Origin of the sequence: Mesorhizobium sp. M0077, assembly GCF_040322955.1 — a bacterium.
GTDB lineage: Bacteria > Pseudomonadota > Alphaproteobacteria > Rhizobiales > Rhizobiaceae > Mesorhizobium.
In genome coordinates this window covers 1-55749 of record NZ_JAMYUL010000006.1, presented here as the reverse complement: position 1 = coordinate 55749, position 55749 = coordinate 1, and the positions used below count along the sequence as shown (strand labels likewise).

Annotated in this window: 53 protein-coding genes, 1 tRNA gene and 3 pseudogenes (1 of these 57 only partly in view); 26 read left to right on the top strand and 31 right to left on the bottom strand. The window is 62.7% G+C overall.

What is annotated here, in order from left to right:
• The 3 genes from rnr to NKJ57_RS14280 form a co-directional block, all read right to left on the bottom strand.
• On the bottom strand, positions 1–1945 hold the 5' portion of the coding sequence (gene rnr, locus NKJ57_RS14290; protein WP_352511628.1) for a ribonuclease R. The gene continues 362 nt to the left of window position 1, outside the view; the window shows 1945 of its 2307 coding nt (coding positions 1–1945); its start codon is at positions 1943–1945; its stop codon lies beyond the left edge, outside the window.
• A 4-nt stretch (positions 1946–1949) separates the two neighbouring features.
• Positions 1950–4613, bottom strand: a complete 2664-nt coding sequence (gene topA / locus NKJ57_RS14285) for a type I DNA topoisomerase (protein ID WP_352511627.1) — start codon at positions 4611–4613, stop codon at positions 1950–1952.
• Between the two features lie 316 nt (positions 4614–4929).
• Positions 4930–5307 (bottom strand): COG4315 family predicted lipoprotein, encoded by a 378-nt coding sequence (locus NKJ57_RS14280; RefSeq protein ID WP_023751518.1) that lies wholly within the window; start codon positions 5305–5307, stop codon positions 4930–4932.
• Positions 5308–5524: 217 nt separating this feature from the next.
• Between NKJ57_RS14280 and NKJ57_RS14275 the strand changes: the two genes are divergently transcribed.
• The 4 genes from NKJ57_RS14275 (at position 5525) to NKJ57_RS14260 (ending at position 10650) form a co-directional block, all read left to right on the top strand.
• Positions 5525–6274, top strand: a complete 750-nt coding sequence (locus NKJ57_RS14275) for a cytochrome c biogenesis CcdA family protein (protein WP_352511626.1) — start codon at positions 5525–5527, stop codon at positions 6272–6274.
• A gap of 121 nt (positions 6275–6395) precedes the next feature.
• Positions 6396–7769 (top strand): bifunctional UDP-N-acetylglucosamine diphosphorylase/glucosamine-1-phosphate N-acetyltransferase GlmU, encoded by a 1374-nt coding sequence (gene glmU / locus NKJ57_RS14270; RefSeq protein ID WP_352511625.1) that lies wholly within the window; start codon positions 6396–6398, stop codon positions 7767–7769.
• 194 nt (positions 7770–7963) lie between these two features.
• Entirely contained in the window at positions 7964–9787 is a 1824-nt protein-coding gene (gene glmS, locus NKJ57_RS14265; protein WP_352511624.1) for a glutamine--fructose-6-phosphate transaminase (isomerizing), read from the top strand.
• Positions 9788–9879: 92 nt separating this feature from the next.
• Positions 9880–10650, top strand: a complete 771-nt coding sequence (locus tag NKJ57_RS14260; RefSeq protein WP_031214500.1) for a DUF502 domain-containing protein — start codon at positions 9880–9882, stop codon at positions 10648–10650.
• On the opposite strand, the gene recG is transcribed toward NKJ57_RS14260, so the two are convergent.
• Positions 10602–12710 carry an ATP-dependent DNA helicase RecG gene (recG, locus tag NKJ57_RS14255; protein ID WP_352511622.1) on the bottom strand — a complete coding sequence of 703 codons (2109 nt, stop codon included), beginning with the start codon at positions 12708–12710 and terminating at the stop codon, positions 10602–10604. The genes NKJ57_RS14260 and recG overlap by 49 nt on opposite strands.
• A 308-nt stretch (positions 12711–13018) precedes the next feature.
• Here recG and NKJ57_RS14250 point away from each other — a divergent pair, with 308 nt between their 5' ends.
• From NKJ57_RS14250 to NKJ57_RS14230, 5 genes are all read left to right on the top strand, one after another.
• Entirely contained in the window at positions 13019–13306 is a 288-nt protein-coding gene (locus NKJ57_RS14250; RefSeq protein WP_352511769.1) for a succinate dehydrogenase assembly factor 2, read from the top strand.
• A gap of 10 nt (positions 13307–13316) precedes the next feature.
• Complete coding sequence (gene mfd / locus NKJ57_RS14245) at positions 13317–16814, top strand: transcription-repair coupling factor (protein ID WP_352511621.1); 3498 nt, start codon at positions 13317–13319, stop codon at positions 16812–16814.
• A gap of 135 nt (positions 16815–16949) precedes the next feature.
• A complete protein-coding gene (locus NKJ57_RS14240) occupies positions 16950–17282 on the top strand; it encodes an Mpo1-like protein (RefSeq protein ID WP_352511620.1) in 333 nt (110 codons plus the stop codon).
• Position 17283: 1 nt separating this feature from the next.
• Positions 17284–17718, top strand: coding sequence for a DUF3995 domain-containing protein (locus tag NKJ57_RS14235; RefSeq protein WP_023734447.1), 435 nt, complete (start codon positions 17284–17286; stop codon positions 17716–17718).
• A 137-nt stretch (positions 17719–17855) separates the two neighbouring features.
• Entirely contained in the window at positions 17856–19229 is a 1374-nt protein-coding gene (locus tag NKJ57_RS14230; RefSeq protein WP_352511618.1) for a class II 3-deoxy-7-phosphoheptulonate synthase, read from the top strand.
• A 62-nt stretch (positions 19230–19291) separates the two neighbouring features.
• On the opposite strand, the gene NKJ57_RS14225 is transcribed toward NKJ57_RS14230, so the two are convergent.
• The 3 genes from NKJ57_RS14225 to NKJ57_RS14215 form a co-directional block, all read right to left on the bottom strand.
• Entirely contained in the window at positions 19292–20062 is a 771-nt protein-coding gene (locus NKJ57_RS14225; RefSeq protein ID WP_352511617.1) for an RES family NAD+ phosphorylase, read from the bottom strand.
• Positions 20022–20420, bottom strand: coding sequence for an MbcA/ParS/Xre antitoxin family protein (locus tag NKJ57_RS14220; protein WP_023681556.1), 399 nt, complete (start codon positions 20418–20420; stop codon positions 20022–20024). Before NKJ57_RS14220 ends, NKJ57_RS14225 begins: the two co-directional genes overlap by 41 nt.
• Positions 20421–20525: 105 nt before the next feature.
• Positions 20526–21596, bottom strand: coding sequence for a GGDEF domain-containing protein (locus NKJ57_RS14215; RefSeq protein WP_352511615.1), 1071 nt, complete (start codon positions 21594–21596; stop codon positions 20526–20528).
• A 337-nt stretch (positions 21597–21933) separates the two neighbouring features.
• Between NKJ57_RS14215 and NKJ57_RS14210 the strand changes: the two are divergent.
• The 3 genes and pseudogenes from NKJ57_RS14210 (at position 21934) to NKJ57_RS14200 (ending at position 23417) form a co-directional block, all read left to right on the top strand.
• Positions 21934–22351, top strand: a pseudogene (locus tag NKJ57_RS14210) (GFA family protein).
• 75 nt (positions 22352–22426) lie between these two features.
• Positions 22427–22786: a diacylglycerol kinase gene (locus NKJ57_RS14205; protein ID WP_023667554.1), complete on the top strand. Its 360-nt coding sequence runs from the start codon at positions 22427–22429 to the stop codon at positions 22784–22786.
• A gap of 43 nt (positions 22787–22829) precedes the next feature.
• Entirely contained in the window at positions 22830–23417 is a 588-nt protein-coding gene (locus NKJ57_RS14200; protein ID WP_352511613.1) for a hemerythrin domain-containing protein, read from the top strand.
• Positions 23418–23420: 3 nt separating this feature from the next.
• Here the strand turns inward: NKJ57_RS14200 and NKJ57_RS14195 are convergent, their stop codons facing one another.
• Together NKJ57_RS14195 and NKJ57_RS14190 are read right to left on the bottom strand one after the other, a co-directional pair.
• Positions 23421–24029 (bottom strand): DedA family protein, encoded by a 609-nt coding sequence (locus NKJ57_RS14195; RefSeq protein WP_352511611.1) that lies wholly within the window; start codon positions 24027–24029, stop codon positions 23421–23423.
• Positions 24026–24589 carry a DUF1003 domain-containing protein gene (locus NKJ57_RS14190; protein ID WP_023833732.1) on the bottom strand — a complete coding sequence of 188 codons (564 nt, stop codon included), beginning with the start codon at positions 24587–24589 and terminating at the stop codon, positions 24026–24028. Before NKJ57_RS14190 ends, NKJ57_RS14195 begins: the two co-directional genes overlap by 4 nt.
• A 91-nt stretch (positions 24590–24680) precedes the next feature.
• Here NKJ57_RS14190 and NKJ57_RS14185 point away from each other — a divergent pair, with 91 nt between their 5' ends.
• The 6 genes from NKJ57_RS14185 (at position 24681) to NKJ57_RS14160 (ending at position 31728) form a co-directional block, all read left to right on the top strand.
• Positions 24681–25397: a DNA-3-methyladenine glycosylase I gene (locus NKJ57_RS14185; protein WP_352511609.1), complete on the top strand. Its 717-nt coding sequence runs from the start codon at positions 24681–24683 to the stop codon at positions 25395–25397.
• Positions 25398–25459: 62 nt separating this feature from the next.
• On the top strand, positions 25460–27175 hold the full coding sequence (locus tag NKJ57_RS14180) for an NAD+ synthase (RefSeq protein WP_023725738.1): 1716 nt from the start codon (positions 25460–25462) through the stop codon (positions 27173–27175).
• A 34-nt stretch (positions 27176–27209) separates the two neighbouring features.
• On the top strand, positions 27210–28094 hold the full coding sequence (locus NKJ57_RS14175; RefSeq protein ID WP_023695413.1) for an SPFH domain-containing protein: 885 nt from the start codon (positions 27210–27212) through the stop codon (positions 28092–28094).
• 13 nt (positions 28095–28107) lie between these two features.
• Positions 28108–29058: a diacylglycerol kinase catalytic domain-containing protein gene (locus tag NKJ57_RS14170; RefSeq protein ID WP_081731269.1), complete on the top strand. Its 951-nt coding sequence runs from the start codon at positions 28108–28110 to the stop codon at positions 29056–29058.
• A gap of 70 nt (positions 29059–29128) precedes the next feature.
• On the top strand, positions 29129–29539 hold the full coding sequence (locus NKJ57_RS14165; protein ID WP_023681545.1) for a GNAT family N-acetyltransferase: 411 nt from the start codon (positions 29129–29131) through the stop codon (positions 29537–29539).
• 383 nt (positions 29540–29922) lie between these two features.
• The gene (locus NKJ57_RS14160) at positions 29923–31728 is read left to right on the top strand and encodes an ABC transporter ATP-binding protein (protein ID WP_352511608.1); all 1806 of its coding nucleotides are present in this window, start codon (positions 29923–29925) and stop codon (positions 31726–31728) included.
• A gap of 43 nt (positions 31729–31771) precedes the next feature.
• On the opposite strand, the gene NKJ57_RS14155 is transcribed toward NKJ57_RS14160, so the two are convergent.
• The 7 genes from NKJ57_RS14155 to NKJ57_RS14125 form a co-directional block, all read right to left on the bottom strand.
• Positions 31772–32185, bottom strand: coding sequence for a GFA family protein (locus NKJ57_RS14155; protein ID WP_023681543.1), 414 nt, complete (start codon positions 32183–32185; stop codon positions 31772–31774).
• Between the two features lie 26 nt (positions 32186–32211).
• Entirely contained in the window at positions 32212–32676 is a 465-nt protein-coding gene (locus NKJ57_RS14150) for an SRPBCC family protein (RefSeq protein WP_023681542.1), read from the bottom strand.
• The gene (locus NKJ57_RS14145) at positions 32673–32993 is read right to left on the bottom strand and encodes an ArsR/SmtB family transcription factor (protein ID WP_023681541.1); all 321 of its coding nucleotides are present in this window, start codon (positions 32991–32993) and stop codon (positions 32673–32675) included. Before NKJ57_RS14145 ends, NKJ57_RS14150 begins: the two co-directional genes overlap by 4 nt.
• A gap of 185 nt (positions 32994–33178) precedes the next feature.
• Positions 33179–33676 (bottom strand): NUDIX hydrolase, encoded by a 498-nt coding sequence (locus tag NKJ57_RS14140; RefSeq protein WP_023667541.1) that lies wholly within the window; start codon positions 33674–33676, stop codon positions 33179–33181.
• Between the two features lie 206 nt (positions 33677–33882).
• The gene (gene gpt / locus NKJ57_RS14135) at positions 33883–34383 is read right to left on the bottom strand and encodes a xanthine phosphoribosyltransferase (RefSeq protein ID WP_023667540.1); all 501 of its coding nucleotides are present in this window, start codon (positions 34381–34383) and stop codon (positions 33883–33885) included.
• A gap of 87 nt (positions 34384–34470) precedes the next feature.
• Positions 34471–35304 (bottom strand): universal stress protein, encoded by an 834-nt coding sequence (locus tag NKJ57_RS14130; protein ID WP_023681540.1) that lies wholly within the window; start codon positions 35302–35304, stop codon positions 34471–34473.
• Between the two features lie 98 nt (positions 35305–35402).
• Positions 35403–36143 carry a competence/damage-inducible protein A gene (locus NKJ57_RS14125; RefSeq protein ID WP_023681539.1) on the bottom strand — a complete coding sequence of 247 codons (741 nt, stop codon included), beginning with the start codon at positions 36141–36143 and terminating at the stop codon, positions 35403–35405.
• A gap of 175 nt (positions 36144–36318) precedes the next feature.
• Between NKJ57_RS14125 and NKJ57_RS14120 the strand changes: the two genes are divergently transcribed.
• The gene (locus tag NKJ57_RS14120) at positions 36319–37320 is read left to right on the top strand and encodes an alpha/beta fold hydrolase (RefSeq protein WP_352511606.1); all 1002 of its coding nucleotides are present in this window, start codon (positions 36319–36321) and stop codon (positions 37318–37320) included.
• Positions 37321–37442: 122 nt separating this feature from the next.
• Positions 37443–37658, top strand: a complete 216-nt coding sequence (locus tag NKJ57_RS14115) for a hypothetical protein (RefSeq protein ID WP_352511604.1) — start codon at positions 37443–37445, stop codon at positions 37656–37658.
• A 117-nt stretch (positions 37659–37775) separates the two neighbouring features.
• On the opposite strand, the gene NKJ57_RS14110 is transcribed toward NKJ57_RS14115, so the two are convergent.
• From NKJ57_RS14110 to NKJ57_RS14095, 4 genes are all read right to left on the bottom strand, one after another.
• Positions 37776–38015: a DUF2188 domain-containing protein gene (locus tag NKJ57_RS14110; RefSeq protein ID WP_023667535.1), complete on the bottom strand. Its 240-nt coding sequence runs from the start codon at positions 38013–38015 to the stop codon at positions 37776–37778.
• A 59-nt stretch (positions 38016–38074) separates the two neighbouring features.
• On the bottom strand, positions 38075–38353 hold the full coding sequence (locus tag NKJ57_RS14105; protein WP_032891817.1) for a DUF982 domain-containing protein: 279 nt from the start codon (positions 38351–38353) through the stop codon (positions 38075–38077).
• 84 nt (positions 38354–38437) lie between these two features.
• Positions 38438–38752: an SH3 domain-containing protein gene (locus tag NKJ57_RS14100; protein WP_023695407.1), complete on the bottom strand. Its 315-nt coding sequence runs from the start codon at positions 38750–38752 to the stop codon at positions 38438–38440.
• A gap of 117 nt (positions 38753–38869) precedes the next feature.
• Positions 38870–39967, bottom strand: a complete 1098-nt coding sequence (locus tag NKJ57_RS14095; RefSeq protein ID WP_352511602.1) for an NADH:flavin oxidoreductase/NADH oxidase — start codon at positions 39965–39967, stop codon at positions 38870–38872.
• A gap of 143 nt (positions 39968–40110) precedes the next feature.
• On the opposite strand from NKJ57_RS14095, the gene NKJ57_RS14090 reads away from it, so the two are divergent.
• Together NKJ57_RS14090 and NKJ57_RS14085 are read left to right on the top strand one after the other, a co-directional pair.
• Positions 40111–40689 (top strand): NUDIX domain-containing protein, encoded by a 579-nt coding sequence (locus tag NKJ57_RS14090; protein WP_023688346.1) that lies wholly within the window; start codon positions 40111–40113, stop codon positions 40687–40689.
• A gap of 88 nt (positions 40690–40777) precedes the next feature.
• Positions 40778–41749: an ATP-grasp fold amidoligase family protein gene (locus NKJ57_RS14085; RefSeq protein ID WP_352511600.1), complete on the top strand. Its 972-nt coding sequence runs from the start codon at positions 40778–40780 to the stop codon at positions 41747–41749.
• Positions 41750–42116: 367 nt separating this feature from the next.
• Here NKJ57_RS14085 and NKJ57_RS14080 read toward each other — a convergent pair whose 3' ends face one another.
• Positions 42117–42305: a hypothetical protein gene (locus NKJ57_RS14080; RefSeq protein ID WP_023688348.1), complete on the bottom strand. Its 189-nt coding sequence runs from the start codon at positions 42303–42305 to the stop codon at positions 42117–42119.
• Positions 42306–43029: 724 nt separating this feature from the next.
• On the bottom strand, positions 43030–43251 hold the full coding sequence (locus NKJ57_RS14075; RefSeq protein ID WP_023681532.1) for a hypothetical protein: 222 nt from the start codon (positions 43249–43251) through the stop codon (positions 43030–43032).
• An 86-nt stretch (positions 43252–43337) separates the two neighbouring features.
• On the opposite strand from NKJ57_RS14075, the gene NKJ57_RS14070 reads away from it, so the two are divergent.
• A complete protein-coding gene (locus NKJ57_RS14070) occupies positions 43338–44201 on the top strand; it encodes an ATP-dependent DNA ligase (protein ID WP_023748756.1) in 864 nt (287 codons plus the stop codon).
• Here NKJ57_RS14070 and NKJ57_RS14065 read toward each other — a convergent pair.
• The 5 genes from NKJ57_RS14065 to NKJ57_RS14045 all read right to left on the bottom strand — a co-directional run bounded on the left by NKJ57_RS14065 (position 44198) and on the right by NKJ57_RS14045 (position 48088).
• Complete coding sequence (locus NKJ57_RS14065) at positions 44198–44446, bottom strand: hypothetical protein (RefSeq protein ID WP_352511598.1); 249 nt, start codon at positions 44444–44446, stop codon at positions 44198–44200. The genes NKJ57_RS14070 and NKJ57_RS14065 overlap by 4 nt on opposite strands.
• Before the next feature lie 952 nt (positions 44447–45398).
• Positions 45399–45590 carry a hypothetical protein gene (locus tag NKJ57_RS14060; protein WP_352444062.1) on the bottom strand — a complete coding sequence of 64 codons (192 nt, stop codon included), beginning with the start codon at positions 45588–45590 and terminating at the stop codon, positions 45399–45401.
• Positions 45591–46335: 745 nt separating this feature from the next.
• Positions 46336–46421 (bottom strand) — tRNA-Leu (locus NKJ57_RS14055).
• A gap of 128 nt (positions 46422–46549) precedes the next feature.
• Entirely contained in the window at positions 46550–47212 is a 663-nt protein-coding gene (locus NKJ57_RS14050) for an outer membrane protein (protein WP_023691195.1), read from the bottom strand.
• A 129-nt stretch (positions 47213–47341) separates the two neighbouring features.
• A complete protein-coding gene (locus tag NKJ57_RS14045) occupies positions 47342–48088 on the bottom strand; it encodes an alpha/beta fold hydrolase (protein WP_155929602.1) in 747 nt (248 codons plus the stop codon).
• 345 nt (positions 48089–48433) lie between these two features.
• On the opposite strand from NKJ57_RS14045, the gene ade reads away from it, so the two are divergent.
• Positions 48434–50245 (top strand): adenine deaminase, encoded by a 1812-nt coding sequence (gene ade, locus NKJ57_RS14040; RefSeq protein ID WP_023735347.1) that lies wholly within the window; start codon positions 48434–48436, stop codon positions 50243–50245.
• A 21-nt stretch (positions 50246–50266) separates the two neighbouring features.
• On the opposite strand, the gene NKJ57_RS14035 is transcribed toward ade, so the two are convergent.
• The 3 genes from NKJ57_RS14035 to NKJ57_RS14025 form a co-directional block, all read right to left on the bottom strand.
• Positions 50267–51430, bottom strand: a complete 1164-nt coding sequence (locus NKJ57_RS14035) for an alpha/beta hydrolase (RefSeq protein ID WP_031205366.1) — start codon at positions 51428–51430, stop codon at positions 50267–50269.
• A gap of 133 nt (positions 51431–51563) precedes the next feature.
• On the bottom strand, positions 51564–52637 hold the full coding sequence (locus NKJ57_RS14030) for an alpha/beta hydrolase (protein ID WP_023691199.1): 1074 nt from the start codon (positions 52635–52637) through the stop codon (positions 51564–51566).
• A gap of 100 nt (positions 52638–52737) precedes the next feature.
• Complete coding sequence (locus NKJ57_RS14025; RefSeq protein WP_031203691.1) at positions 52738–54141, bottom strand: aminopeptidase P family N-terminal domain-containing protein; 1404 nt, start codon at positions 54139–54141, stop codon at positions 52738–52740.
• Positions 54142–54265: 124 nt separating this feature from the next.
• Here NKJ57_RS14025 and ilvA point away from each other — a divergent pair, with 124 nt between their 5' ends.
• Together ilvA and NKJ57_RS14015 are read left to right on the top strand one after the other, a co-directional pair.
• Positions 54266–55522 (top strand): threonine ammonia-lyase IlvA, encoded by a 1257-nt coding sequence (gene ilvA / locus NKJ57_RS14020; protein ID WP_023715803.1) that lies wholly within the window; start codon positions 54266–54268, stop codon positions 55520–55522.
• Positions 55519–55653 (top strand): annotated as a pseudogene (locus tag NKJ57_RS14015) (DUF1697 domain-containing protein); the annotation flags it as partial. The gene ilvA and the pseudogene NKJ57_RS14015, both read left to right, overlap by 4 nt.
• On the opposite strand, the pseudogene NKJ57_RS14010 reads toward NKJ57_RS14015, so the two are convergent.
• A pseudogene (locus tag NKJ57_RS14010) lies at positions 55648–55749 on the bottom strand (IS481 family transposase); the annotation flags it as partial. The pseudogenes NKJ57_RS14015 and NKJ57_RS14010 overlap by 6 nt on opposite strands.

Here is a 55749-nt window from a genome sequence, read left to right as displayed (position 1 = left end):
CGAGGTAGGCGGCGATCAGCCGGTCGACGGTGTCGCGCTCGGCCGCCATGGCGCGGCGCTCGGTGCCCGAGATCAGCACCGCGACGTCTTCCAGCCGCGTCTCTTCGTCCTGCGTCAGCCCGCCGGGGCCGAGCTCAAGTGCGGCAATCAGCCCGCGATGCACGATCAGATCGGCATAGCGACGGATCGGGGAGGTGAAATGCGCGTAGCGCTTCAGGTTGAGGCCGAAATGGCCGATGTTCTTGGGCGAATATTCGGCCTGACTCTGCGAGCGCAGCACCACTTCGTTGACTAGCCCCTCATTGTCGGCGCCACGCACGCGCTCGAGAATGCCGTTGAACTGGGCGGGCCGCATCTGCGCGCCACGCGCCAGCGACAGGCCGAGCGTCTGCAGGAACTCGCGCAGCGATTCCTGCTTGGCCAGCGACGGCGCATCGTGGACGCGGTAGACCAGCGCCTGCTTCTTCGCTTCCAGCGTTTCGGCGGCGGCGACATTGGCCTGGATCATGAATTCTTCGATCAGCTTGTGGGCGTCGAGCCGCTCCGGGACGATGACGCGGTCGACGGTGCCGTCCGGCTTGAGCAGGATCTTGCGCTCCGGCAGATCAAGCTCGAGCGGCTGGCGGCCATCGCGGCCGCGCTTGAGGATGGCGTAGGCGTCCCACAGCGGCTTCAGCACCGTATCGAGGATCGGGCCGGTCTTGTCGTCAGGAAGGCCGTCTATCGCGGCCTGGGCCTGTGGATAGGCGAGCTTTGCCGCCGATTTCATCATGACGCGGTGGAAGGTGTGACGCAGCTTGCGGCCATCGGCGGCAAAAATCATGCGCACGGCAAGCGCGGGACGGTCCTGGCCTTCGCGCAGCGAGCACAGGTCGTTGGAGATGCGCTCTGGCAGCATCGGCACGACGCGGTCGGGGAAATAGACAGAATTGCCGCGTTTCAGCGCCTCGCGATCGAGTGCGGTGCCATAGCGGACATAGGCTGCAACATCGGCGATCGCCACCGTGGCGATCACGCCGCCGGGGTTCTTCTCGTCGAGGTCGGGCGTGGCGAAGACGGCGTCGTCATGGTCCTTGGCGTCGGCCGGGTCGATGGTCACCAGCGGCAGGTCGCGCCAGTCCTCGCGGTGAGCAAGCGTCGCCGGTTTTACCGCCTCGGATTCGGCGATGACGTCGGCCGGGAAGATATGCGGAATGTCGTGCGCGTGGATGGCGATCATCGAGACCGCCTTTTCGCTGGTCAGTGAGCCCAGCACCGCCAGCACTTTTGCGCGCGGCAAACCATACCGGGAGGCCCGCGCGGGCTCGACCTCGACAAGGTCGCCGTTCCTGGCGCCGTTCTGGAATTCCTTGTCGACGATCAGTTCGGGCTGGCGACGTTCGACCGGCTCGATGCGGAAGGTGCCGTCCTGAAGGATGCGAAACACGCCGAGCACGGCATCGGTGCGCTTCTCGAAAATTTTCATCACGCGGCCGGTATAGGCAGGCCCGGTCGCATCGTCGGTCGGGAAGGTCTTGGCCAGCACACGGTCGCCGATGCCCGGCTGCGGGCCATTGCCGCCGCGCGAGACGCGGATCGAGACGACGGGCGGTTCGCCGGTGCCTACGGGCTCGGCAGGATGCGCCAGCAGGATGCCGTCGCCGTCGCGGCCAAAAATGTCGAGTACGGCGACATGCGACAAGGCGCCGACACGGGCCAGCCGCTTGCGCTCCTTGGTCAGGATGCCTTCGTCCTGCAGGTCGCGCAGAATGTCCTTCAGCCAGATGCGGTCGTCGCCGCGCAAGGCAAACGCCTTGGCGATGTCGCGTTTTCCCGCGCGGTCGGGGTTCTCGGCGATGTAGCGCAGGATTTCGTCACGCGAAGGCCTGTAGTCGTCCTTGACCTTGGCCCTCGTGTCGGCGGTGCGCGGATCGCCGTGGCTTCTACCGGTGATCCTGCGCGCCACGCTGCTATCCCTTTTTCTTCGCCGCCGGCTTCTTGGTCGCCGATTTCTTGGCTGTGGTTTTCTTGCCAGTGGTTGTTTTGGCAGTGGTTTTCTTGGCTGTGGGGGCCTTGGCGGCTGCCGCCTTGCGGAACGGCTTCTTGCCGCCGCCCTTGGCTTCCTTCTCGGCAATCAGCGCCACCGCGTCCTCGACGGTCACCGACTGCGGATCCTTGCCCTTGGGCAGTGTCGCGTTGACCTTGCCGTAGTTGACATAGGGCCCGTATTTGCCATCGCGCACGACGATCTTGCCGCCGCCATCGGGATGGTCGCCGAGTTCCTTCAGCGCCGCCGCGGTGCCGCCATTGCGGCCGCCCTTGCCCTTCAGCTGCTTCTCGGCGATCACGGTGACAGCGCGGTTGAGGCCGATCGAGAACACATCCTCTATGCTGTCGACATTGGCATAGGTGCCATCATGCAAAACGAATGGACCATAGCGGCCAAGCCCGGCGGAGATCATCTTGCCGGATTCAGGATGCTTGCCGATATCGCGCGGCAGCGACAGCAGCGCCAAGGCCTTCTCATGGTCGATGGAATCAGGCGTCCAGCCCTTGGGCAGGCTGGAGCGCTTGGCTTCCTTGCCGTCGCCGCGCTGGATATAAGGACCGAAGCGGCCTGAGCGCAGCGTGATTTCCTCTGCCGTGTAGGGGTCCTTGCCGAGCACCTTGGTGCCGTCCTCGCCGCCGCCATTCTCGCCATTCGGGTTGGCTGCGTCGCCGAGTTGGCGGGTAAAGGAACATTCCGGATAGTTGGAGCAGCCGACGAAGGCGCCGAACTTGCCGAGTTTCAGCGACAGATTGCCGGAGCCGCATTTCGGGCAGATGCGGGGATTCGAGCCATCCTCCCGCGCGGGGAACACCAGCGGCGCCAGTTCCTCGTTCAGCGCATCGAGCACGTCGGTGACGCGCAGTTCCTTGATGTCGGCGACGGCGCCGGAAAAATCTTTCCAGAAGTCGCGCAGCACGTCCTTCCAGGCGAGCTTGCCGTCGGAAATCTCGTCAAGCTTTTCCTCGAGTGAGGCCGTGAAGTCATATTCGACATAGCGCTCGAAGAAGCTTTCGAGGAAAGCCGACAGCAGCCGGCCCTTGGCCTGCGGCACCAGCCGGCGCTTGTCGATGGTGACGTAGTCACGGTCTTCCAACGTCTTCAGGATCGCGGTGTAGGTCGACGGACGGCCGATGCCGAGCTCTTCCAGCTTCTTGATCAGCGACGCCTCGGAATAGCGCGGCGGCGGCTCGGTGGTGTGCTGGGTGGCATTGATCGCCTGACGGGCCAGCTGCTCGCCGGCACGGATCTCGGGCAGGCGACGGTTTTCCTCGTCTTCGGCGTCCTCGTCCTTCTGGTCGGTGTAGGCGGCGATGAAGCCGTCGAAGCGAACGACCGAACCGACGGCGCGAAGCTCCGCGGTGCGAGCGCCATTGACCGCCTCGATTTCGACCGTGGTACGCTCGATCTCGGCCGACTGCATCTGGCTGGCGATGGCGCGCTTCCAGATCAATTCGTAAAGCCGCAGCTGGTCGGAATCGAGATACTGCCTGACCGAAGCCGGCGTGCGCATGAAATCGGTCGGGCGGACCGCCTCGTGCGCTTCCTGGGCATTCTTGGCCTTGGCTGTGTACTGGCGCGGCTTTTCCGGGAGGTATCTTGGGCCGAATTCCTTGGCGATGGTGTCGCGGGCGGCGTCGATCGCCTCCGGCGCCATCTGCACGCCGTCGGTTCGCATATAGGTGATCAGGCCGGTGGTCTCGCCGCCGATCTCCATGCCTTCATAGAGGCGCTGCGCCACTTGCATGGTGCGCGTCGCCGAAAAGCCGAGGCCCGACGATGCCGCCTGCTGCAGCGTCGAAGTGGTGAAGGGCGGGCCAGGATTGCGCCGCGTCGGCTTGGCTTCCACCGACAGAGCCTTGAAGGTCGCGCCTTCGAGCATGCCCTTGATATCGTCGGCCTGCGCCTTGCTGGCGATGTCGAGCTTCTGCAGCTTCTTGCGCTCGAACGCGGTCAGCCGCGCCTCGAAGCTGTCGTTACGTGGCGTGCCGAGGAGGGCAGCGATCTGCCAGTATTCCTCGCGGACGAAACGTTCGATTTCGGATTCGCGGTCGCAGACCAGGCGCAGCGCCACCGACTGGACGCGGCCGGCCGAACGGGCGCCCGGCAATTTGCGCCACAGCACCGGCGACAGCGTGAAGCCGACGAGATAATCGAGTGCGCGGCGAGCCAGATAGGCATCGACCAATGGCGCATCGATCTGGCGCGGATTGGCCATCGCTTCCAGCACCGACGACTTGGTGATGGCATTGAAGACGACGCGGCTGACCGGCTTGTCCTTCAACACGCGCTTCTGCTTGAGCACCTCCAGCACGTGCCAGGAAATGGCTTCGCCCTCGCGATCCGGATCGGTGGCGAGGATCAGGCCATCGGCATCCTTGACCGCGTTGGCGATGTCGGTGAGACGCTTTCCGGACGCGGTGTCGACCGCCCAGGACATGGCGAAATCCTCGTCGGGACGCACCGAACCATCCTTGGCCGGCAGATCGCGGACATGGCCGAACGAGGCCAGAACCTTGAAGTTCTTGCCGAGATACTTGTTGATTGTCTTTGCCTTGGCCGGCGATTCGACGACGACGACGTCCATGAGGTCTCATATCAGCTGTGGGGCGGCAGAAGAATTCCGCTGCGTGACGCATTCAATTGGTCGCTCACATGGCCGCGCTTTTGCGATCGGTCAAGGGCAAGCGGCCAAAATGCGGAGGCGTGTGCCGCAATACACTCTTAGAGTGTATGGAGAAGATCACAAAATTTTTGTCTGGGACGGTTCGTGTTTCGAGCCACCGGGAAAGGCGCCGCGACCGGTTCGTGCTGCCCGTAAATGCCGAACTGGCCGCCGGGTCGCTTGGAGCCGGCGGCCAGCCGAGTCCCGCCGATGGCGCGCGGGATAGAGGTTCGGACGATCAGTCGGCCTTGACGATGTGCCAGACTTCGCCGACGCCGTCGCCGGTGATGTCACCGGCCTTCTTGTCCTTGATGAAGGTGTAGACCGGCTTGCCGTCATAGGCCCACATCTTGGTGCCGTCGGTGCGGTCGACGATGGTCCATTCGTCGTCCGCCTTGGCGCCGTCCTCGGCCTTCAGCGGCGGCCAGTTGGTGGCGCATTTGTCGTAGCAGTTGGTCTTGCCCTTCTCGTCCTTGTCATAGGTATAGAGCGTCATGCCATTGGCATCGGTGTAGATCTTGGTGCCACCGACTTCGGCTTCCTTCCACGCTTCGGCGGCGAAGGATGCGGCGGTGCTGAGCAGAAGGGCGGCCAGGCCGACGGTGATGCTTTTCATGGAAATCTCCCTGGTGATCCGACGAAGCGCGCAGAAATCGCGGCTTCGCTCTGTGAACGCTCGGCGAGGGACATTTCTTCCCCGGCTTGGTCAACTTGGGATTGGCCGCCAACAATTCGTCCGCCGGACCGTATCTGTAGCCAAATGCCACACGATGGTGATTGGCGAACACGGGTTTGCACCGCTATATCGGCGCCAGGGAATCTGGAGTTCTGGAATGCCATTGGACGTCGGCTATGTCAGCGCGGTCGGAGCGGGGGCGATCTCGTTCCTGTCGCCTTGCGTGCTGCCGCTGGTGCCTCCCTATCTCTGCTACATGGCCGGCGTGTCGGTCGACGATTTTCGCGGTGACGATGCCGGCGTCACGGCCAAGGCCGGCGCCCGCGGCGCGCTCATCTATTCCTCGCTCGCCTTCGTACTCGGTTTCTCCACCGTGTTCGTGGCGCTTGGCGCCGGCGCCTCGACCATCGGCCACTGGCTGCGCGTCTGGCAGGAGCCGCTGGCGATGGCTGCCGGGGTGCTGATCATCCTGATGGGGCTGAATTTCCTCGGCATCCTGCGCATCCCGCTTTTGTCGCGCGAGGCGCGCTTCCAGTCGCAGGGCAAGCCCGCCAGCATGGTCGCCGCCTATGTCATGGGGCTGGCCTTCGCCTTCGGCTGGACGCCGTGCATCGGCCCGGTGCTGGGGCCGATCCTGACCTTGGCCGGTGGCCGCGAGACGGTGGGCGAGGGCGCTCTTCTGCTTGCCGCCTATTCGCTTGGCCTCGGCATTCCGTTCCTGATCGCTGCCCTGTTCTCCGGCGCCTTCATGCGCTTCCTCGGCAGGTTCCGCGTCCATCTCGGTCGCGTCGAAAAGGCGATCGGCGCGCTGCTGGTCGTCGCCGGGGTGTTCTTTCTCACCGGCGGCGTGCAGACGGTGTCCTACTGGCTGCTCGAGAATTTTCCGGTGCTGGGCCGGCTGGGGTAGCGATCCGCTGATCGAGAGTGAACTGCCTCATCACCTCACCGGAATTTAACCGCATTGGTGCAGCATGACGCCAGATGCTACCACTCTGCGATTCCTGATCCCTTTCATACGGTTGCCATCCATGAGCCAGAGATCCTGCCTGTCCGTCATTCTCGCCGCCGGTGAAGGCACGCGCATGAAGAGCGCGATGCCGAAGGTGCTGCACCAGATCGCCGGACTGCCGATGGTCGCCCATGTGGTGAAAGCGGCCGAGGCCGCCGGCGCCCGCAGCCAGGCGCTGGTGATCGGCCATGGCGCCGATGATATGCGCAAGGCGGCGGCGAAATTCGCGCCCAAGGCCGAGACCTTCGTGCAGGAGAAGCGGCTCGGCACTGCGCATGCCGTGCGGGCTGCGCGCGATGCGATATCAAAGGGTTATGACGATATTCTCGTGATGTTCGGCGACACGCCGCTGATCGACGCTGAAGCCCTGGTGACCGCGCGGCAAAAGCTTGCCGATGGCGCGGCTGTTGTGGTGATCGGCTTCCGCCCGCCCTGCCCGACCGGCTATGGCCGGCTGATCGAAAAGGGCGGCAAGCTCACCGCCATCCGTGAGGAGAAGGACTGCTCCGCCGAGGAAAAGAAGATCGGCTTCTGTAATGCCGGCATGATGGCGGTGGCCGGCGCTCATGCGCTCGAACTGCTCGACAAGGTCGGCAACAAGAACGCCAAGGGCGAGTTCTATCTCACCGACATCGTCGAGATCGCCAGCGCGCAGGGCGTCGATGTCGTTGCCACCGAAACCAGCTTCGAGAGTGCGCTAGGCATCAACAACCGAGCCGAACTGGCGCAGGCGGAAGACATCTGGCAGACGCGTCGCCGGCACGAGGCGATGCTGTCGGGCGTAACGCTGATCGCGCCGGAGACCGTGTATTTCTCGCACGACACCGAAATCGGCGCCGACACGATCGTCGAGCCCAATGTCTGGTTCGGCCCGGGCGTGAAAATTGCAACCGGCGCCAAGATACACGCTTTCAGCCACATAGAGGGCGCCACCATCGCCTCCAATTGCGACGTCGGTCCGTTCGCGCGGCTCAGGCCTGGCGCCGATCTGAGGCAAAAGGCCAAGGTCGGCAATTTCTGCGAGGTCAAGCAGGCGGTCATCGAGGAGGGCGCCAAGGTCAATCATCTGACCTATATCGGCGATGCCCGTGTGGGCGCGGGGGCCAATATCGGCGCCGGCACCATTACCTGCAACTATGACGGCTACTCGAAGTTTTTCACCGACATCGGCGAGGGCGCCTTCATCGGCTCGAACTCGTCGCTGGTGGCGCCGGTTTCCATCGGCAAGGGTGGCTACATCGCCTCGGGCAGCGTCATCACCGAAACCGTGCCGGACGATGCGCTGGCCTTCGGCCGCGCCCGCCAGAAGACCATTCCCGGGAAAGGCAAGGAATTGCGCGAGCGCTTTGCCTCGGCCGCTGCGGCGAAGAAAAAGGCCGGCACCGACCATTAACCGCCGAAGCAATTGAACAACCGAGGAATTGCGGTAACCGGATTGCAAGAGCGGTGTGTCATGGTGCATCGGGTTGAGAAGCGTTCCGTTACACCAGACGAAATGCAAAGTGACTTTCGCGGCGGGCCGGCAATCCCTAGATAGCGCTGGTTTTCCATCGGGACTGGTTTTCCAGGTGAATCGGGGGCAGGCGCATGTGCGGTATCGTCGGAATTGTCGGCCAGAGCCAAGTCGCGCCGCTCATTGTCGATGCTTTGAAGCGGCTTGAATATCGTGGCTATGACTCCGCCGGAGTCGCCACCGTCGAGAAAGGTGCGCTCGGCCGCCGCCGCGCCGAAGGCAAGCTCATCAACCTCGAACGCCGGCTGAAGGAAGAACCGCTCGACGGCACCATCGGCATCGGCCACACGCGATGGGCGACCCATGGCGTGCCCAACGAGACCAACGCCCATCCGCATTTTTCCAACGGCGTCGCCATCGTTCACAACGGCATCATCGAGAATTTCGCCGAGTTGCGCGATGAGCTGATCCGCGACGGCTATTCCTTCTCGTCGCAGACCGATACCGAGGTCGTAGCGCATCTGGTGGCGCGGCAGCTTGCCAAAGGGCTGAAGCCGATCGAGGCGGCGCACCAGGCGCTGAAGCGGCTGGAAGGCGCCTTTGCTCTGGCCATCATGTTCACCGGCGACGAGGATCTCATCGTCGGCGCCCGCAATGGCCCGCCGCTGGCCGTCGGCCATGGCGATGGCGAGATGTTTCTGGGCTCCGACGCCATCGCGCTGGCGCCCTTCACCAATTCCATCACCTACCTTGAAGACGGCGACTGGGCGGTGGTGCGCCGCGATGGCGTCACCATCTTCGACATCGACGGCAAAGAGGTTGCCCGCAAGCGCCAGCAATCACTGTCGACCAGCTTCATGGTCGACAAGGGCAACCGCCGCCATTTCATGGAAAAGGAAATCCATGAACAGCCCGAAGTGATCTCGCATACGCTGGCGCACTATGTCGATTTCGTCTCTGGCGTGTCGAAGCCGCTGGAACTGCCGTTCGACTTCGCTAAGATCGGACGGCTGGCGATCTCGGCCTGCGGCACCGCCTATCTCGCGGGGTTGATCAGCAAATACTGGTTCGAGCGCTATGCGCGGCTTCCGGTCGACATCGATGTCGCCTCGGAATTCCGCTATCGCGAAATGCCGTTATCGGCTGATGATGCTGCCTTCTTCATCTCGCAGTCTGGCGAAACCGCCGACACGCTGGCCTCGCTGCGCTATTGCCGCAAGGCGGGCATGAAGATCGGCGCCATCGTCAATGTGCGCGAATCGACCATGGCGCGCGAATCCGACGTCGTGCTGCCGACGTTGGCCGGGCCGGAGATCGGCGTCGCCTCGACCAAGGCTTTCACCTGCCAGCTTTCGGTGCTGGCCTCGCTGGCGGTGCGTGCGGGTGTGGCCCGCGGCACGATCTCGAAGGACGAGGAAAAGACGCTGGTGCGCGCTCTTTCGGAGGCGCCTCGCTACGCCAACCAGGTGCTCAAGCTCGAGGAGCAGATCGAGCGCATCGCGCGCGAAATCTCGCGCTACAAGGACGTGCTCTATCTCGGCCGCGACACCAATTTCCCGCTCGCCATGGAAGGCGCGCTGAAACTCAAGGAAATCTCCTACATCCATGCCGAGGGTTATGCCGCGGGCGAACTGAAGCATGGCCCGATCGCACTGATCGACGAAAACATGCCGGTCATCGTCATCGCGCCGCATGACCGCATCTTCGAAAAGACTGTGTCGAACATGCAGGAGGTGGCGGCGCGCGGCGGCAAGATCATCCTGATCACCGACGCCAAGGGCGCGGCTCAGGTGAGCTTGAAGACGATGGAGACGATCATCCTGCCTGACGTGCCGGAAATCATCTCGCCGATCATCTATGCGCTGCCGATCCAGATGCTGGCCTACTACGCCGCCGTGTTCATGGGGACGGACGTCGACCAGCCGCGCAACCTGGCGAAATCGGTGACGGTGGAGTAGTCGGCGCTCATCGGGGGTCTAAAAAACTTCGCAGTTCCAAAGCGCCGTCCGCTTCACTAGTGTGGCGCTGCAACCCGCATCCCCGGTGAACCATGTCCGATGCTCCCAGAACTTCCGGCATGACCCGGCTGAGGAACTATTTCCTCACAGGCTTTATCGTCTGCGCGCCGCTGGCGATCACCGCCTATATCGCCTGGTCGTTCGTCGGCTGGGTCGATTCCTGGGTGAAGCCGTACATTCCGGCGCGCTACAGCCCCGACACCTATTTGCCGTTTCCGGTGCCCGGCTTCGGCCTGATCGTGGCGCTCGTGCTGATCACGCTGATCGGCTTCATGACCGCCAACATCGTCGGTCGCGCCATCGTCAATTTCGGCGAACGGCTGCTTGGCCGTATGCCGCTGGTGCGCGGCATCTACGGTTCGCTGAAGCAGATATTCCAGACGGTGCTTTCGAACAAGGGTGATATGTTCCGCCAGGTCGGGCTGGTCGAATATCCGCGAAAAGGCGTCTGGTCGCTGGTGTTCGTCGCCAGTGAAAAGGAAACCGAGATCAACCAGAAGCTCGACCATGCAGGCGACCCGATGATCGCCGTGTTCATGCCGTGCACGCCGAACCCTACCACCGGTTTCCTGATGTACGTGCCGAAATCCGACATCGTGCTGCTCGACATGACGATTGAGGACGGCGCCAGGCTGATCGTCTCGGCCGGGCTGGTGGCGCCCGAAGTCAAGCCGAAGATGGTGACGATGAACGGCCAGCCGATCGACGGAGATCTCGCCAACCCGCCGCTTGGCGGGCTGATCGCCGAGGGCGCTCAGCCGGCGCGCAAGAGCCGTACGGCCTGGTCCCGGCCGAACAAATAGAGCAGCAGGCGCAGCGCCTCGCCGCGCTCAGACTGTAGTTCCGGGTCGCGCGACAGGATCAGCCTTGCATCGTCGCGGGCTGCTTCGAGCAAGTCGGCGTGCACCTCGATGCGCGCCACCTGGAAGCCCGGCGTGCCGGACTGGCGGGTGCCGAGCAATTCGCCTTCGCCGCGCAGCTTCAGATCCTCTTCGGCGATCAGGAAACCGTCCTCGGTCTCGCGCATCACCGACAGCCGGCGCTTTGCCGTCTCGCCGAGCGGGTCCTTGTAAAGCAGCACGCAGGAAGAAGGCTTGTCGCCGCGCCCGACGCGGCCGCGCAACTGGTGCAGTTGCGCCAGGCCAAAACGCTCGGCATGCTCGATGACCATGATCGTGGCGTCCGGCACGTCGACGCCGACCTCGATAACGGTGGTGGCGATCAGGATGCGGGTTTCGCCGGCCTTGAAGGCGCGCATCGCCTCGTCCTTTTCGGCGCCCTTCATGCGGCCATGGACGAGGCCGATGCGATCGCCGAACAAGGGCTGCAGCGAGGCAAAACGGTCCTCGGCCGACATCAGCTTGATCTCTTCGGATTCCTCGACCAGCGGGCAGATCCAGTAGATCTTCTGGCCGTCGGCAACGGCATCAAGCATGCGCCCGACCAGCTCGTCCAGCCGTTCCAGCGGCAGCGTGACGGTGCGGATCGGCTGGCGGCCGATCGGTTTTTCCGTCAGCTTGGAGACGTCCATGTCGCCGAAGGCGGTCAGCACCAGAGTGCGCGGGATCGGCGTCGCCGTCATCACCAGCATGTCGGGGGCGTCGCCCTTGGCGGTGATGGCAAGCCGCTGGTGGACGCCGAAGCGGTGTTGCTCGTCGACCACGGCAAAGACGAGGTCGTGATAGGTTACCGTTTCCTGGAACAGCGCATGGGTGCCGACGACGATGTCGATCTCGCCGCTGGCGAGACCTGATAGCGTTTCAGTGCGTTCGCGGCCCTTTTCGCGGCCGGTCAGGATAGCGACGCGCAGGCCGGCCTGTTCGGCCAGCGGCGTGATTGTCGCCAGATGCTGGCGCGCCAGGATTTCGGTCGGCGCCATCAAGGCCGCCTGGCCGCCGGCCTCCACCGCGCGCCCCATGGCCAGCAGCGCCACCACCGTCTTGCCGGACCCGACATCGCCTTGCAGCAGGCGCAGCATGCGCTCGGGGTCGGCCAGATCGGCATTGATTTCGGCAAGCGCGAATTCCTGGCTGCCGGTCAATGAATAGGGCAGGGCTGCGCGCAGTTTCTCGACGATGCGACCGTCGCCGATGAGCGGCCGGCCCGACAGGCGGCGCACTTTTGCCCGCACCAATGCCAGCGAGACCTGGCCGGCGAGAAGCTCGTCATAGGCAAGGCGGCGCCATGCCACCCCCTCGATGGCGACATCGATCGGGTCCGCGGGATAGTGGATGCGGGCGAGCGCGTCGGCGAAGGCGGGGAAAGTCTGCTTGCGCATGAAGGCGCCGTCCTGCCATTCCGGCAATTCCGGCAGCCGGCCGAGCGCCTGGCCGATGGCGCGGCGCAGCACCTTGCCCGACAGGCCGGCGGTCAGCGGATAGACCGGTTCGACCAGCGGCAGTGTTTCCGCCTCGCTCACCAGGGCGACATGGTCGGGATGGACCATGGTCGGGCGGCCGTTGAACCACTCCATGCGGCCGGAGACGACGACATGCTCGCCCACCGGCATCGCCTTTTCGAGATAGGCGGCATGGGCGTGGAAGAAGATCAGGCCGATCTCGCCGGTGTCGTCATGGGCATAGACTCGGTAAGGCACCGACCGGTTGCCGCGCGGCGGCGGCTGGTGGCGGTCGATGCGCACGTCGAGCGTGACGATGGCGCCGGCCGGCGCAAGCGCGATGCCGGGACGATTGCGGCGGTCGATGACGGTGTGCGGCAGCACGAACAACAGGTCGCCCGCGCGCGCCGGCCGTTCGCCGAGATCGGCCGCCACCACCTTCTCGATCAGAGCGCCAACCTTGGGGCCGACGCCGGCAAGCGAAGTGATCGGGACGAAGAGGGGGTCGAGGAGGGAGGGGCGCATGGCTTTACTCTCCCCCCTGTGGGGAGGGTCGATCCGCGAAGCGGAGCGGGATGGGGGTAGGTGCGCGTCTAACTTCACAAGAAGGCGGCACACCAGCGCAGCACCCCGTCTCACCCGCTTCGCTTTGCCAAGCGTGCTCGCCGACCCTCCCCACAAGGGGGAGGGTGAAGTGCGGGCGGTGTCCGGCACCAGCGTTGTCAGGAGTGTTCTTCACACCCGGGATGTTTAGCCGCCCACCGGCCTGTTGCAAGGCTGACACCGCCCTCTATCCACGCTATATGCGCCGCACCAAGCAAGGATGCGGCACGATGACCGGGACGAAACGATCAAGCGAGGGGCTGGATATCAGGAGTCGCAAGCTGTTGTTCCGCTCCTGGCATCGCGGGATGCGCGAGATGGACCTTATCCTCGGTACCTTTGCCGACAACGAAATCGGCGCCTTGACCGGCGATGAAATCGACCAATATGAAAAGCTCCTCGACATTCCCGACACCGAATTCCTGCCCATGGTCACCGGCGAACGGCCGGTTCCCGGGAATATCGACTGTGCCGTCCTGCAAAAGATCCTGGCATCGCGCCGGACCATGACATTTTAAACGTGCAACCATGAGCCTCATTCCCAAAATCGGCCTGCCGAAAGGCCGCGCCGGCCAGTTCATCGTCGACGGCGTTGCCGATGGCTACGAAGCCTTTGCGCTGGTGCAGGCGATCCATGAGATTGCGCCTGACAAACCGGTGCTGTTCGTGGCGCGCGACGGCCAGCGCCTGCCGTCGATCATCGAGGCGCTGACCTTTGCCGCCCCCGGCCTGCCGGTGCTGGAGTTGCCGGCCTGGGATTGCCTGCCCTATGACCGCGTTTCTCCCGGCTCCGATGCCGCCGCCAAGCGGCTCGATGCGCTGACGGCGATGATCGCGCTGGCGAAAAAGCCGCATCGCGCGGTCATCCTGACCACTGCCAATGCGCTGCTGCAGCGCATTCCGCCGGCCGATCTGGTCGAAGCGCAGACTTTCCATGCAAAGCCCGGCAACCAGATCGACATGAACGCGCTGGTGTCCCGGCTTGAGATTTCCGGCTTCGAGCGGGTGCCGACGGTGCGCGGTATCGGCGAATTCGCCGTGCGCGGCGGAATCCTCGACCTCTACGCACCCGGCTGGACGGAAGCACTGCGGCTCGATTTCTTCGGCGACACGCTGGAATCGATCCGCGTCTTCGACGCTGCCACGCAGCGCACCACCGGCCAGCGCAAGTCGATGGCGCTGCAGGCGATGAGTGAAGTGGCGCTGACCCCCGAAACCATCAGCCGCTTCCGCCGGTCCTATATCGAAGCCTTTGGCGCACCGCAGCGTGACGACGGGCTTTATGCGGCGGTGAGCGAGGGCCGGCGCTTCGCTGGCATGGAGCATTGGTTGCCGTTGTTCTACGAGCGGCTGGAGACGGTATTCGATTATCTGGCTGATGCGCCGGTGATCTTCGACCACCTGGCGCATGAGGCGCTGGCCGAACGCCACACGCTGATCCTCGACCATTACGAAGCGCGCCGCAAACAGGCCGACGCCGCGTTGAAGGACGCCGTGCCGTACAAGCCGGTGGCGCCGGACCTGCTCTATCTCTCGCCGGAAAACCTCGTGGCGTCGCTCGGACCGCGCGAAGCCATCGACTTCACTGCTTTCGATGCGCCCGATGTCGGGGCCAGGAAGGTCTTCCATGGCGGTTCGCGCCATGGCCGCAGCTTTGCCGAGGAACGGGCTGACCCAAACATCAACGTCTTCGATGTCGTCGTAAAACACATCGCCGACGAGCGCGCGGCGCGCCGGCGGGTCATCGTCGCCGGTTGGACCGAAGGATCGCTCGATCGGCTCGGCCAGATCCTGGCCGAGCATCATCTCGGCAATCTCGTGCCGGTGGCGACGTTGGCCGAAGCCGAAAAGCTCGAGCCGGGGCAGGCCGCCCTTGCGGTGCTGCCACTGGAATCCGGCTTCGAGACCGAACAGCTGGTTGTCGTCGCCGAGCAGGACATTCTGGGCGACCGGCTGATCCGCCGCTCGAAGCGCAAGAAGCGCGCTTCGGATTTCATTGCCGAGGCCTCGTCGCTGTCGGCCGGCGACATCGTCGTCCACGCCGATCACGGCATTGGCCGCTTCATCGGCCTGCGCACCATCGAGGCGGTCGGCGCGCCGCATGACTGCCTGGAAATCCACTATGCCGGCGACGACCGGCTGTTCCTGCCGGTGGAAAACATCGAGCTTCTGTCGCGCTACGGCTCTGACACAGCCGAGGCGACGCTGGACAAGCTCGGCGGCGGCGCCTGGCAGTCGCGCAAGGCGCGGCTGAAGAAGCGCCTGCTCGACATGGCCGGACAGCTGATCCGCATTGCCGCCGAGCGCCAGATGCGTACCGCGCCGCCCATGGTGCCGGCGGAAGGGCTTTACGGCGAATTCTCGGCGCGCTTTCCCTATGAGGAGACCGACGACCAGCAGGGCGCGATCGATGCCGTCGTGGACGATCTCGGCGCCGGCAAGCCGATGGACCGGCTGATCTGCGGCGATGTCGGCTTCGGCAAGACCGAAGTGGCGTTGCGCGCCGCCTTCATCGCGGCGATGGAAGGGTTCCAGGTCGCGGTCGTGGTGCCGACGACGCTGTTGTCGCGCCAGCATTTCAAGACCTTTTCGCAGCGCTTCTCCGGCCTGCCGATCCGCGTCGGCCAGGCCTCGCGGCTGGTCGGCGCCAAGGAACTGGCGGAAACCAAGAAAGCCATCGCCGAGGGGCAGGTCGACATCGTCATCGGCACCCATGCGCTGCTCGGGTCGGCGATCTCGTTCAAGAATCTCGGCCTGCTGATCATCGACGAGGAGCAGCATTTTGGCGTCAAGCACAAGGAACGGCTGAAGGACATCAAGACCGACGTCCACGTGCTGACGCTGTCGGCGACGCCGATCCCGCGCACGCTGCAGCTTGCCTTGACCGGCGTGCGCGAACTGTCGCTGATCGCCACGCCGCCGGTCGACCGCATGGCGGTGCGCACCTTCATCTCGCCTTTCGACCCGCTGGTCATCCGCGAGACGCTGCTGCGCGAACGCTATCGCGGCGGCCATTCCTTCTATGTCGTTCCGCGCATCAGCGATCTCGCCGAAATCCATGATTTCCTGCGCGAATCCGTCCCCGAGCTGAAGGTGGCGGTGGCCCATGGCCAGATGCCGCCGGGCGAACTCGACGACATCATGAACGCCTTCTATGACGGCCAGTACGACGTGCTGTTGTCGACCACCATCGTCGAATCCGGGCTCGACATTCCGACCGCCAACACGCTGATCATCCATCGCGCCGATATGTTCGGCCTGTCGCAGCTCTACCAGCTGCGCGGCCGCGTCGGCCGTTCCAAGGTGCGGGCATATGCGTTGTTCACGCTGCCGGCCAACCGCAAGCTCACCGACACGGCCGAGCGCCGGCTGAAGGTGCTGCAGTCGCTGGACACGCTTGGCGCGGGCTTCCAGCTCGCCAGCCACGACCTCGACATCCGTGGCGCCGGCAACCTTCTGGGCGAAGAGCAATCCGGTCATATCAAGGAGGTCGGATTCGAGCTCTACCAGCAGATGCTGGAGGAGGCGGTGGCCGAGGTGAAGGATTCCGGCGAGGTGCAGGATGGCGGCTGGTCGCCGCAGATCGCCGTCGGTACGGCGGTCATGATCCCGGAAAGCTACGTGCCGGACCTGCAGCTCAGGCTGGCGCTTTACCGCCGCCTTGGCGATCTCGAAAACACGGAGGAAATCGACGCCTTTGGCGCCGAGCTGATCGATCGTTTCGGTCCGCTGCCGGAGGAAGTGAAACATCTTCTCAAGATCGTCTTCATCAAGGCGCTCTGCCGCAGGGCCAATGTCGAAAAGCTCGATGCCGGCCCCAAGGGCGTCGTCATCCATTTCCGCAAGCGCGAGTTTTCCAACCCGGTCGGGCTGGTCAAATACATCGGCGAACAGGGCTCGCTGGCCAAGATCAGGGCCGACCACAGCGTGGTCTTCATCCGCGACTGGCCGACGGCGGAAAAGCGCCTGGCGGGCTCGGCTGTCGTCATGACGCAGTTGGCGCGGCTGGTGGAGAAGGCCGCCTAGTTGTGGGACTTCGCTTAGCAAAGATCGCTTCTGGATCTGCGACGATTGGAGCCATTGAAGTATTTTGGCCCAAGGGATCAGTTTGACCCAAGGGATCAGATGGATCCTGCAACTCATCGCTGAACGGGGAAATCCATGAACCCGCAGACCTTCGATGAATACTGGCTCGGTTATCTTGCCGGCCATTCAAAACCTTCGACCCGGTTTATCCACTATATCGGCCTGTTTTTCGCGCCGCTCGCCGGGATTGCGGCATCTTTCATGGTCGTCTGGTGGGCTTTCCTGGTCATCATTCCGTTCTTCTATGTCGCGGCTTTTCTCACTCACCCTTTCCTCGAGCATAACAGCAACAAGCCGTTTGCGGATCGGCCGTTATGGAGCGCCATCGCCTTGCTGCGCATGCTTGCACTTGAGCTGACAGGTGGGCTCGGTCGCCAGCTCAGGCGATTGAACGAGGTCGCCCGATAGTATGGCGACAGCGGTCGTCGCTCTCTGTTCGGCCATTCTGCTGCTCGGGGCCGGCTTTCATCTCTATTGGGGTCTCGGTGGGAGTGTTGGCGCCGGCGTCGCGTTGCCGCAACGCGAGGACGGCACTCCCGCCGTCAAGGAGACGGCCTTTGGGGCGATGGTGGTAGGGTTGATCCTGGCGCTGGTGCTGCTGCTGATTTTCGGCTTCACCAATGTGATCCGCCTGCCGGTGCCGCAACAACTGCTGAAGGCGGGCATCATCCTGTGGGCGCTTATCTTCACCGCAAGGGCTTTGAGCTGGTCGAGATATTTCGGGCTGTTCAAGCAGGTAAGGACCACGCGTTTTGCCAGCTACGACAGCTGGTTCTACAGCCCGTCATGTCTGCTGCTGGGGCTGGGCCTTTTCTATGTCGCTTTGTCACAGACGGCAGAGTGAACTGCCAGCCACCCATTCGCCAGCGCTTGAATTCCGGTCTAGAATAGGAAATCGGCTTCGTGTATGGAGCCGCGATCCCCATATGGGGCGGAAATGGCGGGCAAAAGACCTGCTGGAAAGAGCGTTTGGGTGCAGCGATGACGAAATGGTCGCCGAATTCTTGGAGAGCAAAGCCGATCAAGCAGGTTCCTGCCTATCCGGACCTTGCCGCGCTGAAGAACACGGAAGCCCAGCTTTCCACCTTTCCGCCGCTGGTTTTTGCAGGTGAGGCGCGCAAGCTGAAGAAGCAGCTTGCAGCTGTCGCTGCCGGTGACGCATTCCTTCTGCAGGGCGGCGATTGCGCCGAGAGTTTCGCCGAGCATGGCGCGGACAACATCCGCGACTTCTTCCGCGTCTTCTTGCAGATGTCGGTGGTGCTGACCTTCGCCGGCGCGCAGCCGGTGGTGAAGGTCGGCCGCGTCGCCGGCCAGTTCGCCAAGCCGCGCTCGTCCGACAATGAGACCAAGGGCGAAGTGACGCTGCCGAGCTACCGTGGCGACATCATCAATGGCATCGAGTTCGACCCGAAGTCGCGCATTCCCGACCCGGCCCGCCAGGAGATGGCTTACCGCCAGTCGGCGGCGACGCTCAACTTGTTGCGCGCCTTCGCCCAGGGCGGCTATGCCAGCCTTGAGAACGTGCATAGCTGGATGCTGGGTTTCGTCTCCGACAGCCCGCAGGGCGAGAAATACGGCAAGCTCGCGAACCGCATCACCGAGACGATGGACTTCATGAAGGCCGTCGGCATCACCTCGGAAACCAACTACGCCTTGCGCGAGACCGATTTCTACACCAGCCACGAAGCGCTGTTGCTCGGCTATGAAGAGGCGCTGACCCGCGTCGATTCGACGTCGGGCGACTGGTATGCAACCTCCGGCCACATGATCTGGATCGGCGACCGAACCCGCCAGCCCGACCATGCCCATGTCGAATATTGCCGCGGCATCAAGAACCCGCTCGGCCTCAAATGCGGCCCGTCGCTGACGCCGGATGGCTTGCTGGAACTGATCGACCTGCTCAATCCGGAGAACGAGCCGGGCCGGCTGACGCTGATCGCACGCTTCGGCTCCGACAAGGTCGCCGACCATCTGCCGAAGCTGGTGCGCGCGGTGCAGAAGGAAGGCCGCAGCGTCGTCTGGTCATCCGATCCGATGCACGGCAACACGATCGAGGCCGCCGGCTACAAGACGCGGCCGTTCGACCGCATCCTCAAGGAAGTCCAGACCTTCTTCGAGGTGCATCGCGCCGAAGGCACGCATCCCGGCGGCATCCATGTCGAAATGACCGGCAAGAATGTTACCGAATGCACCGGCGGCGCCCGCGCCATCACCGCAGAGGAACTGCAGGATCGCTACCACACCCATTGCGACCCGCGCCTCAACGCCGACCAGGCGATCGAGCTGGCGTTCCTGGTGTCCGACCTCTTGAAGAAGACCCATCCGATCCAGCACAAGCAGGCCGTGAACGGCTGAGAGCCTGTTTTCAAAAACTGAAATGATAAGCGCCGGAGAAATCCGGCGCTTTTTCGTTTAGATCAACGCCCGCGTTCCCAGCGCAATCCGTTGAGCCGGGGATCGTTGGCAAAGGCGGTTCTGGAAAACTCGATCCGCTTCTCCGGAAATTCTGAGATGGCCTGGACGCCGAACGCGCCGAGCCGGATGCGCCAGGTATGCGGCTCCAGCGGCTTGGCCTTGGCAAAACCGCGGCATGTCAGCAGCGCTACATTGGTGCCCTTCGGATCGCGCGCCGAGCGGTAGCGGATCGCCGCCAGCCCGACCTCGCGAGCGACATCGGCAATCGCCTGGCAGGCGGCGTAGTCGGTCGGATGCGTCCACTCAGCCTCATCGCGGTCGAGCGGCGGCCGCGTCAGGTCGATGGCCTTGTCGGTACGGATCGCGGCGGCGAAGGCGGTGTATTCGGCGGCGTCGTGCGGCCATGGCGTGTCGGGCGAATCGGCGAAGAACAGCAGGCGGTAGAAGGCCATTTCGGCGACCGCCGTCATGATCGTCTCCGCCGCATAGTAGACGCCAAGAGTGCGGCCGGCGCGGCGGAAGCGCGAGCCGTAGGGATAGATCGAGCCGTAGCGGAAGGGCGTCGCCAGCAGATAGTGGAGATGCCTGCATTCCATGGGGATCTGCGGCTTGGTCTCCTCGATCAGATCCTCGAGCAGCGCCTGTTCGTCCAGCGTGTCGACGATCTTCAGGGTCGAGACGCGGTGCTGCGCCTCGACCATGCGCCAGTATTTGCCGTAGAGCCGGACGGCTTCAGACGAGAGCGCGTCGGGAGTCCAGATAGGCAATGACATCGACAAGCCCGGTAATGGTGAGGATCTTTTCAAGCGGGCTGCCATCGAACGCGGTATTGGCGTTCTTCAGCCATGCCCGGGCTATCGTCTCGTCACCGCCGACAATGGCGTCGAGCGAACGGAACAGCCGCACGAACAGCACCGCGAGTTCGAATGGCTTGGTGCCGCGCTCCAGCAGGAATTCCTGCCTGCGCATGCGTGAAACCGTGGCTTCCGAGACGCCGATGATCGACGCAAGCACCCTGGCGGTTATATCCAAGAGTTCGGCGGCGCGCAGCGTGGCCTTGGTCAGAACCGCGTTTTCGGCCGCCTTCGCGGTCAGATCAGGGGCGGCAGCATTGGGTTGTGTAACAGACATGGCCTCTCTCTTTCCATGGAAAATATAGTCCACGGAAATTCATATGGAAAGAGGCGGGATCCGATAAATTTGCCTGTGCCCGGGAATTGGCTGCACGCCGAAGCGTCAGTCTTTCTTGTATAGCAGCCAGTTCTTGCCCGTGCGCCCGGCCATTGTCGAGTGCCGGGTGACGCGGTTGCGCCCGCCAACCTTGGAGCGGTAGAGCGCCCGGTCCGCCTTGGTGTAAAGATCCTCCGGGCTTTCCGCTTCGGAAGCCATGCAGATGCCCATGGAAACGGTCACCGTGCCGTAATTGGCGCCGGTCTGGCTGCTGGTGAACGGCGTCTGTTCGATCAGCACGCGGATGCGTTCGGCGATCTCGTAAGTGGTATCCTCGCTGGCGCCCTCGACGATCAGCGCGAATTCCTCCCCGCCGGTGCGGGCAACGAACATGTCTTCACGGATGCTGGTCTGGAAGATTTCAGCGACGATCTGGATGATCTTGTCGCCGACCGGGTGGCCGTAGCGATCGTTGACACCCTTGAAATGGTCGATGTCGGCAAGGATCAGGGCGTTGAACAGGATCCCCTTGTTGGAGGTGTAAATCGCCGTGATTTGCTTGTCGAAGGCGCGGCGGTTCCAGATATGCGTCAAGGGGTCGGTGTCGGCGAGCCGCTTGTACTCCTCAAGCTTCGACTTGACGCTCTCCAGTTCCGCCGTCTTGTCGCTCAGCGTGGTTGCAACCTGCTTGCCGTGGTCGAGGGTCGAGTTGGTGGCCGCCGCCATGGCGCTGGCGACCTTCTGCAGCAGATCCTGCGAAAGCAGGCTGCGGTTGGCGAGGCCGCTTGACGTCTCATCGAGGATCTTGCCGTATTTCTCGATATGGCTGCGTTCGCTGCGCAGCAGCAAGGCGATGTCCTCGAGTTCCCTGGCCAGCACGTCGCGCGCCTGCTCGACAATGCCGGGACCGTGATGCTGTGCAAAGAAAGCGCGGCCGATGCGGTCGAGATCGTTCTGCGTCGGCTGGTTGCCGAGCGCGACGACGGCCAGGCCGAGTTCGCGGTTGGTGCCTTTCAGTGCTTCGTAGAAGATTTCGTAATTGCGCGGCAGGCCAAGCACACCGAGCTGACGCATGGTCGCCACAACGGCTGTTGCAATGTCGCTGTTTCGGTCGGTCTGGACGGCTGCGGGCTGCATGTTCTGTTCACTCTGCCTCTGGGAACCATCGCAGACCGTGCGAGATGCCGCCGACCGGAGAGTGCCAGCCGTATTTCGGATCATCCTGCGAAAGACACGTCCCCAATCGCGACATTCGCTTGGCACAACCATAGATGCGCCGGCGCTAAAGTTTTCTTAATGTCCCGCCAGGTAACGGGACCCATTCTGCTGCAGGCTACAGCAATGCTTGCAAAGATCCTGAGGTCAGGTCCGAACACGCCCACCCCATGTCGCATTTGCCGGTGCCCGGCTGCGGCAAAACTGAAATCCTCTCGGCCAGCGGCGAAGCCGTGGACGATGGCTGGTGGAGGCAGGGATGAGCAACAACCACAGCGGATCTTGCCTGTGTGGAGCAGTGCGTTTCCAGACGCGAGGGCCGTTGCGCGGCGTCATTTATTGCCAGTTCGCAGTGCCGCAAGCAGAGCGGGCATTTTTACGCCGCGACCAACGTCGCCGACGGCGACATCACGATAACCGGCGCCGACAACATCAGCTGGTACGAATCGTCTTCCTTTGCCAAGCGCGGCTTTTGCAAGATCTGCGGCTCGGTGCTGTTCTGGAAGCCGGGTCAGGATGCCTATGTCTCAGTTCTGGCCGGATCGTTCGACAACCCGACCGGGCTCGAAGGCCAATGCCACATCTTTGTCGGCGACAAGGGCGATTACTATACGATCGACGATGGACTGCCGCAGTTCGAGAAGTCGACGCCGACGATCAAGGTTGCGGAGGAGTGATTTTGCGGCGGCTGCCTTATTCCCTTGATCCAGCCATTGCGATATCCCCTGCCGGTGATTCGAAGGGGATGCGGCATGCAGCGGCTGATCGGTGCTTACTTCAATTCTGTGCGAGCCTTTCGCAAGCTCGCCGCCAGCGAAAGGGCATTTCAGCAGGAACTGATGCTGCTGGTGCTGGCGCTGCCGCTCGGCTGGTTCGTGTCGGTGTCGTGGCGCGGCTACGCGCTCTTGATCGGCGCGGTGCTGCTTTTGATCATGGTCGAAGTGCTGAACACCGGCATCGAGGCAGCCTGCGATGCCTTCAGTCGCGAGTTCAACGTCGACATCCAGCTCGCCAAGGACTGCGGCTCGCTGGCGGTGCTGATTTCGGTCGTCATCGTCGCCGGCGTCTGGGGAATCGCCCTCATCGAGCGCATCACGGGACTACCGATCTGATCTGAACGCTCCCATATGTTAGTCACCAAAGGAGACTGACGTCGTGGAAGCCAATTTTCTGCTGCTTGAAAGAGCCGGCCTGCCGGAAGACCTGCGCTGGCTGGCGGAAAAATATCCGCGCGAGACATGGCAGGGCCACGCCAACATCCACGGCATGGCAAACATGTGGCTGCAGCGGCACGACATGTTCCGAGAGCTGGGCGGCATGCTCACCAACGGCATTGGCGACTATCGCGAAGGCAGGCTGACGGCGCCGGATTTCGCGCGCTGGTTCGCGCCGCGGCTGAACCACTTTCTCGGCAATCTCGACGGCCACCACAATGTCGAGGACTACCAATATTTCCCGGCTTTCGCCAAGGCGGAGCCGCGCCTGAAGCGCGGCTTCGAAATCCTCGATGCCGACCATCACACCGTTCATGAGGGGCTGGAGCGCAACGCCGAGACGGCGAACGCCTTCATCCGCACGCTCGAGGAGAGCGAGGACAGGCAGCGCTTCGCCGCCGACGCCTACGCGGACGAGAACAGCCGGCTGATCGCCATGCTGAAGCGGCATCTGGCCGACGAGGAAGATCTCATCATCCCGCTGATCCTCGATCGCGGCGACCGGGCTCTGGTCGAGGACGACGACTGAACCTTACAATGTGGTTTCGCTGTCGCGGGCGTCCTTGGCGCGCTCCTTGCCGGCGACGGTGCGGGCGATGAGCCAGGCAAGGATGGCGACGCCCAGACCTATGGCAAGCGCGATCAGCAGCCGTTCGTGATGGAGCAGTGCCTTGCCTATCATCTGCTCGGCGCCGAGGCCGGAGACGTAGCCGATGCCGCAGAACAAAGCCGCCCAGACCAGCGACGACACCGCGTTGAGGATAACGAAGCGCGCTACCGAAATGCTGGCGAAACCGGCCGCGATGCCGCCGACCAGGCGCAGGCCATAGATGTAGCGGTTGGATAGGACGAATATGTTGGGATGGGACGAGACGAGACGGTAGGCGTGGTTGAAGCCGGGCCTCGCCTTCAGTTTCAGCACCCTGGGATGGTCGGCAAAGCTGCGGCCGAGAATGAAGAAAAACGTGTCGCCGACGAAGGCGCCAATGGCGGCCGTGAGGAAAGCCTTCCAGAGGATGAAGACATGCTGATGGGCGAAGAAGCCGCCGAGGATGGCCGCACTTTCGCCTTCGGCGACACAGCCCAGGAAAACCGCGATCAACCCATATTGCTCGATGAGGTGATGGACGATCCCGGTCATTGAGAGGTTTGCCGGCCCGACAGTTTTTCGTCTATGCGGTTCACCTGTTCGGCCAGGCGCGCGATGTCCTCGCGCACGCCGATGATCTGGCTGTGGCGCAGTTCGTCCAGCTTTTCATGCAGAGCCATGATCTCGATCTCGGCCTTGAGGTTGACCTCATAGTCATGCGCGGCGTCGATGCGGTCGCGTGCGGCCTGGCGGTTCTGCGACATCATGATCACCGGCGCCTGCAGGGCGGCGATCATCGACAGCACGAGATTGAGGAAGATGAAGGGGTAGGGGTCGAACGAGTCTCGCCCGAGCAGCCACCAATTGGCGCCGATCCACAGCACCAGGAAAGCAATGAAGGACAGGATGAACGTCCACGAGCCGCCGATGCGGGCAATGGCATCGGCGATCCGGTCGCCGGCGCCCTGAAGGCCGGTGAGGCTGTCGTTGATATCCTGCGAGATGGGCTTGCGGTCGACAGTGCTCTGCAACACCCGCCGCTCGAGCTCGCTGAGGCCCTCCGGCGTTCGCCTCAGCCAGCGGTTGGCCAGTTCTGGCACGGTCTTGTGCATGGATGTCTCCATAGGAAAAGCATCGGCTTGGCAGCCTCGTTTGCATATAGGAAGATGGCGTTTCGTCAAAAGCGCGGCGCGAGGATGCAGGATGCCCGATTTCGCGAAGATTCGCGCCCGTGCTGCAAAACGCAAAGGCGGCGACGCCGTGCTGACCTCGCTGCTCGGGCCGGCGCCTGACAATGCTGCTGTTGCCGACATTACGGACGATCGCATCCTGTCGACGATGGCCGAGCGGGTGTTTGCCGCCGGCTTCGTCTGGCGCGTCATCGAACAGAAATGGCCGGGCTTCGAGGAAGCCTTTCTCCATTTCGAGCCGAAACGGCTGTTGTTTCAACCTGATGACTTCTGGCATGACCTGACGGCTGATCAACGCATTGTGCGCAACCCGCAGAAGATCAAATCCGTCCGCGACAATGCCGCCTTCGTTGAGCGTGTGTCGAAGGAACATGGCGGTTTCGGCAAATTCCTCGCGGAGTGGCCTGACGACGACCAGGTCGGGCTGATGGCGTATCTCGGCAAGCATGGCAGCCGGCTTGGCGGCAACACCGGCCAGTATTTCCTGCGTTGGCTGCAATGGGACGCCTTCGTCATCTCGGCCGATATGGTCGCGGCTTTGCGTGACGCCGGCCTCGACATCGCCGCAAGTCCGACGTCGAAGAGGGATCTCGACAGGATTCAGGCGCAGATCAACAAATGGGCGCAGGAAACCGGCCTGCCGCGCCGGCACATCTCGCGCATTCTGGCGATGTCGATCGGAGAGAACCATTCGCCGCAATCGCTGCGGGAATATATGGGCGATGACTGATCACCGAATTGGTCCAAACGAACGCCATTGCCCGGGCAAATTTGCCGCGCTAAACCGCAGGCATGACCCAGAAGACCGCACCCGATATTCTGCGCATCGCCGTTGCCCAGCTCAACCCGACGGTCGGCGATGTCGCCGGCAACCTTGCCAAGGCGCGCGAGGCGAGGGCCGATGCCGCCCGCCAGGGCGCCGACATCGTGCTCTACACCGAGCTTTTCCTTGCCGGTTACCCGCCGGAGGACCTGGTGCTGAAGCCGGCCTTCCTCAAGGTTTGCGAGAAGGCCGCGCAAGACTTCGCCGGAGATACCGCCGATGGCGGGCCGGGCGTCATCATCGGCACGCCGCTGAAGCGCAAGAGCGGCACCCACAATTCGATCATCATCGCCGATGGCGGCAAGATCCTCGCCGAGCGCTACAAGCTCGATTTGCCAAACTATGGCGAGTTCGACGAGAAGCGCGTCTTTCAGGCCGGCCCCGAGGCTCAGGGACCCGTCAATTTCCGCGGTGTGCGCATCGGAATTCCGATCTGCGAGGACATCTGGGGCGACGTCGGCATCTGTGAAACCCTGGCCGAAAGCGGCGCGGAAATCCTGCTGGTGCCGAACGGCTCGCCCTACTACCGCGCCAAGATGGACGTGCGCCATCAGGTCGTTATCCGCCAGGTCATCGAGACCGGTTTGCCGATGATCTATGCCAATCAGATCGGCGGCCAGGATGAGCTGATCTTCGACGGCGCCTCTTTTGCCATAGGCGCCGACAAGACGCTTGCCTTCCAGATGAGCCAGTTCGAGGAAACTGTCGACGTCACCACCTGGAAGCGCAACCGCGTCGCCGCAGGCGCGCAAAACGCAGAAGAGTTCGACGGCTGGGTCTGCTCGGAAGGGCCGATGTCGAAAATCCCCGAGCGCGAAGAGGCGGACTACCGCGCCTGCATGCTCGGCCTGCGCGACTACGTCAACAAGAACGGCTTCAAGAACGTGGTGCTGGGTCTCTCCGGCGGCATCGATTCGGCGATCTGCGCGGCCCTTGCCGTCGACGCACTTGGCGAGGAGCGGCTGCGGGCGGTGATGATGCCCTACCGCTATACCTCGGAGGATTCGCTGAAGGATGCCGAGGATTGCGCCCGTGCGCTTGGCTGCCGCTATGACATCGTGCCGATCTTCGAACCGGTCGAGGGTTTTCTGCATACGCTGACGCAGCTTTTCGAGGGCACCAAGGAAGGCATTACCGAGGAAAATTTGCAGAGCCGCGCGCGCGGCACGATCCTGATGGCGATTTCCAACAAGTTCGGCTCGATGGTCGTCACCACGGGCAACAAGAGCGAGATGTCGGTGGGCTACGCCACGCTTTATGGCGACATGAATGGCGGCTTCAACCCGATAAAAGACCTCTACAAGATGCAGGTCTATGCGCTGTCGCGCTGGCGCAACAGCCATGTGCCGCCGGGCGCGCTCGGTCCCTCAGGCGAGGTGATCCCCAGGAATATCATCGACAAGGCGCCGTCGGCGGAATTGCGCGAGAACCAGACCGACCAGGATTCGCTGCCGCCCTATCCGGTGCTGGACGACATTCTGGAATGCCTGGTCGAGAACGAAATGGGCGTCGACGACATCGTCGCGCGCGGCCACGATCGGGCGACGGTGACGCGCGTCGAACATTTGCTCTACATTGCCGAGTACAAACGCCGGCAAGCGGCGCCGGGTGTGAAGATCACCCGTAAGAATTTTGGACGCGACCGCCGCTATCCCATCACCAACCGTTTCAGGGATCGCGGCTAAACATCTGATTAAATTGATGAACCTTGGGGGGCGCATGTTTATCAGCTATTTCAAGGGAACGCCTGAGTATCACATCCTGCGCTTCAAGAACGGCAAGATCAGGGAGCAGGGGCGCGGCATCTCCTTCTGGTACGGCACGTTCGGCACCACGATAGCGATGGTGCCGGTGACGTCGCTCGATAACCCCTTCATCTTCACCGAGACGACGGCGAATTTCCAGGATCTGGCAATCCAGGGGTCGGTCAGCTACCGCATCATCGATCCACTCAAGGCAGCCGAAGGTTTTGATTTCAGCGCCAAGCTCAGCCGTGCCGACGTCGTCGGCGACGGCCGGGAGAAGATCGCCGAGCGCCTGGTGCTGGCGATACAGAGCCGCGCCCGCGCGGTGGTTTCGAGCATGACGCTGGAGCAGGCGCTGGCCGAGGTGACCAAGCTCGGCGGCAATCTCGCCGAACTCCTGCGCAACGATCCGATTGCGGCAACCGCCGGCCTGTCGATCGAGGAGGTCCACATCACCTCGGTCCAGCCGACGCCGGAGATCCGCAAGGCGCTCCAGACCGAATATCGCGAGGCGCTGCAGCGCCAGGCCGATGCCGCGATCTATGGGCGCCGTGCCTGGGGCGTGGAGAAGGAGCGCGAGATCAAGCAGAGCGAACTGGCGACCGAAATCGAGCTTGCCGAACGCAACAAGCTGCTGGTCGACACCGAAGCGCGCAACAAGCTGACGCTTGCCGAGGCGGAAGCCAAGGCGCAGCAGCTGGAACTGACCGTCTATTCGTCGGCGCCCGCCCACGTGCTGACGGCGATGGCCTTCAAGGCCTGGGCGGAAAAGGGCGGTTCGGTCGGCAATCTGTCGATCACGCCTGACATGCTCACCAGCGCGCTCAGCCAGCTTTCCACGCCGAAAGCCGGGTCCTGAAAGGCAAGCACGGGTGGCAAGCGACCAGAGCGGCAGGCCGATCGACCGGGTGATCGTCGTCACCCGCAAGACCGAGCTGGAGGAGCTGACGACGCGCTTCAACACGCAGGGACAGGCGCGCTTTTATCTCCGGCAGGCCGGCATGGATTTCGACCCGGTCAAGGCGGCGCATGACGTCTATCACCAGGCGCTCGACCGGGTGATGGGTTCGCTTCCCCAAGGCCTCAAACAGTTGCGGCTCGACCGCGAACTGGTACCGCAGTTCGAATTCGGCTCCGACGCGGTGATCGCGCTCGGTCAGGACGGGCTGGTGTCCAACACCGCGAAGTACCTCCCGTACCAGCCGCTGATCGGCATCAACCCGGACCCGGCGCTTTTCGACGGCGTGTTGCTGCCGTGGAATGCCGACGATACCGAAAAGGTCCTCGGCCTGACGATCGCCGGCAAGGCGAAGCGCCAGGCGGTGGTGATGGCCGAAGCGCGCTCCAATGACGGACGCCGGCTGATCGCCTTCAACGATCTGTTCGTTGGCGCCTCGACGCATGTCTCGGCGCGCTACGAATTGACCTATGGCGGCAGGACCGAGCGCCAGTCGTCGAGCGGCATTATCATCTCCACGGGCGCCGGCTCTACCGGCTGGCTGCGCTCGGTGATGGCGGGCGCCGCGGGACTGGCCGCGGCCTATGGTGACAACTCCGTGCCGACCGTGCCGCCGCAAGGCTATGACCGCGAAGCCGAACAGCTGTTCTTTTCGGTGCGCGAACCGTTTCCGAGCAACACGACCGGCGTGTCGCTTGTGCATGGCGTCATCACCCGCGACCGGCCGCTGGTGGTTTCTTCGCGGCAGAGCAGGGGCGGCGTCATCTTCAGCGACGGGATGGAGCTCGATTTCGTCGAGTTCAATTCCGGCACCCACGTGACCATCGCGATCGCCGACCAGAAGGCCTATCTCGTGGTGCCATAAGCGCGCCACGTGGGCAGCCAAATCACCGGCCGGACTGAATTCGGCCGCCCTCCATTCTTTGCGAGGCACCATGCCCGACTGTGAAATCAGCTTCGACATGTCACGGATCGATTTCCGGGCGACCTCCGATCTGTTGATGGCGAGTTATTGGGGCGCCGGCCGCAGCGATGACTTTCATCGCCGCGCCTTTGGCAACTCGTTCTGCACCGCGGCCTATATCGATAGGAACCAAGTCGGTTTTGGCCGGGCCATCACCGACCGTACGGTGTTTGCCTATCTCGCCGACATCATCATCTGGCCGCAGCATCGCGGCCAAGGCATTGGCACGCAACTGGTGCGGGCGCTCATCAACCACCCTGAACTCAACACGGTCTCGCACTGGAGCCTGTCGACCAGTGACGCGCATGGCCTTTATGAGAAGCTGGGCTTCAAGGCATCGACCGACGGCCGCTACATGCGCCTCGATCGCAACCCGGAATGAGGCATAGCGAGGGGTTGACCCGCTGTTGTTGCAAAATAACCTCACTGGTTGGACCAGTTACGCTTTGCCACGTGCCCGGCCTTGGCGATCCTTCATGGCGTCTCTATAAGGACCGCTCCGCAAGTGTCTTGCGGGAGGTCCGAATGGCAGTATTTCACATGGTAATGCGAGGCCGCGAAGCCTAGGTCTCACCTGGCGTCCGGCGAAGGTTTGCCCTTCGCACCGATGCCGGGTCGAGTACAGGCTTCTGCCGGTCGCCACCCGACAACCCGGGGCGCGCCGCCACCCATGCCGAACCTCCGCAGCCCCGGGCGAATTGCCCAGCGCGGTTTTCAATTTTCAGACCTTACCGGGACCGGGCAGATTTGCGCCCGGATGACATCATGGCTCGTTTTCGAATCGATCTGCGTGCAAGCGCCTTTCGCAGCGTTCTTGGCTTCACGCTCAGCCACTGGCGGCGCCAGCCGTGGCGGCTTTCGCTGATCATGGGCAGCTTCCTGCTGTCGACCATAGCGGACGTGTTGACGCCGCTCTATTCCGGCCGGCTGGTCGACGCCGTCGCCAGCAGTGCGTTGGCTGACGATGTCGCGTGGAATGCGGCAATGGCGGCGTTCTTCGCGCTCATCGCTTTGGCGATGACCGGCGTGGTGCTGCGCAACCTGGCTTTCATGGGCATTGTCGAGCTGACGCTGAAGATGATGGCCGACATCGCCGCCGACGCGTTCCATCGCGTGCAACGCTTCTCAACCGACTGGCACGCCAATAGCTTTGCCGGATCGACGGTGCGCAAGGTCACGCGCGGCATGTGGGCTCTCGACCTGCTCAACGACACCATCCTGATTGCGTTGTTGCCGTCGGTCGCCATGCTGGTCGGCTCGACGTTGCTGCTCGGCTGGTTCTGGCCACTGATGGGGCTGGTCGTGGCAGTCGGCTCGCTGCTGTTCATCACGGTGACGGCGCTGCTGTCGCTCGGCTATGTCGCGCCCGCGGCACGGCTCGCCAACAGCTGGGATACGCGGCTTGGCGGCTCGCTTGCCGATGCGGTGAGCTGCAATGCCGTGGTCAAGGGTTTCGGTGCCGAGACGCGCGAGGAGAGGCGTCTTGCCAAGGTCGTCGCCAAATGGCGCGCGCGGACCAGCCGCACCTGGGTGCGCGGCACCATCAACGGCACGACGCAAGGCGCCATGTTGCTGGTGCTGCGGACGGCAGTAATCGGCCTGTCGCTGATGCTGTGGGCCTGGGGCCAGGCAAGTGCGGGCGATGTCGCCTTCGTGCTGACCTCGTTCTTCGTGCTGCAGGGCTACCTCAGGGACATCGGCACGCATATCCGCAATTTGCAGCGTTCGGTCAACGACATGGAGGAACTGGTCGATTTCCAGTCGCAACCGCTCGGCATCGAGGACCGGCCCGGCGCCAAGCCGATCCGGATCACGCATGGCCACATCGCCTTCGATAACGTCACCTTCCACTATGGCAGCCATCGCCTGCCGCTCTACCGCGACTTTTCGGTGGAGATAGCGGCGGGCGAGCGGGTCGGACTGGTCGGTCATTCCGGCTCGGGCAAGACGACCTTCGTGAAGCTGATCCAGCGTCTCTATGATGTCAGCGGCGGCAGGATCCTGATCGATGGCCAACACATCTCCCAGGTTGCACAGGCGTCGCTGCGCGCGCAGATTGCCATCGTCCAGCAGGAGCCCATCCTGTTCCACCGCTCGCTGGCGGAAAACATCGCCTATGCCCGTCCGGACGCCACGCAGGCCGAGATCGAGCATGCCGCCAAGCTCGCCAGCGCGCACGACTTCATCACCGGCCTGCCGAAGGGCTACGGCACGCTGGTCGGTGAACGCGGCGTGAAACTGTCGGGCGGCGAGCGCCAGCGGGTGGCGATCGCGCGCGCCTTCCTGGCGGATGCGCGCATCCTGATCCTGGACGAGGCGACATCGAGCCTCGATTCGGAATCGGAAGTGCTGATCCAGCAGGCGATGGAGCGGCTGATGGTCGGCCGCACGACGCTGGTCATCGCGCACCGTCTGTCGACGGTGCGGGCGCTGGACAGGCTGCTCGTGTTCGACCGTGGCAAGATCGTCGAGGAAGGCTCGCATGACGAGCTGATCCGGCTGAAGGGCGGCATCTACCGCCGCCTGTTCGAGCGGCAGGCGCTGGAACTGACCAAGGGCCTGGTGATCTGAGTTGAACGCAGAGCCCTATCCGAGGGATAGGGCTCTGCCTGGTTCATCCAGGCATTCGCTCGAATGGCTGAAGCGCTGGGTCGATCGTGTCCCAGACGTGGCCGCGCACGGTGTAGGTGACCGCCTGCGGGTCGAACTGGCCGGGATCGTCGAGGCTCGTGGCCTGGATCGCCGTCACCTCCGGCATGGCGACGAACGTTACGTAGACCGGCGTGCCGCAGGTCGGGCAAAAGGCCTGGGCTTTTTCATTGCCGCTGTCGGCGATCATCCGCCATGTGCTCGGCTCGCCGGTGATCTTTACGTCAGCGCGCCGGCCGAAGGTCACATAGGAACAATGGCCAGTACCGCTGCGCTTCTGGCAATCGAGGCATTGGCAGTGGTTCTGAAAGATCGGCTCGCCGCTGGCCTCATAGCGGATCGCGCCGCAGGCGCAGCCGCCGGTATAGTGCCTGGTCATTGTCGTTCTCCCGCTGTCAGATTGCTTCAGGCCGATTTCGGCTTGGCGAACAGGTCGATGCCTGTGCCGGTTTCGAGGAAGGATTTCATGCTGGACAGCACGGCCGGCCAGCCCTGGCTGATGCCCTTGGCCATGCCGCTGCCGGCTTCGAGCTCGTCATGGCTGACGGTCAGCTTGACCATGGTGTCGTATTCCTCGATGGCGAACGTCACCCGGCTGTGCTTGGTGGGATCGTCGGCCTGCGAGGCGTTGGCCCAGCTCATGACCAGGCGGGTCGGCGGCGAGATTTCGACGACCTTGCCAACGAGTTCGACGGTCCGTTCGTCATTGGCGCGGATGTGTTCCCATTTCGAGCCGGGCTTCCAGTCGGAGACGTTTTCGTGGCCCCAGTAGCGCTTGGCGATATCGGGCCTGGTGATGGCTTCGAACACCTTTTGTGGCGTCGATCTGATGTAGGTCACGTAGACAAAACTGGTGGTTTCCCGGGTCATTGGTCGTCTCCTTCGAGTTCTTGTTTCAGGTCGTGCAGCAGGCTCAGCCGCTGCCGTTCGAATTTTCGCACCCACCGCTCGTAGACTTCGTGCAGCGGCACGGGGTTGATGAAATGCAGCTTCTCGCGGCCACGCTTGACCGTGCTGATCAGATTGGCCGCTTCCAGCAGATCGATGTGCTGCGTGGCGGATTGCCTCGCCATGTCGAGATTTTCGCAAAGCTCGCCGAGCGTCTGGCCGTTCTTCTCACACAGAAGATCGAGCAGCATTCTGCGGGTCGGGTCGCCCAGCGCTTTGAAAACCTTGTCGGCGTCCATCGGTCTCACTCATCTTGAAGACACAATATGCAGGTAAATGCCTGCATGTCAAGCTGTGGCTAAGCTTGGCCTGAAGGGGAGGGATTTATAGTGTCGGATTGCTGGCGCGCGGAGCGAAGCACCGAGCCCGGAATCGGGGCAAGAACCGGTGCGGGCGCGCAGGACTATGCAGCGGTGGCTGTGAGCTAGGCTCTAACGACGAACTTGTCGGGATCGGCGCAGAAATGGGCGATGATCTGGCAGAGGTCCGGCTCGTTGACCATGCGTACGGCCTCGGCCCCATTGACCCATTTGCGGGTGCGCGCGCGCTTTTCCTTCCAGCGGTCGGCAACGTGCTCGACCTGCAGCGGAAACACCAGCACTTCGCAAGGGACTTCCTCGCCGGACGCGAGGGCCTTGGCGTAGAAGTAACGACCGGCCTCGAAAAGCGAAATCTTGCCACGCAATCCGGCTTCCTCGCCCGCCTCGCGCGCCGCTGCCTCGCAGAGCGGCTCCCTGGCCTCGGGCCAGCCCTTCGGCAGCACCCAACGCCCGGTGTCTCGGCTGGTGATCAGCATGATCTCGACGCCGTCTTCGTTATTGCGCCATGGCAAAGCGGCAACCTGCAGGCGACAAGGCGAAGTGCCGAAGAGCTTGCGGACCCTTTCAGCCAGATGGTCGTGTGTCGCCGGTGTCGTCAGCATCAGTGAAAGCTACCCCAGCCCTCAGAATCGTTAGCCGCCGTATGAATCTTACCGACAAGTGTAAGTCTTAAAAGTAAAAAACATCACACCAACCGTCCAATCCGCCAACAGGCGTCGATTCGACAGAATAATGTGCCTTCCAGTGTCTGTTTTCATAGCAGACGGGGCGGGTTTGGCCGTCTGGGCAGAAATGGGGCTGGCGCGAATCAGCCGGCGTGATCGTCGGCGATCGGCTTCTGGTAGGTGAAACCCATGTCCCAGGGAAAGTAGATCCAGGTGTCCTGGCTGACTTCGGTGATGAAGGTGTCGACCAGCGGCCGGCCTTTCGGCTTGGCGTAGACGGTGGCGAAATGCGCCTTGGGCATCATGGCGCGCACGATGCCTGCCGTCTTGCCGGTGTCTGTGAGGTCGTCGATGATCAGCACGCCCGCGCCATCATCGGCGAGCAGCGCCGGCGTGATCTCCTTCAGCACCTGCAATTGCCCCTGGCTGGTGTAGTCGTGATAGGAGGCGACGCAGACCGTCTCGATGACGCGTATGCCGAGTTCGCGTGAGATGATGGCAGCGGGAACCAGGCCCCCACGGGTGATGCAGACGATGGCCTTCCACTGACCCTTGTTGGCGCCGGCAAGCCGCCAGGCGAGCGCCCGGGCATCGCGGTGGAACTGGTCCCAGGAGACCGGAAAGGCTTTTTCGGGAAGGGACATTCTGCACTCCGCGCGCACCATTGTGGAATGCGCGCGGAATTAACTGGAAAGTCAGGGCATTGGCAAGGGCGGGGCCAGTCTGTGGAGTTACCGCGACAAAAAGGCCGCCACCGGCACGCTGCGCAACACGGTGCGCGTGACGCCGCCGAACAAAAGCTGACGCAGCCAGGAATGGCTGTAGGCGCCGAGCACCAGAAGGTCGGCTCCGGTCTCGGCGATCCGGGTCTGGATAACGTCATCGACCGAAGCATTGCCCGATTTCTGCACCGACACGCTGACCGTTGCGCCATGCCTGGAGAGTGCCGCGGCGATCTCGGCGCCGGCAGCTTCCGGGTTGTCATCCAGCGTATCCGGCGGATCGATGACCAGAATGTCGGTTTTCTCGGCCTCGATGATGAAGGGCAGCGCGTCGAAGGCGGCACGCGCCGCCTCCTTGCTGCCGTTCCAGGCCAGCAGCACATGTTTGAATGTGGTGACCAACGGCCCCTCATGCGGCACCACCAGCACTGGCCGGCCGGCATCGTAAACCAGCGTGTCGACATCGGCGCTCGTGTCGCCCCCGGTCTCGCGCTGCGCGGCAATAATCAGATCGGCGGCGCGCACGCTGGAAATACCCGTCAGCGCGCTGTCGCCGGAAAAGCTCTCGAGGCTGCGCCATTCGAAGGAAAGGCCGGAATTCTCGATCCGCCCAACGAAAAGCGCCTGCAATTTCTCGGCGCGCTCGCGGTTCATGTCGGCGGAGACCTGCAGGAACTCAGTGTCGGGGAAGCCGGTTGCCGAGGTGTAGGGAACGGGCAGCGCTTCGGCATGGATGCCGATGAGATGGCTCTCGAACCGGTCGGCAAGCGGGATGGCGCAGTCGAGCACGCGTTCGGCGTCCTGTTCGTTCTGCAATATGGCGACGATGGTCTTGAAGCGCATGCGAAATCCCTCAAATCTGCCAGCGCGTGCTGCGCCCGAGGGAAAACGTGGGAGTGCGGTGCTTGGTTCCGGCCCGGCGATGGTCCGCGAACCCAGGGTCAATTGGCGGCGGTGAAGCCGGCCACCATCGCCTCGACGTCCTTGCGTGCCGAATCCAGCGCCTCCTGGCTGCGGGCGCGGACCACCAGCTCCGTCCAGAATTTGCCGTCGCCATATTTCGGATAGGAGCCGATGATGGTGTCGGGATGCGCCTTCTGGATGTCGCCCAGGGGACCGCCGATCAGGCCTTCGCCGAACGGGCAATGGACGGTGGCCGACAGCATCTTGGTGCCGGCCTTCAGCGTCGGCACGACATTGTCGAGCATGGCCTGGAAAATCGCCGGCACGCCGGCCATGACATGGACGTTGCCGATGCGAAAGCCGGGCGCGACGGAGACCGGATTGTCGATATGGTCGGCGCCGCGCGGCATGCGCGCCATGCGCTTGCGGGCCTCGGTGTATTCGATGCCGCGCGCGGCATAGCTCTCGCCCAGCATGGCATAGGCCTTGGCGTCGTATTCGCACGGCACCCCAAAAGCCTTGGAAACGGAATCGGCGGTGATGTCGTCATGCGTCGGGCCGATGCCACCGGTGGTAAAGACATAGGTGTAGCGGGCGCGTACGGCATTCACCGCAGCGACAATCTCGTCCTCCTCGTCGGGAACGATGCGCACTTCCTTCAGGTCGATGCCGATGGCCGTCATGATGTCGGCGAGGTGGCCGATATTTTTATCCTTGGTGCGGCCGGACAGAATCTCGTCGCCGATGACAAGCATGGCGGCAGTGACGATTTCAGGCATGGAAGGCTCCGGCAAACAGGCCCGTTGGCAGACAAGGTCGCCTGAGGCAGAAAGAAGGTCGCCTGAGATAGCGCGCCATCGAACTGGCGGCAATGCCGACACAAGCCGCCATCTGCCTTGCCGAGCGTTCGTCAGTGGGTGATGGTGCGCGCCGGTCCGCTTCCCGGGTGAAAACATGCTGGTATCGATTCTGCTTTGGCTTGTCGCCGGCCTGTCCGTGCTGGCTCTCGTCATCGTGGCCTGTCTGGTGGCCGCTACGCTCTGGATTGCCGCCAAGGCCGAAAGGCTGGTGCCGGCCAGCGGAAACTTCGTCGAGATCGACGGCAGCCGCATCCATTATGTCGAAACGGGCGAGGGACGGCCGATCCTGTTCGTGCACGGACTTGGCGCCCAGCTTCATCAGTTCCAGCACACGCTGTTCAACCGCTTCGGCCCCGGTTGCCGGCTGATCGCGCTCGACCAGCCGGGATCGGGCTATTCGGTGCGGGCCAAAGGAGCCACCGGCCGCTTGCCTGAGCAGGCCGAGATCATAGGGCGCTTCATCGAAACGCTCGCGCTGGAAAGGCCGCTTGTGGTCGGGCATTCCCTGGGCGGCGCCGTCGCGCTGACCCTGGCCGTGGAACATCCCGGCGCGATTTCCGGCATCGCTTTGCTGGCGCCGCTGACGCATCTGGAAGCCGGCGTCCGCGAGAAAGCGGGCCTGCTCTATATCCGTTCGCGGCTTTGGCGCTGGATCATGGCCTACACCGTCGCGATACCGACAAGCCTCAGATATGCGCGGCAGACACTGGAGTTCATCTTCTCGCCCCAGGCCGTTCCCGCCGACTACATGATCGATGGCGGCGGATGGCTCGGGCTAAGGCCAAGCCATTTCCATGCGACCTCCACCGATTTCGTAGCGGTCGAACAGGATCTTGGCCGCATCGAAGAGCGCTATGGAGAGATCGCCATGCCGGCCGGGATTTTCTTCGGGACAGCCGATCGCGTCATCGCCATGCGCATACATGGGGAGCCGATGAAGGACAGGATCGAAGGCCTCGATTTCGAGGCGGTCGAAGGCCTCGGCCACATGCCGCAATTCGTCGAGCCGGACCGCGTCATCGCCTTCATCAAGCGCATTGCCGAGCGGGCATTCGCCGGCCAAGACCTCACCACAGCCTCACAACAATTTCACTGAACCATTCGGCTGATATCCGGTTTTACCCCGTGTCGCACCCAAGGCGGCAGATACGGAGTAATTCAATATACAGGAAAGTTTTTGCAGCATCCGTCCTGACCATCGGTCTTGCCACATCGGCGATGGCGCAGTCATCGCACGGCACGTATTCCAACCATTACAACTGGTGGCCGTTCGGGAACGAGCAGTCATCGACGGTCGACCAGAGCACCACCGGCAGCATCAATGTCGACGATAGCCAAGGCTATGGCGGCGCTACCGGGCCGTGCGCCTCCGACCCGTCAGGACCCTACGGAAATGTGAGGCCCAACGTGAACGATCAATATTGCGGCAAGTGATCAAGCCGCGGCTTCGACTGACCGGCAGGATGTCCCGCCTGTTTGTTTTGACGCAATTCCCTAGGGAATTGCTTAGGCGAGCATCCACGGCCGGCAGCGAAAGCTGAGGGGCAAGGATCAGTCGGAAACTTCGGTCTGCGGCCGGTCGCGGCCGTCGGCCAGTTCGTCGTGCCACTTGCCTTCGGCATCCTCATACTGGATGCCGTCCGTGGCGCCGGCGATCTGCTGTTCGGCCGAGGCGATCTCGGCGGCGCGCAGCGCATCCTGGTGGGTCGGGAATGTCTCCGAGAATGTCGAACCGACCTTGTAGGCCCAGCCCCCGTCATGCTCGACGATCTTGTAAGTCAGCTTCGCCATGAAATCCTCCGGTTCGTCCGTCCGCTCAATGCGGCCCGTTATTCAATGCTATCTGGGCTTCAATGCAGTTTGGCGTCTGGCAGCCGGTCTTCGGGAACCAGCACTTCCGATTCCTTGGCCGCTTCGATCAAGGCCCTGCGTGCATCGGCCGTCGAACGATAACCTTCCAGCACTTTGAGGCAAGTGTCGAGAGCATCACGATGGCGCGGGCCGCGATTGAGAGGCCACACCGTCATCAGGCACTCCGCCGCTTCCTGGGTGCTGCGGATCTGGCGATATTTGCCGACATGGCCGAGTTCGACCACGACCGGGGTTTCAAAAGGTTTGTTATCCATGATGGCCGCAACGCAAAGCAGCCAATATGGTTGCAAAAATGGCCGTCAGCCTGCGCCCAAACGTCTCACCAACCGCAATCGTTGGTCTCAGTAACCGCAGTCGTTGCGCAGCCAGCGGGCGTTGGCCCAGCCGGTCCGTCCGCCGATTTCGACCTGGTACCAGTTGCCGCGGCGGTCGAAAATCTCCGTGTGGTCGCCGTTGAACAATTGCCCGATCATGCGCGACGACGAGTTCGGCCGTGCGCGCACGGCGAGAAACCCGCTGCCGGTATCCAGATCGTAGTGCCTGGACAGGCCGTGCACCGTGCCTTCGCAATATTGCGCGCCGACCGGAGACGACGCGGCGAACGACAGTGCGACCACCAGAGCGGCTGCCGCCGGATAGATTGCCCTTGATGCCATGGACTTTGCTCCCAATCCGGCCGCCAAGGCGGCCTGCCCCCAGGGACTATAGCGGGCGGATTAACGCGAAGCTGCGGCAATCTGTCCAGCAGATGCGCATCCGTCGGCGCTGCCTGTTCAGCCCTTCGTCCAATGCTGCATCGTCGTCACCGAGCGGGCGAGCTGTGGCGCGGGATGGATTTTCTCGCTGAAGGTGGCGGCGGCGCGCCAGCCCCAGCGCGGATCGGCGAGGAAGGCGCGGGCCAGCGCGACCATGTCGGCGCGGCCGTCGGCGACGATCGCCTCTGCCTGCGAGGGATCGTCGATCAGGCCGACAGCCCGTGTCGGGATGCCGGCGCCCTTGCGCACCGCTTCGGCCAGATGCACCTGATAGCCGGCGCCGGTCGGCAGCTTCTGCAACGGCGAATTGCCGCCGCTCGAACAGCAGATATAGGCAACATCAAGCGCCTTCAAGGCTTTGGCCACCTCGATCGCCTCGTCGACCTCGAAGCCGCCATCGACCCAGTCCTTTACCGACAGGCGGGCGCCAAGCATCAGGTTTGGAACTGCCTTCCTCACCGATTTGGCGATCTCGATGAGGAAACGCATGCGGTTTTCCAGCGAGCCGCCCCAGCGGTCGGTGCGCTGGTTGGAAAGCGGCGACAGGAACTGAAAGATCAGATAGCCGTGCGCGGCGTGCAACTCGAGGAAGTCGAAGCCGGCGCGCTCGGCCCGCCTCGCGGCTTGAGTGAAGCGCTCGACAAGCTGCAGGATTTCATCCTCCTCCAGCGCATGCGGCACATTCCAGCCGGTGTCATAGGCGATGGCCGAGGCCGAGACGGTCTGCCAGGGATCCTCGCCCGGCTGCAATGGGCCGCCGCCTTCCCAGGGCTTTCGGTTGGAGGCCTTGCGGCCGGCATGGGCAAGCTGAATGCCGAATTTCGTTTCCGGCGCGGCGACGCGCCTTGCTGCATCCAGCGTGCGCCGGGCGGCCGCCTCGTTGTCGTCGGAATAGAGGCCGAGGCAGCCATGAGTGATGCGGCCGCGCCGTTCGACGTCGGTCATCTCGACGGTGACCATGCCGGCGCCCGACATCGCCAGGTTCATCCAGTGATAGAGATGCCAGTCGCTGGCCGAGCCGTCTTCGGCGGAATACTGGCACATCGGCGCCACCGCGATACGATTCGGAAAGGTCAGGCCATCGAGGACGATCGGCTGGAAAAGCGCTGCGGTCATCAAAAAACTCCGGAGAGGGACTGCAGCTATTTAGGCGATGGCAGTTGCCGGCACCAGACACGAGGCGGTGAAAGCTTCGCCGTTCCGGTTGCGCGCAAAACCGTTCGCGGTTACGCCATGGCGCCGACAGCTTGGAGCTCATCATGGAAGATCGTATCCGCATCCGCTCGGAGGAAGTCCTGTCCGACGACTGGGCGGTCCTGAAGAAGACCGTTCTCGATTACCGTCGGCGCGACGGGCAGTGGGAGACGCAGATTCGCCAGACCTACGATCGTGGCGACGGCGCGGTGATCCTGCCTTTCGATCCCGAGCGTCAGACGGTGCTTCTGGTGCGGCAGTTCCGCTACCCCGCCTACGTCACGGGCCACCGCGAACCGCTGATCGAGGCCTGCGCCGGCCTGCTCGACAAAAACGATCCCGAAACCGCCATCCTCAAGGAGGCCGAGGAAGAGCTCGGCTATCGCCTACAGAACATCGAGCGGCTGTTTTCCCCCTATATGAGCCCGGGCAGCGTCACCGAACGGCTGTGGTTCTTCGTCGCCCGCTATTCACCCGCCGACCGCATCTCGGCCGGCGGCGGCGCGGCCGACGAGGGCGAGGACATCGAGGTTCTGGAAATGCGGCTTGATGAAGCGCTGGCCGGCATTTCAGACGGTCGCATCATCGACGCCAAGACGATCATCCTGATCCAGCATTTGAAACTGTACCCGATGAAAGGCTAGCTCGGCGAAGCTCGACGTGCCTCACTGCTGCGGGCAGGGTGGCCGTCCACTTCGCGGATGAAGTTGCGCAAGTTGCAAGGACACCGGAATGGCGCGTGGCGCAAAGGCATGGCTGAAGCGAAACAGCGCGCGGGCATCTCTCCTGTTGCTGAACGCCGCGCTGCTTGTCCGCTATCGCCGGTTGACCCAGCGTTTCCTTGAGCGAATGCGGCATCTGCCGAATTTTGCAGCCCCGGTGACGTTCACGGAAAAGGTCCACTGGCGCAAGATTTTCGATGACGATCCTCGCTTTATCGGCCTTCTCGACAAGCTCAAGTCCAAGGAAATCGTCAGGGAGCGGCTTCCCGGGCTCGCCATCCCGGAGGTGCTGTGGCAGGGCGACGATCCGCGCCAGATCCCCTTCGATGACCTGAAAATCCCATACGCCGTCAAATGCAACCACGGTTGCGCCATGAATGTCATCGTTCGCGATCCGGCCAACGCCGACCGGGAGGCGATCATTGCCGAGATGACGGAATACCTTGGCCAAACCTATGGCGCCCGCAAGCTGGAGCGCAGCTATGCGCACATAGAGCGGCGGGTTTTCGTCGAAGCGCTTGTCGGCAAGGACCAGGATTATGACCCGGTCGACTACAAATTCTGTGTGCTGGCTGGCCGCGTCGCCTACATCGTCGTCGTCGCCTTCCGTTCCACGGCCAAGAATACCGCCCACCTGGATCGCGATTGGCGCCCGCTGAACATCGTCCAGGGCGCGATCGACTCGAGCCTGGAAATTCCCCCTCCCAAGAGCCTGGCGCGGATGATCGAGGCAGCCGAGGCGCTCGGCAGCGAGTTCGACATGGTGCGTGTCGATTTCTACGAGGAGGAGGGGGAGCCGATCTTCGGAGAATTCACGGTCTACCCACGCAGCGGCTTGCTGCAATTCGACCCGGCTGCCTTCGACCGCGAACTGGGCGCGCATTGGGATATTGGCGCGTCAGCTTACCTCAGCCGTTTGCCCAGCCGATTTGCCCAACGATACAAGGCAATGCTCGTCGCCGCCGGCTATCTCGACGTTTGACGGCTACTCGGTGGCGTGCCACCCGAAGCTCGAAGAGCGAAGGGTGGTGCGCAGAACTCATACGATTAGAGATCGAGGGAAACTGATAGCTCAGCAGGGAGTCGTGATTTCGAAGTGCCGTCTCAACTGAGCCGTAGCGGTCAATTCGTCCTGCTGGGATCAATCTTCGTGAGCCGCTGCCTGGTCTCGGCCATGCGCCTTTGCGCAGATCGGATTCGGCAACACAAGGCGGGATTCATAGCGACGCCGCAATCTTCGTCCAGCAAGTTTTCGGCGCGCTTCCTGCTGCGACTCGGCCGATTACCGCTAAGGTTACCGGCAAGCTCTCCCACGTCCGGACTGGGTCGAGATCATTTGAAGAACTCTTTCAGCTTGTTGAGTCGACTGTCGCCAGAGGCCTTCCGGCCTTCAGGACACGCCGCCTCGCCGATCGTATCCTGCTGGATAAAGCGAGGTTCTCAGCCACCATTTTCTCGCTGAGTACCAGCGCGAACTCGGTCTGTTTGATGCGCTGCTGAGCATCAGCGAGTTGCATCGTGAAAAGATCGGTTGCCATTGTTGATCCGGGATCCGCGAGATTCATGATTGCGTAACACATGGCGGCCGAAATCGTTCCTAGTTGTCGGGCGAAGCCGGTGCCGCAAAGGGCGGCTGAGTTTGAACTTCCCACCCGACCAGACGTCCGCGAGCGCCAAGGCATCGAGAGCCCAGTGATCGGAGGGCCACTACGAGCGGGCGCAACCCGACCACTTAAGTGATCAGCCTCGCTACAGCCTTGACAGGTACAGTCGCGGCCTCATGAAGGGGAGGTATCAATGGTCTCGGCGATTGGAAACCAACATCGGCAGGCAGCTGAAACTCGACCGAAACCCGCAAAGACAGAACCGGGCGAAGGATTTGCGCCAGGCAAAAGCGCAGACAGCGTAGGACATCGCGCCAAGGCAATGGCGGCAGAAAGTGGCGACACGGATTCTGGCGCCCAGGGGCGCGCCGCATCGACAATCGCCAGGATGGATATCACCGTTTTGGCTCCACAGAGCGAAGAGCCGCCTTTGGAGTAGCCCGGGCGGCCGTGCCGCTGCCTCGGTCCTTGTGCAGCACAACGCGCGCTGGCTACGCTCGGTGGACATCGTCGTCTCGAAACACTTCGGGCGTTGCACTGCCGCGAGCCGCCTTCGCTGCTGGTCGAGGGGCTGTAACCCTTGGTGAGGCCGGCATCGCCTCGCCGGTCGTTGCGAGCCCACGATCGCGCGGCCAAGCGACCTTCCCTGTGTCGGTCTCTATTTGATACTAGGGGACGGCGGTTTCATCACGGGCAATTGCAGCTGGTCAATGGTTGCGACGATGCCGGCGGCAATGGCTTCCGCCTCATGGATCAGTTCCGGACCATAGAGCCCATTGACCATCTCTTCGCTCGGCAGCACGCCAGGAGGACAGTGCTCTTCCATTGTGCGCCGGATGAGCGTCAGCGCTGCCCGGCATTGGTCGGCTTCGATCTTCATAGCCCTTCAAACATCCAATTCGTCTAAAATGTTCCGGAACTAATTTAGCGATAGCTAATTGAAGTCGTGGTTCTGCGAGTCAGTGCATGCGTCTGAAATTCATCAAGCCCATGGAACCCGAACTGGTCGACACGCCGCCGATGGGCGATGATTGGATCCATGAGATCAAATTCGATGGCTACCGCACCCAGGTCATCAAGGATGATGACGGGATTCGGCTGATCACCAAGAACGGTTATGATTGGACGGGCCGCTACATCCAACTTGCCGGTGAGGCGGAAGCGATCGAGGCGAAAGACTTCATCATCGACGGCGAGACCATTACGATCAATGAGGCTGGCCTATCCGACTTCCATGCGCATCAATCAGCCGCGACCAGCCGCAAGCCGTCGCGCGATCTGTATCTGCCAGCATTCGACCTCTTGCATCTGAACGGGCATGACTTGCGGGACACGCCGGTGGAAGACCGTCGCGAGATCCTCCGGGCGTTGATCCCGGACGGCGGCCGAATCCAGTTCAGCGAAGCGATGCCGGGCACTGGCGACGCCGTCTTTCATCTGGTCGACCAGGCTGGGCTTGAAGGTATCGTTTCAAAGCGGAAGGGCAGCAAGTATCGGTCGGGTCCGACGACGAACTGGCGCAAGATCAAGTGCTATGCCGAAAAGGAGATGGACATCGTCGGCGTGCAGCGCGAGGCCGGCAAGCCTGCCATGGTGCTGATGGCCGACAAAGGCCACTATGCCGGCGGCGCCTTCGTCACCTTCAAGGCGGACAAGCGCCAGCGCCTATGGGACCGCGTGCAAGGCAAGATTGGCGGGCCGGCGCCGAAAGGGCTCAAGAGTGACAAGGCCGAATGGCTAAAGCCGGGCCTGGTCGGCCGCGTGCGGTTCCTAAAGGGCGAGGAGAAGCTTCGCCATGCCAAGCTGCTGGATTTCCGGGAGGAGACTTAGCCCGGAGGCTTGTCCCGGGGCTGTGCCGGTCCTGTCCCGTTCCACTGGACGAACTTCGCCTTCTGGCCGGTGATGGTCTCGATCGACTTCAACAGGGGTCCATGGACCTTACGTAGAGCTTGGTAGTGCTCGCCGTGGTACGCCAGGAGCGGCCCGACGATGCTCTTGTGCAGCGCTTCGGCTGCCGCCAGGAAGCGCTCGATTTCAGCCCGGGAAAGTTGTTCCGAAGGTTTGGTTCTGGCCATTGGCGCTCTCCATTGGGGGGTCGCCGCAACGAGGACTATAATCCTACATGCCGGACTGCCTGACAAGAGGGCTCGCCGGCCTTACCCCGCAGGTAGCAGTAGGGCGACGGCGCCACGCGCAGCCATCAGGAGCAACCACCAGCAAAGATGAGCAACGGCAGGCCCGGCGACCTCCTTTGGCACACGGGACAAACAAGAAGGTCGCCGAGCCTTACCGGCGCTGCTTTGTGAGGGAGACGACGCCGGATGAGATGAGAGTATGCGATCGTGCTAATCTCTGCGAACCATGCGAACGAAGGAAAGCCTTGTGGCACCGACGTTGAGATCAAGGTCGGGCGGGGCGCTGATCGCTGCGGCAGGATTCTTCCAAAGCGGTAGTGAGTCCAGAGCGGAACATTAGCGTCGGCTAACGGTTAATTCGGCAGTGTTCCGAACCGTGATTGGTAGAGCGATGGTGACGTTTCATCTTGTCTATTTTTCCGGCCTCACGGCAGACCAGCTGCTAGGCAGCGCCGTTCCTATCCTGGCGTGTTTGCTGCTTTATAACGCTCTGGCTACGGACGCCTAACTGATGGGTCGGCCAGCGGCCGGCCTCCTTGGCAGCCGGCGATTGCCATCCCGATGCCAACTTCAAGACCTATCACGAGGCCAAAGACAAGCTTGCCGACGAAATCAATGGCGAGGGCCGGACAGGACGCCACACGTCCAGGCAGGGCTCTCTGACGGCATTGGCGATGGCCCGTTGGCAATTCGGGGGTCCATTGTTCCCATTTCTGTTTCTCCCAAAACTGCCCGCTGCCTCACGGTGGCGAGCTTTTTCGTTATAGGGCCCTCCGCGCTGGGCAATCTGTTCCAGGAGCTTCTGTGATGCCTCTATGACGCGGCAACCTTGGAAAAGGTTTCCGTGGCAGGACCGGGGTACGATTCTAACCAACTACCGCTGTATAGGCCACTAGCGCCCGATGATCCGGCTAATCATGTCGTCATCAGGTGCGCTGTCGGTGAATTCCCGTAGCAGCGCCTTCGCGTGGTCTACCCAATGCTCTTCAGCCAGGTTCAACTCCCGAACGGATCTCCTGAAGGTCTCGCACACCACATCGAAATCGAAGGCGTCAATGCTGTAGCCTTCCTCGTCATGGTCCATCGGCCGCCTCCCCTATGGGGGAAACTGTACGGAATCGTACGAAGCAAGTGCAAGCGCATTCAAAAGCAATTGGCTGATGCCGCCCGATCGTTCCACAATGTGTTGCTAATATGCAGCACCGACTGAATCTCCGATCAGCGGCACTTGTGGTTGGTTCCAACAGCTGCACGTTGACGGCAAGATGCCAAAGCCAACGACATGCGGGCGACGAAGATGGACAAGCGACAAAACACAAGAAATGTTGAGTTGGTCGGTCTTCTGGCCGTGCCGTTGTCAGTTCTAATCACGCTGCTGATAGCTGGAATGATCCTTTGCTGAAATTTTCAAGTGGCAAAAGGCTGGGGCGGCGGGTTTTCCCCTTTGAAAGAAGTCACCATGTCCCAATCCGTCGAACCCCCGATATTGCCAGAGGATAGCCCAGACCGTGGGGTGAACTGTGAAGTCGCATTAGAAGCCGCGTTTGCGGCCTTGGTGACTGCGTCAGAAGCGCAAGGTTGGACGCCACAGGAAACGGCCGCAACTCTTCTTAAAATCGCGACGGAGCATGCCCACCGGGTTAAGGCCGCTGCGGCCCCAGCCGGCTCCCAAGGGAGTGCTTGACCTGGCCGCGCGGTCGGTCGCTACCGACAGGAGTGTTGCAGCAGGCATTCCAGCAAGAGTGTTAAACCTCTTCAGTTGCTACCCGCGTCAGCCTTTTCTATGGTAGCCAGTGAGTTCTTACAGAACAAATCCTAAGCATTTCAAATGGTGCGGACGACGGGAATCGAACCCGTACGATCAGAGATCGAGGGATTTTAAGTCCCTTGCGTCTACCAATTCCGCCACGTCCGCAGGCCAGCCCTTTTCAGACGCCAGCGAAAACCCGTCAAGCCATCTTTTGCCGAGTGTCGGACTCATGAAAGGTGGTTCGTGATGGCAAAACAGTTGGTTGTCGCGAAAATCTCAGTCGCCGAGAACGCTCAGAATTTGTAGCTGAGATTGATACCGACCGCGTTCAGTTTCACATCCTGATCCCGATCGTTGAAGGGTTCCGCCACGTCATAGTGCTCGGAGCCGAAATCGTAATAGCGATATTGCGCGCCGACGATGAATTTGTCGGTCAGCGCATAGTCGACCCCGGCGCCCAAGGTCCAGCCGACATTCGTGCGTGTGCCGGCGAACGACGCGCCCGCGACTTGCGACGTTTCGATGCCGGCAAAGGCGACGCCGCCGACGCCATAGACCAGCACGCGGTCCATGGCGAAGCCCGCTTTGGCGTTTACAGATCCGAACCACTTGATGTCCGTGCGGAATGTGCTTCCAAGGCCTGATACCGCCGTACCGTCGACGGCGGAATAATTGAGCTCCGCCTCGGCGCCGAGCACCGCCTGATCGAACTGCCACAGGCCGGCGACATGGCCGCCGACGAAACCGCCGTCAATGTCGGGCGAGATGGAAAACGGCGCGCCTTCCGTCACTGATATGTCGGACTGGCCCCAGCCGTAGCCGGCCTGCAGGCCGGCATAGTAGCCGGTCCAGTCGAAGCCTGGTTCGGTCATCGGCACCGCCATCGGGTCGGCGGCGAATGCCGGCGCGGCCAGAGCGATCAGAAATCCGGCACTGGCAATCGTCAGACACCGCATCGAGTTCTCCGAAAAGGCGGTTCAGAAGGCGCCTTGCCGGAAGGTAATCCTATTCGCCGCAAAACGGAACCCATTGTTCAACAATCGGAAGCACCCGTTGCTGCGCTGGGTGCTCTATCTTGGGAGGCGCTATTTGGCGTCGATGAAGTCCAGCGCCGCCTTGCTATATTCGTCCGGCGCCTGCAGCATGGCGAAATGGCTGGCGTTGGGCAGGATGATGAGCTTGGCGCCCGGAATGACGGAGGCCATGTATTCGGTGTGTTCGCGCTTGATCGCCTCGTCATGGTCGCCGGCAACGATCGCGGTCGGCGTGGTTATCTTGCCGAGCTGTTCCTTGGTCCAGGCCGGCTCCGACTCCCACATGTGGCTGATCTGCGCCACGAAGGCATCGTACTGGTCGGGAGTCTTCGACAGTTTCTTGTAGTCGCGTCCCGAGCGGTCGATATAGGCGGCAAAGGTCTTGTTGGTCAGCACACCCGGATCGACGCCATCGGTGGTGACGTTGGCGGCCTGCGCAAAGAGCCTTGTCAGCCGCTCCGGATGATGCAGCGCGATGTCGATGCCGATAATGCCGCCGTCGCTCCAGCCGACAAGAGCGGTCTTGTCGATCTTGAGATAGTCGAGCAGCGCAAGATAGTCCGACGCCATGAGGTCATAGCCGTAAGGCTGCTCGGTGCGGGTAGAGCGGCCATGGCCGCGGCTGTCGGCGATAATAACCTTATGCGTCTTGGACATGGTCGCCACCTGGCTTGCCCAGATGTCGCCATGGCCAAGGCCGCCATGGATCAGGAGAATCGGATCACCGGCGCCGAAAACGGCGTAGTACATCTGAATGCCGTTGACCGGCGCATATCCGCTCTGTTCAGGCTTGGGCATGGCCGCCGGTTCGGGCAAGGTCTGCCAACGTTCCTCGGCGGATGCAAAGCCGGCCGAGATCAGGAACAGGGTGACGAGGCTTTCAGGAACCGGGTCATGACTTCACCTCAGGAGGTTTCGGCCTCATCACAACAAAAACCCGCCTCGCGGCGGGTCGTCGGCGCAAATCAGCACCGTCGGCAGAATAGTAGCATAAGTGCCGGCACAAGCCAAACTGAATGACCGCCGTGACGCTCGCCGGTGTGAACGGGTGCAGCGCATCCGCCGATCATCGAGCGGATTTCGTCCGTGATCGCTGGCCAAAACCTTGCCGGCTTGGCACAGTCTGGCAAACAGGAGTCTTTCATGGCCAAGCAGCCGTCGGCGACGAAACCCAAGCCCTGGACCGAGATGGCGACGCATCTGGTCGACGTCGCGACGGGGCGCAAGCCTGCCGATCTCGTCATTCGCAACGGCCGCTGGGTGAACGTGCACTCCGGCGAAATCATAGCCGGCACCGACATCGCCATATCAGGCGGCCGCTTCGCCTATTGCGGGCCGAATGCCAGCCATGCCATCGGCCAGGGCACCAAGGTGGTCGACGCCGGCGGTCGCTATCTCGTGCCCGGCCTGTGCGACGCGCACATGCATGTCGAGAGCGGCATGGTGACGGTGACCGAGTTCTGCCGCGCCGTCATCCCGCACGGCACCACCTCGATGTTCATCGATCCGCACGAGATCGCCAATGTGCTGGGTCTGCCCGGCGTGCGGCTGATGCATGACGAGGCCGTCGCCATGCCGATCAACGTGCACGTCCAGATGCCATCCTGCGTGCCGTCCGCGCCGGGGCTGGAGCATGCCGGGGCCGAACTGACGGTCGCCGATGTCGCGGAAGCGATGACCTGGGAAAACATCATCGGGCTCGGCGAAGTCATGAATTTTCCCGGCGTCATCGCCAATGATCCGGTCATGTCGGGCGAGATCGCCGCAACGATCAAGGCCGGCAAGACGGTCGGCGGCCACTATGCGTCGCGCGATCTCGGCCTGCCGTTCCATGGCTATGTCGCCGGCGGGCCGGAGGACGACCATGAAGGCACGCGCGCCGAGGACGCAATCGCCCGTGTGCGCCAGGGCATGAAGGCAATGCTGCGGCTGGGCTCGGCCTGGTACGATGTTGCCTCGCAGATCAAGGCGGTGACCGAGAGCGGTCTCGACCCGCGCAACTTCATCCTGTGCACCGACGACAGCCATTCCGGCACGCTGGTGCATGAAGGCCATATGGACCGGGTGGTCCGCCACGCCATCCAACAGGGATTGAAGCCGGTGACGGCGATCCAGATGGCGACGCTGAATACCGCCCAGCATTTCAAGCTGGAGCGCGAGATCGGCTCGATCGCGCCGGGACGGCTGGCCGATCTGCTGATCGTCTCCGATCTTGCCGCCATGACCATCGACGAGGTCTATGGCCGCGGTATCAGGCTGGCCAAGGGCGGCAAGCTCGAGATCGACATCCCGGCCTATGATTACCCCAAATCGGCGAAGAACACCGTCAAGCTCGGCAAGAAGCTGAAGCCAGGCGACTTCGACATTGCGGCGCCCAAGGGCGCCAACGAGGTGCGGGTGCGGGTCATCGGCGTGATCGAAAACCAGGCGCCGACGCGGGCGCTGGAGGCCGACCTGCCGGTCGAGGACGGGCTGGTCGCCATGGACCGCCGCAACGACATCTGCCAGATCGCGCTGGTCGAGCGCCACCGCGGCACCGGAGGCGTCACCAATGCCTTCGTCTCCGGCTTCGGCTATATGGGCGACTGCGCCATGGCGTCGAGCGTCGCACATGATGCCCACCACATCATCTGCGTCGGCACCAACAAGGAAGACATGGCGCTGGCCGTCAACCGGCTGGGCGAGGTCGGTGGCGGCGTGGTGCTGTTTTCGAAGGGCAAGGAGCTTGCGCTGGTCGAAATGCCGATCGCCGGGCTGATGTCGGACGAGCGCGCCGAAATCGTGGCGGCCAAGGCCGAGAAACTGACCGAAGCAATGCGCAAGATGGGCTGCTCGCTCAACAACGCCTACATGCAGCACTCGCTGCTGGCGCTGGTCGTCATTCCGGAGCTCAGGATTTCCGATGTCGGCCTGATCGACGTGACGACGTTCCAGAAGGTCGATCTTTTTATCTGAGATCAGCCCGGTGCTTGGCTCTCATCCGCCGGTGGCGATGGTCAGCACCTTGAATGGCGTGGTGATGATGATCTCGGCGACGGATCCGACTGCCTTGCCGAGGCCTCGGCCGAGATTGTCGATCTGGCCCTGCGTGGGTTCGTCCGATGCCAGGCCGGCTGGAGCGCGCAGACGGTCACCGAGCAATTGCACCAGGAACGGGTTGTCGGCGAATTTGGCGTGGTTCAGGCGGTCGCCGCCCTTGATCTGGCTGAGGTCGGCCACGACGACGCCGTAGCTGGCGATGTCGGCGGCGTTGCCGTAGTCGCCGACGCGCGGCTTGTCGCCGGATATCAGGCTGGACAATCGCAGAGCACGGTCGTCGGCGGAAAGCAGGATGACGAACGGCCTGTCGGGCTTGCCGTAGCGGATCATCTGCTTCTTAAAGACGTCGACATCGATATCGGGCGATGCCAGGACGACACGGCCGAGCTTGCCGTCGAGATCGCGGTCGCCGGTGATCGCCAGCTGGCGCAGCGCTTCCATCGTCACCCAGGTTCCCATCGAATGCGCGATGATGTCGATGCTCTTGACCCGTGTCTTGGCGAGCATCCTGAGCGTCGCCTCGAGGTCGTCGCGCGCGGCGTTGGCGCTGTCCTTGTCGTAGATATAGCCCGTGGTCTTGCCGCTCGAAGCCCACGAAAACAAGATCGGCGTACCCGGATATTCGGTGTCGTGGGCGATCTGCGTCAGCCGGTAGACCCCATCGTCGAAGCCGTTGTTGAAGCCGTGGACGAAGACCAGCGCGCGGTCGCCATTCATGGTGATGTTGGCGCCGACGGCCTTGGCGAATTGCGAGGCGTCGCCATAGTGGACGACGTCGGTGGCGGTGAATTGCTTGGCCGGGTTCGAATTGGCCGAGCCCTTGGCGCGCTCGATGGCGCCGACCTGGTGGACCTTCGGCACGGTGACGTCGACGCGGGCGTAGCTGGTGGTCAGCGAGCGATCGCCATCGAACACCTGGCGTGGGTCCTTGGTCGCCTGCTTGCGGGTGGTGGCGACGAAGATTTCGTGGGTGGCCGCGATGTCGGAGGCAGGCACCGAAACCGTCGTCTCGTTCAACAGGTCATGGGTGTTCGGGCCGACGCAGCCGGCGGCAGCGAGCGCGAACGCAAGGACCAGGACAGTCTTCCAACGCTCGTTCACGCGGGCTCCCGCTGGCGCATTGGCGCCGATTTCAATGTCGTAGAGGCAGAGACCGGCCCGGTCCAGTTGAAAGTGATCGGGCCGAGCGGCATTCGCGACCTCACGCAGCGACGGTCGCCGCAAGGCGACAGCCTTATTGTCCGAGCGCGCTGATACGGTCGGTCACCGTCTGGTCGCTGGCAAAGCCGTCATCCTCGCGCAGCCGCTGGCCGATCATCTTCACCAGTTCGGGATTGTCGGCGAATTTGGTGTGGTTGAAGCTGTCGCCTCCCTTGACCTTGGAAAGGTCGACCACGGTGACGCCATAAGCGGCGAGGTCGGCGGCATCCTTGTAGTCGCCGACGCGTGGCCGCGAGCCGGCGATCAGGCCTGAGAGCCGCAGCGCCCGGTCGTCGTCGGAGAGCAGCAGGATGAACGGCTTGTCCGGCTTGCCGTAGCGGCGCATCTGGCTCTTGAAGACGTCGACGTCGATGTCGGGAGAGGCCAGCACGACATCGCCGAGCTTGCCGCCGAGATCGCGGTCGCCGGTGATGGCCATCTGGCGCAGCGTTTCCATGGTCACCCAGGTTCCGAGCGAGTGGGCGACGATGTCGATGCGCCGCGCGCCGGACTGCTGCAGCATGCGCAATGTCACCTCCAGCTGATCGCGGGCGGCGCTGGCGCTTTCCTTGTCATAGACATAGTCGGTGGTTCTGGCGCCCGATGCCCAGGAAAACAGCACCGGCGTGCCGGGATAGCCGGAATCGTGGACGATCTGGGTCAGGCGGTAGACCGCGTCGTCGAAGCCGGTGTTGTAGCCATGCACGAAGACCATGACGCGGCCGCCGCGCGCGGCGATGTCGGCGTTGAGCGCGCTTGAGAATTGAGGCTGCGCATCGTAGCCGACGACCTCGGAAGCCATGAAGTATTTCGCCGGGTCGTTCGACTTGCCGCGCGAGCGGCGCTCGATCTGGCCGGTCTGGTGGACGCCGGGAACGGTGACGGTGACGCGGGCGTAGTTCAGCGTCGCCGAGCGTTCGCCGTCGAAAACTTTGTTGGGATCGTCTGATTTCTTGCGTGTGGTGGCAATGAAGATCGAGTGATTGCCCGAGATTTCGGTCACCGGCGTGGACATGACGGCGCTGCCGAGCAGTTCCTCGGTTTTGCGGCCGCCGCAGCCGGCGATCAACAGGGCAAGTGCAAGAATGCAAATCGTCTTCAAACGCACGTCAAAAATTCCACTCCGGCCAAAAGGCCCATATACCCCCGCGGCACCTCCCGGACAGTGAGAGTGCGGCAGAAGTAAGTCGTGTCCAGCCGAAATGTGGTCAGCGTCGAGCCACGGTCATCGCACTGTTGCGCGAAAGCCAGAATGGCGGCAGGAACGCAGGGATGTTGGAGAAGGGCAATACCTCGGGCTTGAGCCTGATGCCGAGCACATCGCCCATGAAGGCGCGGCGCGCCTCGATGCGGCGCCATGCCTCGGGATAGCGGGCCGCGATCTCCTCGCGCAGGGACTCATCGGCAAGCGCGATACCGTCTTCGATGTTGGTGGTGAAATAGCTGGTTCCGGTCGCCGGAATGATGTCGACCTGCAGCGCCATGCCCGATTGCAGCTTGATGTCCGAGCCGGAAAACACCGGCGAATGCATCCATTCGTCGATATGGACGAGATGGCCGGGATTGAGCGAGACGCCGAAGAACGGGTCGCCTATGCGGTCATGCACGGCTTTCCAAAGCGCTCCGCCGGCAACGCCTATGCCGATGGTCTCGTACCAGTCGACGACGGCGGCGAAATAGGGCGCTACCAGCTGTTCGACATAGTCGCTTATCTCGCGCGGCAGTTCGGCCGCGCTCTCGACCAGGAAGCCGGCGCGGGCGTTGAGCGAGCCCTGGATGCCATAGGCCATGGTGACGGGATCGCCGCGCTTGATGATGTCGAGGCGCGGGCTAGGCAAGCCGTAGGGCGCACGCCTGCCGGCGGACAGCATCGGGTGGCAGCACAGGGGCAGGCCGTTGATCCCCATCAGCCGCGCGGCCTGCAATTCGCTCATGCCGGGCTCGATATTCCTAAGCACGTTGCGCAGGCCCTGCGAGGAAAAGGTCGCGGCGAATTCGAAGGACGCCAATTGGTCTGCCTCGTTGATGGCGCGTAGGCCGTCGGACGGGTTCATCAACAGGTTGGCGGCGTTGACCACCGCGCCTCTGTCGCCGGCCAGTGTGCGCAGCGTATCGGCGATGAAGGACGGCAGGTCGAGCGTCGTCTCGCCAAAGCCGCCATCGCCGGGGCCGAACGGCTTCCAGCCGATTGCGCCGATCTTCTGGCCGGCCTTCAGGCCGCAGGCGGCAAGCGTGTCGGATAGAGAGGCCGAGCGGTCGCGTGGCTGCGCCGGCAGCGAGAAGGTCTGGTAAAGGACGCGCTCGTAAGGCCCGTCGCAGATTTCGGCATAGCCCCAACCCTCATTGCCGACGAGAAGCTTTGGCTGGCTGCCGGGAACGATGACCAGCAGCGTCTCCTCGAAACGCGGATCGTAACCACTGAGATAGGCGACATTGGCCGCGTGCTCGCGGTCGCCATAGACGGCAAAGGCGTCGAGCCCGGCCTCGGCGCCGCGCGCCAGCAGAGCCTCGATGCGCGCTTCGTAGGTCCGCCGCTGAACTAGCGGCATCACTGTTGGCTCGCCGAATTCAGGAAGGTCTACGGTCTTCAGGGCGACAGCCGAAACAGGCATGAAGATGGCTCCAATGGATTTCCTGCTGGCGCGCCAAAGCGGCCGCGCCGCATCGGTGGCTGCAAACGGCGAATTGTGCAATAGGCTTCGCCTTCGAACCATTCGATCCAGAGGTGACGGCGCCATGAACAGTTTCTCCTCCCGTGTCGCCACCGCCGCAGCCGCGATCCGCGAGATCTTTCCCGAAACGCCGCTGCAGGAAAACGACTATTTGTCGAAGAAGACGGGGGCTCGGGTGCTCTTGAAGCGCGAGGATCTTTCGCCGGTGCGCTCCTACAAGATCCGCGGCGCCTTCAACTTTTTCCGCAAGGCACTGGCCGCAGGCAACGAGGCCGAGCTGTTTGTCTGCGCCTCGGCCGGCAACCATGCGCAAGGCTTTGCCTTCGTCTGCCGCCATTTCGGCAAGAAGGGCGTGGTCTTCATGCCGGTGACGACGCCGCAGCAAAAGATCGACAAGACGCGGCTGTTCGGCGGCGATTTCGTCGAGATCAGGCTGGTCGGCGACTTCTTCGACGACTGCTACCGCGCCGCCTTCGAATTCACCGAAAGTTCCGGCGCGCATATGGTGCCGCCCTTCGACCACAAGGATATTATCGAGGGGCAGGCGACGGTCGCCTATGAGATCGCCGACCAGATGCCAGGCGCGCGCATGCCCGACATCATCATGCTGCCGGTCGGCGGCGGTGGCCTGGCCGCGGGGGTGACGCACTATTTCGCCGATCAGCAACGTGACGCGCGCTACGTCTTTTGCGAACCGGCCGGTGCGCCGAGCCTGCATCAGAGCCTCGCCAGCGGCAAGCGCGTCCGGCTCGCCAATGTCGACAATTTCGTCGACGGCGCGGCGGTGGCCGAGATCGGCCGCGAGCCGTTGCGCCACCTCAAGGAGTTCGCCGCTCAGGCGGTGCGGCTGATCCCTGAGAACCGGCTCTGCGCCACCATGATCGAGATGCTCAACATCGAAGGTGTGGTGCTGGAGCCGGCCGGTGCCTTGGCGATCGACGCGTTGAAGGATTTTTCGCGCAAGGAAATCCGCGGCAAGACCATCGTCGCGGTGGTGTCGGGCGGCAATTTCGATTTCGAGCGGCTGCCCGACGTGAAGGAGCGGGCGCTGCGCTTCGAGGGGCTGAAGAAATACTTCATCATCCGCTTTCCGCAGCGGCCGGGCGCGCTGCGCGACTTCCTCGAACTGCTCGGTCCCGACGATGATATCGCCCGCTTCGAATATCTGAAGAAATCGGCACGCAATTTCGGCTCTGTGCTTATCGGCATCGAAACCAAAGACCGGCGAAACTTCGATTTGCTGAGGGCGAATTTCGAGGCCGAGGGCGTCCACTATCAGGACATCACCGACAACGAGACCCTGGCCGGGTTCATCATATGAGCGGTACAGCCTGCCACCCGAAGCTCGAAGAGCGAAGGGTGGTCTTCGTCGCGCTGTTTTCCGGCATCAATGTCGGCGGCAACCGCATCGTCCAGATGGCGGAGTTGCGGGCGTTATTCGAGGCGCTAGGTGTTTAGTCCCAAGGTTTGATGGGTTGGATCGAGCCTGAATCGTTCGGGCTCTTTTGTCCAGATTTTGCAGATGTATTCAAAGGGCGTGAGGCCCTT

Coding starts and splice junctions, on each gene's coding strand:
- topA (WP_352511627.1), bottom strand. CDS start 4,613: ATGGACGTCGTCGTCGTCGAATCGCCGGCCAAGGCAAAGACAATCAAC.
- NKJ57_RS14280 (WP_023751518.1), bottom strand. CDS start 5,307: ATGAAAAGCATCACCGTCGGCCTGGCCGCCCTTCTGCTCAGCACCGCC.
- NKJ57_RS14275 (WP_352511626.1), top strand. CDS start 5,525: ATGCCATTGGACGTCGGCTATGTCAGCGCGGTCGGAGCGGGGGCGATC.
- glmU (WP_352511625.1), top strand. CDS start 6,396: ATGAGCCAGAGATCCTGCCTGTCCGTCATTCTCGCCGCCGGTGAAGGC.
- glmS (WP_352511624.1), top strand. CDS start 7,964: ATGTGCGGTATCGTCGGAATTGTCGGCCAGAGCCAAGTCGCGCCGCTC.
- NKJ57_RS14260 (WP_031214500.1), top strand. CDS start 9,880: ATGTCCGATGCTCCCAGAACTTCCGGCATGACCCGGCTGAGGAACTAT.
- recG (WP_352511622.1), bottom strand. CDS start 12,710: ATGCGCCCCTCCCTCCTCGACCCCCTCTTCGTCCCGATCACTTCGCTT.
- NKJ57_RS14250 (WP_352511769.1), top strand. CDS start 13,019: ATGACCGGGACGAAACGATCAAGCGAGGGGCTGGATATCAGGAGTCGC.
- mfd (WP_352511621.1), top strand. CDS start 13,317: ATGAGCCTCATTCCCAAAATCGGCCTGCCGAAAGGCCGCGCCGGCCAG.
- NKJ57_RS14240 (WP_352511620.1), top strand. CDS start 16,950: ATGAACCCGCAGACCTTCGATGAATACTGGCTCGGTTATCTTGCCGGC.
- NKJ57_RS14235 (WP_023734447.1), top strand. CDS start 17,284: ATGGCGACAGCGGTCGTCGCTCTCTGTTCGGCCATTCTGCTGCTCGGG.
- NKJ57_RS14230 (WP_352511618.1), top strand. CDS start 17,856: ATGACGAAATGGTCGCCGAATTCTTGGAGAGCAAAGCCGATCAAGCAG.
- NKJ57_RS14225 (WP_352511617.1), bottom strand. CDS start 20,062: ATGTCATTGCCTATCTGGACTCCCGACGCGCTCTCGTCTGAAGCCGTC.
- NKJ57_RS14220 (WP_023681556.1), bottom strand. CDS start 20,420: ATGTCTGTTACACAACCCAATGCTGCCGCCCCTGATCTGACCGCGAAG.
- NKJ57_RS14215 (WP_352511615.1), bottom strand. CDS start 21,596: ATGCAGCCCGCAGCCGTCCAGACCGACCGAAACAGCGACATTGCAACA.
- NKJ57_RS14205 (WP_023667554.1), top strand. CDS start 22,427: ATGCAGCGGCTGATCGGTGCTTACTTCAATTCTGTGCGAGCCTTTCGC.
- NKJ57_RS14195 (WP_352511611.1), bottom strand. CDS start 24,029: ATGACCGGGATCGTCCATCACCTCATCGAGCAATATGGGTTGATCGCG.
- NKJ57_RS14190 (WP_023833732.1), bottom strand. CDS start 24,589: ATGCACAAGACCGTGCCAGAACTGGCCAACCGCTGGCTGAGGCGAACG.
- NKJ57_RS14185 (WP_352511609.1), top strand. CDS start 24,681: ATGCCCGATTTCGCGAAGATTCGCGCCCGTGCTGCAAAACGCAAAGGC.
- NKJ57_RS14180 (WP_023725738.1), top strand. CDS start 25,460: ATGACCCAGAAGACCGCACCCGATATTCTGCGCATCGCCGTTGCCCAG.
- NKJ57_RS14175 (WP_023695413.1), top strand. CDS start 27,210: ATGTTTATCAGCTATTTCAAGGGAACGCCTGAGTATCACATCCTGCGC.
- NKJ57_RS14165 (WP_023681545.1), top strand. CDS start 29,129: ATGCCCGACTGTGAAATCAGCTTCGACATGTCACGGATCGATTTCCGG.
- NKJ57_RS14160 (WP_352511608.1), top strand. CDS start 29,923: ATGGCTCGTTTTCGAATCGATCTGCGTGCAAGCGCCTTTCGCAGCGTT.
- NKJ57_RS14155 (WP_023681543.1), bottom strand. CDS start 32,185: ATGACCAGGCACTATACCGGCGGCTGCGCCTGCGGCGCGATCCGCTAT.
- NKJ57_RS14150 (WP_023681542.1), bottom strand. CDS start 32,676: ATGACCCGGGAAACCACCAGTTTTGTCTACGTGACCTACATCAGATCG.
- NKJ57_RS14145 (WP_023681541.1), bottom strand. CDS start 32,993: ATGGACGCCGACAAGGTTTTCAAAGCGCTGGGCGACCCGACCCGCAGA.
- NKJ57_RS14140 (WP_023667541.1), bottom strand. CDS start 33,676: ATGCTGACGACACCGGCGACACACGACCATCTGGCTGAAAGGGTCCGC.
- gpt (WP_023667540.1), bottom strand. CDS start 34,383: ATGTCCCTTCCCGAAAAAGCCTTTCCGGTCTCCTGGGACCAGTTCCAC.
- NKJ57_RS14130 (WP_023681540.1), bottom strand. CDS start 35,304: ATGCGCTTCAAGACCATCGTCGCCATATTGCAGAACGAACAGGACGCC.
- NKJ57_RS14125 (WP_023681539.1), bottom strand. CDS start 36,143: ATGCCTGAAATCGTCACTGCCGCCATGCTTGTCATCGGCGACGAGATT.
- NKJ57_RS14120 (WP_352511606.1), top strand. CDS start 36,319: ATGCTGGTATCGATTCTGCTTTGGCTTGTCGCCGGCCTGTCCGTGCTG.
- NKJ57_RS14115 (WP_352511604.1), top strand. CDS start 37,443: ATGGCGCAGTCATCGCACGGCACGTATTCCAACCATTACAACTGGTGG.
- NKJ57_RS14110 (WP_023667535.1), bottom strand. CDS start 38,015: ATGGCGAAGCTGACTTACAAGATCGTCGAGCATGACGGGGGCTGGGCC.
- NKJ57_RS14100 (WP_023695407.1), bottom strand. CDS start 38,752: ATGGCATCAAGGGCAATCTATCCGGCGGCAGCCGCTCTGGTGGTCGCA.
- NKJ57_RS14095 (WP_352511602.1), bottom strand. CDS start 39,967: ATGACCGCAGCGCTTTTCCAGCCGATCGTCCTCGATGGCCTGACCTTT.
- NKJ57_RS14090 (WP_023688346.1), top strand. CDS start 40,111: ATGGAAGATCGTATCCGCATCCGCTCGGAGGAAGTCCTGTCCGACGAC.
- NKJ57_RS14085 (WP_352511600.1), top strand. CDS start 40,778: ATGGCGCGTGGCGCAAAGGCATGGCTGAAGCGAAACAGCGCGCGGGCA.
- NKJ57_RS14080 (WP_023688348.1), bottom strand. CDS start 42,305: ATGGCAACCGATCTTTTCACGATGCAACTCGCTGATGCTCAGCAGCGC.
- NKJ57_RS14075 (WP_023681532.1), bottom strand. CDS start 43,251: ATGAAGATCGAAGCCGACCAATGCCGGGCAGCGCTGACGCTCATCCGG.
- NKJ57_RS14070 (WP_023748756.1), top strand. CDS start 43,338: ATGCGTCTGAAATTCATCAAGCCCATGGAACCCGAACTGGTCGACACG.
- NKJ57_RS14065 (WP_352511598.1), bottom strand. CDS start 44,446: ATGGCCAGAACCAAACCTTCGGAACAACTTTCCCGGGCTGAAATCGAG.
- NKJ57_RS14060 (WP_352444062.1), bottom strand. CDS start 45,590: ATGGACCATGACGAGGAAGGCTACAGCATTGACGCCTTCGATTTCGAT.
- NKJ57_RS14050 (WP_023691195.1), bottom strand. CDS start 47,212: ATGCGGTGTCTGACGATTGCCAGTGCCGGATTTCTGATCGCTCTGGCC.
- NKJ57_RS14045 (WP_155929602.1), bottom strand. CDS start 48,088: ATGCCCAAGCCTGAACAGAGCGGATATGCGCCGGTCAACGGCATTCAG.
- ade (WP_023735347.1), top strand. CDS start 48,434: ATGGCCAAGCAGCCGTCGGCGACGAAACCCAAGCCCTGGACCGAGATG.
- NKJ57_RS14025 (WP_031203691.1), bottom strand. CDS start 54,141: ATGCCTGTTTCGGCTGTCGCCCTGAAGACCGTAGACCTTCCTGAATTC.
- ilvA (WP_023715803.1), top strand. CDS start 54,266: ATGAACAGTTTCTCCTCCCGTGTCGCCACCGCCGCAGCCGCGATCCGC.